The organism is Nocardiopsis lambiniae (genome assembly GCF_031845465.1).
In the GTDB taxonomy this organism is placed as follows: domain Bacteria; phylum Actinomycetota; class Actinomycetes; order Streptosporangiales; family Streptosporangiaceae; genus Nocardiopsis; species Nocardiopsis lambiniae.
The window spans coordinates 1-57,671 of record NZ_JAVREP010000019.1 but is presented as its reverse complement, the minus strand read 5'-3'; the positions used below and the strand labels follow the sequence as shown (position 1 = coordinate 57,671).

At 71.5% G+C, this 57,671-nt stretch carries 43 protein-coding genes; 20 read left to right on the top strand and 23 right to left on the bottom strand.

Features of this window, described 5'->3' with window-relative positions; all coding sequences use genetic code 11:
* Positions 1–250: 250 nt before the first annotated feature.
* A complete protein-coding gene (eccCa, locus tag RM479_RS22400; protein WP_311513728.1) occupies positions 251–4,222 on the bottom strand; it encodes a type VII secretion protein EccCa in 3,972 nt (1,323 codons plus the stop codon).
* Between the two features lie 222 nt (positions 4,223–4,444).
* Here eccCa and eccD point away from each other — a divergent pair, with 222 nt between their 5' ends.
* From eccD to RM479_RS22350, 10 genes are all read left to right on the top strand, one after another.
* Complete coding sequence (eccD, locus tag RM479_RS22395) at positions 4,445–5,845, top strand: type VII secretion integral membrane protein EccD (RefSeq protein WP_311513727.1); 1,401 nt, start codon at positions 4,445–4,447, stop codon at positions 5,843–5,845.
* Between the two features lies 1 nt (position 5,846).
* Positions 5,847–7,286: a type VII secretion protein EccB gene (eccB, locus tag RM479_RS22390; protein WP_311513726.1), complete on the top strand. Its 1,440-nt coding sequence runs from the start codon at positions 5,847–5,849 to the stop codon at positions 7,284–7,286.
* 24 nt (positions 7,287–7,310) lie between these two features.
* Positions 7,311–7,637 (top strand): hypothetical protein, encoded by a 327-nt coding sequence (locus tag RM479_RS22385; protein WP_274809635.1) that lies wholly within the window; start codon positions 7,311–7,313, stop codon positions 7,635–7,637.
* A gap of 116 nt (positions 7,638–7,753) precedes the next feature.
* On the top strand, positions 7,754–8,050 hold the full coding sequence (locus RM479_RS22380) for a WXG100 family type VII secretion target (protein ID WP_274809636.1): 297 nt from the start codon (positions 7,754–7,756) through the stop codon (positions 8,048–8,050).
* A 213-nt stretch (positions 8,051–8,263) separates the two neighbouring features.
* A complete protein-coding gene (locus RM479_RS22375; RefSeq protein ID WP_311513725.1) occupies positions 8,264–10,522 on the top strand; it encodes a hypothetical protein in 2,259 nt (752 codons plus the stop codon).
* Between the two features lie 48 nt (positions 10,523–10,570).
* Positions 10,571–13,756, top strand: a complete 3,186-nt coding sequence (locus RM479_RS22370; RefSeq protein WP_311513724.1) for a YML083C domain-containing protein — start codon at positions 10,571–10,573, stop codon at positions 13,754–13,756.
* On the top strand, positions 13,701–13,982 hold the full coding sequence (locus RM479_RS22365; protein WP_274809639.1) for a YbaB/EbfC family nucleoid-associated protein: 282 nt from the start codon (positions 13,701–13,703) through the stop codon (positions 13,980–13,982). The genes RM479_RS22370 and RM479_RS22365 overlap by 56 nt, the downstream gene beginning before the upstream one ends.
* A 37-nt stretch (positions 13,983–14,019) precedes the next feature.
* The gene (locus tag RM479_RS22360; protein ID WP_311513723.1) at positions 14,020–14,367 is read left to right on the top strand and encodes a hypothetical protein; all 348 of its coding nucleotides are present in this window, start codon (positions 14,020–14,022) and stop codon (positions 14,365–14,367) included.
* Entirely contained in the window at positions 14,364–16,028 is a 1,665-nt protein-coding gene (locus RM479_RS22355; RefSeq protein ID WP_311513722.1) for a hypothetical protein, read from the top strand. Before RM479_RS22360 ends, RM479_RS22355 begins: the two co-directional genes overlap by 4 nt.
* 89 nt (positions 16,029–16,117) lie before the next feature.
* The gene (locus tag RM479_RS22350) at positions 16,118–19,420 is read left to right on the top strand and encodes a right-handed parallel beta-helix repeat-containing protein (protein ID WP_311513721.1); all 3,303 of its coding nucleotides are present in this window, start codon (positions 16,118–16,120) and stop codon (positions 19,418–19,420) included.
* Between the two features lie 174 nt (positions 19,421–19,594).
* On the opposite strand, the gene RM479_RS22345 is transcribed toward RM479_RS22350, so the two are convergent.
* Together RM479_RS22345 and RM479_RS22340 are read right to left on the bottom strand one after the other, a co-directional pair.
* The gene (locus tag RM479_RS22345) at positions 19,595–20,275 is read right to left on the bottom strand and encodes a Crp/Fnr family transcriptional regulator (RefSeq protein WP_311513720.1); all 681 of its coding nucleotides are present in this window, start codon (positions 20,273–20,275) and stop codon (positions 19,595–19,597) included.
* Positions 20,272–22,323 (bottom strand): adenylate/guanylate cyclase domain-containing protein, encoded by a 2,052-nt coding sequence (locus tag RM479_RS22340; protein ID WP_311513719.1) that lies wholly within the window; start codon positions 22,321–22,323, stop codon positions 20,272–20,274. The genes RM479_RS22345 and RM479_RS22340 overlap by 4 nt, the downstream gene beginning before the upstream one ends.
* A gap of 184 nt (positions 22,324–22,507) precedes the next feature.
* Here RM479_RS22340 and RM479_RS22335 point away from each other — a divergent pair, with 184 nt between their 5' ends.
* Positions 22,508–23,080 (top strand): sigma-70 family RNA polymerase sigma factor, encoded by a 573-nt coding sequence (locus tag RM479_RS22335; RefSeq protein WP_311513718.1) that lies wholly within the window; start codon positions 22,508–22,510, stop codon positions 23,078–23,080.
* A 27-nt stretch (positions 23,081–23,107) separates the two neighbouring features.
* Here RM479_RS22335 and RM479_RS22330 read toward each other — a convergent pair whose 3' ends face one another.
* Together RM479_RS22330 and RM479_RS22325 are read right to left on the bottom strand one after the other, a co-directional pair.
* On the bottom strand, positions 23,108–23,389 hold the full coding sequence (locus tag RM479_RS22330; RefSeq protein ID WP_311513717.1) for a zf-HC2 domain-containing protein: 282 nt from the start codon (positions 23,387–23,389) through the stop codon (positions 23,108–23,110).
* Positions 23,390–23,496: 107 nt separating this feature from the next.
* Positions 23,497–23,973, bottom strand: coding sequence for a COG4315 family predicted lipoprotein (locus tag RM479_RS22325; RefSeq protein ID WP_311513716.1), 477 nt, complete (start codon positions 23,971–23,973; stop codon positions 23,497–23,499).
* A gap of 192 nt (positions 23,974–24,165) precedes the next feature.
* On the opposite strand from RM479_RS22325, the gene RM479_RS22320 reads away from it, so the two are divergent.
* A complete protein-coding gene (locus tag RM479_RS22320) occupies positions 24,166–25,104 on the top strand; it encodes a CHRD domain-containing protein (RefSeq protein ID WP_311513715.1) in 939 nt (312 codons plus the stop codon).
* 268 nt (positions 25,105–25,372) lie between these two features.
* Complete coding sequence (locus tag RM479_RS22315) at positions 25,373–26,626, top strand: IS110 family RNA-guided transposase (RefSeq protein ID WP_311513714.1); 1,254 nt, start codon at positions 25,373–25,375, stop codon at positions 26,624–26,626.
* A 17-nt stretch (positions 26,627–26,643) separates the two neighbouring features.
* Here the strand turns inward: RM479_RS22315 and RM479_RS22310 are convergent, their stop codons facing one another.
* The 4 genes from RM479_RS22310 to rpmG form a co-directional block, all read right to left on the bottom strand.
* The gene (locus tag RM479_RS22310) at positions 26,644–29,022 is read right to left on the bottom strand and encodes a lysylphosphatidylglycerol synthase transmembrane domain-containing protein (RefSeq protein WP_311513713.1); all 2,379 of its coding nucleotides are present in this window, start codon (positions 29,020–29,022) and stop codon (positions 26,644–26,646) included.
* A 131-nt stretch (positions 29,023–29,153) separates the two neighbouring features.
* The gene (rpmF, locus tag RM479_RS22305; protein WP_274809652.1) at positions 29,154–29,324 is read right to left on the bottom strand and encodes a 50S ribosomal protein L32; all 171 of its coding nucleotides are present in this window, start codon (positions 29,322–29,324) and stop codon (positions 29,154–29,156) included.
* Positions 29,325–29,378: 54 nt separating this feature from the next.
* The gene (locus RM479_RS22300) at positions 29,379–29,621 is read right to left on the bottom strand and encodes a type B 50S ribosomal protein L31 (protein WP_274809653.1); all 243 of its coding nucleotides are present in this window, start codon (positions 29,619–29,621) and stop codon (positions 29,379–29,381) included.
* 25 nt (positions 29,622–29,646) lie between these two features.
* Positions 29,647–29,811, bottom strand: coding sequence for a 50S ribosomal protein L33 (gene rpmG / locus RM479_RS22295; RefSeq protein WP_274809654.1), 165 nt, complete (start codon positions 29,809–29,811; stop codon positions 29,647–29,649).
* Between the two features lie 166 nt (positions 29,812–29,977).
* On the opposite strand from rpmG, the gene RM479_RS22290 reads away from it, so the two are divergent.
* Complete coding sequence (locus RM479_RS22290; RefSeq protein WP_311513712.1) at positions 29,978–31,735, top strand: PhoX family protein; 1,758 nt, start codon at positions 29,978–29,980, stop codon at positions 31,733–31,735.
* Between the two features lie 173 nt (positions 31,736–31,908).
* Here the strand turns inward: RM479_RS22290 and RM479_RS22285 are convergent, their stop codons facing one another.
* The gene (locus RM479_RS22285; protein ID WP_311513711.1) at positions 31,909–32,637 is read right to left on the bottom strand and encodes a YqeB family protein; all 729 of its coding nucleotides are present in this window, start codon (positions 32,635–32,637) and stop codon (positions 31,909–31,911) included.
* 142 nt (positions 32,638–32,779) lie between these two features.
* A complete protein-coding gene (locus RM479_RS22280; RefSeq protein ID WP_311513710.1) occupies positions 32,780–33,973 on the bottom strand; it encodes an amidohydrolase family protein in 1,194 nt (397 codons plus the stop codon).
* A gap of 58 nt (positions 33,974–34,031) precedes the next feature.
* On the opposite strand from RM479_RS22280, the gene RM479_RS22275 reads away from it, so the two are divergent.
* Positions 34,032–34,676: a TetR/AcrR family transcriptional regulator gene (locus RM479_RS22275; RefSeq protein ID WP_311513709.1), complete on the top strand. Its 645-nt coding sequence runs from the start codon at positions 34,032–34,034 to the stop codon at positions 34,674–34,676.
* Positions 34,677–34,749: 73 nt separating this feature from the next.
* Here the strand turns inward: RM479_RS22275 and RM479_RS22270 are convergent, their stop codons facing one another.
* The 7 genes from RM479_RS22270 to metH all read right to left on the bottom strand — a co-directional run bounded on the left by RM479_RS22270 (position 34,750) and on the right by metH (position 46,318).
* Complete coding sequence (locus RM479_RS22270) at positions 34,750–36,516, bottom strand: ABC transporter ATP-binding protein (protein WP_311513708.1); 1,767 nt, start codon at positions 36,514–36,516, stop codon at positions 34,750–34,752.
* Between the two features lie 44 nt (positions 36,517–36,560).
* Positions 36,561–37,574 (bottom strand): ABC transporter permease, encoded by a 1,014-nt coding sequence (locus RM479_RS22265; RefSeq protein ID WP_311513707.1) that lies wholly within the window; start codon positions 37,572–37,574, stop codon positions 36,561–36,563.
* An 85-nt stretch (positions 37,575–37,659) separates the two neighbouring features.
* Positions 37,660–39,405 carry an ABC transporter substrate-binding protein gene (locus RM479_RS22260; RefSeq protein WP_311513706.1) on the bottom strand — a complete coding sequence of 582 codons (1,746 nt, stop codon included), beginning with the start codon at positions 39,403–39,405 and terminating at the stop codon, positions 37,660–37,662.
* 112 nt (positions 39,406–39,517) lie between these two features.
* Positions 39,518–40,576 (bottom strand): ABC transporter permease, encoded by a 1,059-nt coding sequence (locus RM479_RS22255; RefSeq protein WP_311513705.1) that lies wholly within the window; start codon positions 40,574–40,576, stop codon positions 39,518–39,520.
* 610 nt (positions 40,577–41,186) lie between these two features.
* Positions 41,187–41,690 (bottom strand): cellulose synthase, encoded by a 504-nt coding sequence (locus tag RM479_RS22250; protein WP_311513704.1) that lies wholly within the window; start codon positions 41,688–41,690, stop codon positions 41,187–41,189.
* A gap of 161 nt (positions 41,691–41,851) precedes the next feature.
* Entirely contained in the window at positions 41,852–42,553 is a 702-nt protein-coding gene (locus tag RM479_RS22245; protein ID WP_311513703.1) for an HAD family hydrolase, read from the bottom strand.
* 291 nt (positions 42,554–42,844) lie between these two features.
* The gene (gene metH / locus RM479_RS22240) at positions 42,845–46,318 is read right to left on the bottom strand and encodes a methionine synthase (protein ID WP_311513702.1); all 3,474 of its coding nucleotides are present in this window, start codon (positions 46,316–46,318) and stop codon (positions 42,845–42,847) included.
* 423 nt (positions 46,319–46,741) lie between these two features.
* Between metH and RM479_RS22235 the strand changes: the two genes are divergently transcribed.
* Positions 46,742–47,578: a PAC2 family protein gene (locus RM479_RS22235; protein ID WP_311513701.1), complete on the top strand. Its 837-nt coding sequence runs from the start codon at positions 46,742–46,744 to the stop codon at positions 47,576–47,578.
* 428 nt (positions 47,579–48,006) lie between these two features.
* Here RM479_RS22235 and RM479_RS22230 read toward each other — a convergent pair whose 3' ends face one another.
* From RM479_RS22230 to RM479_RS22220, 3 genes are all read right to left on the bottom strand, one after another.
* Entirely contained in the window at positions 48,007–48,423 is a 417-nt protein-coding gene (locus RM479_RS22230; RefSeq protein WP_311513700.1) for an ABATE domain-containing protein, read from the bottom strand.
* Between the two features lie 163 nt (positions 48,424–48,586).
* A complete protein-coding gene (locus RM479_RS22225; RefSeq protein ID WP_311513699.1) occupies positions 48,587–49,918 on the bottom strand; it encodes a sensor histidine kinase in 1,332 nt (443 codons plus the stop codon).
* A complete protein-coding gene (locus RM479_RS22220; protein ID WP_311513698.1) occupies positions 49,915–50,610 on the bottom strand; it encodes a response regulator transcription factor in 696 nt (231 codons plus the stop codon). The genes RM479_RS22225 and RM479_RS22220 overlap by 4 nt, the downstream gene beginning before the upstream one ends.
* Before the next feature lie 272 nt (positions 50,611–50,882).
* Here RM479_RS22220 and RM479_RS22215 point away from each other — a divergent pair, with 272 nt between their 5' ends.
* Genes RM479_RS22215 through RM479_RS22200 form a run of 4 tightly spaced genes read left to right on the top strand, consistent with a single transcriptional unit; the run spans position 50,883 to position 55,790 of the window.
* Positions 50,883–52,091 carry an ABC transporter ATP-binding protein gene (locus tag RM479_RS22215; RefSeq protein WP_311513697.1) on the top strand — a complete coding sequence of 403 codons (1,209 nt, stop codon included), beginning with the start codon at positions 50,883–50,885 and terminating at the stop codon, positions 52,089–52,091.
* A gap of 5 nt (positions 52,092–52,096) precedes the next feature.
* Entirely contained in the window at positions 52,097–53,458 is a 1,362-nt protein-coding gene (locus tag RM479_RS22210; RefSeq protein WP_311513696.1) for an ABC transporter substrate-binding protein, read from the top strand.
* 56 nt (positions 53,459–53,514) lie between these two features.
* Positions 53,515–54,882: an ABC transporter permease subunit gene (locus RM479_RS22205; RefSeq protein WP_311513695.1), complete on the top strand. Its 1,368-nt coding sequence runs from the start codon at positions 53,515–53,517 to the stop codon at positions 54,880–54,882.
* Positions 54,879–55,790: a carbohydrate ABC transporter permease gene (locus RM479_RS22200; RefSeq protein ID WP_311513694.1), complete on the top strand. Its 912-nt coding sequence runs from the start codon at positions 54,879–54,881 to the stop codon at positions 55,788–55,790. The genes RM479_RS22205 and RM479_RS22200 overlap by 4 nt, the downstream gene beginning before the upstream one ends.
* Positions 55,791–56,559: 769 nt before the next feature.
* On the opposite strand, the gene RM479_RS22195 is transcribed toward RM479_RS22200, so the two are convergent.
* Positions 56,560–57,438 carry an IS982 family transposase gene (locus RM479_RS22195; protein ID WP_311513693.1) on the bottom strand — a complete coding sequence of 293 codons (879 nt, stop codon included), beginning with the start codon at positions 57,436–57,438 and terminating at the stop codon, positions 56,560–56,562.
* A 106-nt stretch (positions 57,439–57,544) separates the two neighbouring features.
* Complete coding sequence (locus RM479_RS27635) at positions 57,545–57,652, bottom strand: hypothetical protein (protein ID WP_449590056.1); 108 nt, start codon at positions 57,650–57,652, stop codon at positions 57,545–57,547.
* Between the last annotated feature and the right edge of the window lie 19 nt (positions 57,653–57,671).

The following is a 57,671-nucleotide window of genomic DNA, read 5'->3' as shown; positions in this document are numbered from 1 at the left end:
CCACCGCGCCCGCGCGGTGGGGCCCTCCCGGTCCCGTTCCCGCACCCCGGCGGCGCCCCTGCGCGTGCCCGCGAACACGACGCGGAACGCAGCGGGGCACGACGCGGCCAGGGCCACGTCACCCGTGCGATCACGGTGGTTCCGGTCACAGGAACCCCGTAAGCGCCAACGTCCGGAACCCGGGCCCGGACGCGCGCGGCGTTCGGGCCCGGGGCGGACGCGGTGTCGGGCGGCCGTGCGCCGCCCGCGGTCAGTCCCGCTCCTCCTCGACATGGGCCAGCTGGACTTCCACCGGCTCGCGCCGCGAGATCCACAGGGCGCGGCCCGGAGGCATCCGGCGCGCCCGGACACTGCCGAAGAGCATGCCCTCCGACGGCGGCGAGGACAGCATGATGCTCGGTGTGTTCAGGTCGATGAGCGACCTGATGAACGGGTCTCCGGTCGCCCGGCCGAACCCGCCGGCGGCGTGCACGAGGATGACGTGCATGCCGATCTCCGCGCCTTGGGCGAGCATCGGGGCCAGGGGGGCCATGGGGCTCGCGCCACTGCCGGAGACCAGCTCGAAGTCGTCCACGATGATGAACAGCTCGGGCCCGTTCCACCAGTCGCGGAGACGGATGCGGTCGGGGGTGATGTCGGGGCCGGGCATGCGGGCCTGCATCGCCTGGGCCGCGGCCTGCATCATCTCCCGGACGTTGTCGCCCGAGACGGCGTACCCGAGCTGCATCTCCTTGGGGACGGCGTTGTAGAGCTGACGCCGCTGGTCGCCCAACACCACCCTGGCCTCGGCGGGGCCGTAGTGGCTGCGGATGGCGTTGGTGATGTGGCGGACGAGGTTGGTCTTGCCCGACTCGGTGTCGCCGACCACCAGCAGGTGGGGGGTGGCCCCGAAGTCGTGCCAGAACGGCTGCATCCGACGGCTCTCCAGCCCCAGTGGCACACGGAGGACGCCGCTGGTCCCGGCCAGGTCCGAGGGCGGCATCTCGGCGGCGGGGAGCATGGCGGGCAGCGTCCGCACGGGCGGCGCGACCGGACCGTCCCAGAGGTCCTTGACGCGGGTGATGATCTCGCCCATACCGGCGGACACGGTCATCGGCCGGGGTTCACCGTCGGCCCGTGGCAGGCCGGTGAGGAAGTGGTGCTTGTCGTCGGTGATACCGCGGCCCGGGACGCGCGGCACGGTCTGGGCGGCGCGCATGTGGACCATGGAGTCGACCGGGTCTCCCAGCCGCAGCTCGAACCGGGTGCCCATGAGGTCGCGGACGCTGGTGTTGAAGTCGGACCAGCGGGGTGAGGCGACCATGACGTGCAGGCCGTAGTTGAGTCCGCGCTGGACGAGCTGCGCGATGGAGGCGACCAGGTCCATGTTGTCCTGGCGGATCGTGGCCCAGCCGTCGATGACCAGGAAGACGTCCCCGTAGGACTCCTCGGCGAACTCCCCCTCCGCGCGGCGGGCCCGGTAGGTGGTCATGGAGTCGATGCCGTGCTCGGCGAAGAAGGTCTCCCGGTGCGTGAGGATCTCGTGCATCTCCAGGACGGTGCGCACGATGCGGCGCTCGTCGGTGCGCGCCGCCACGCTGCCCATGTGGGGCAGGCCCTTGAGGGCCTGGAGGAGGCCGCCGCCGCAGTCGATGCCGTAGAACTGCACCTGGGCCGGGGTGTTGCGCAGCGCCAGTCCGAGGATGATCGTGGCCAGCAGCGTGCTCTTGCCGCTCTGCGGGCCTCCGGCGATGCCGACGTGCCCGCCCGCACCGGACAGGTCCGCCAGGAGCGGTTTGCGCACGTGCTCGAAGGGTCGGTCGACGATGCCGACGGCGATCTTGAGCACACCGCGGTCGTCCCACAGGACCCCGCCCTCGGGGATGTGGACACCGATCATCCGGTACAGCTCGTCGAGCAGAAGGGGGACGTCCAGCGGGGGGAGCCATACCTCGCGCGCCGCGGGGCCGTGGCCCGACAGCCGGTCCAGCGCCACCCCGAGCAGTGCCTCGCTCTCCTCCGGCTGCTGCTCCTCCACGACCGGTTCGTCCTCGACCTTGGGCCGCGGCACGGGGGCGTCGGTGAACAGAACGGTGGACGCGTCGACCGTACCGGTGCTGCGCGCCGCCCGTCGGCGCACACGATAGGGGCCCGAGACGTAGGCGGCCTTGAAGCGGGTGAGGGTGTCGGTGTCCCACTTCAGGTAGCCGTTACCGGGCGACGAGGGAAGTTGGTGGGCGTCGGGGACGCCGAGGACGCCCCGGCTCTCGATCGCGGAGAAGGTCCGCAGGGCGATCCGGTAGGACAGGTGGCTCTCCAACTGGTGCATCCGGCCCTCGTCCAGGCGCTGGGAGGCCAGAAGGAGGTGGACCCCGAGGCTGCGCCCGAGGCGGCCGATCATGACGAAGAGGTCCATGAAGTCCCGGTGGGCTGCCAGCAGCTCGCTGAACTCGTCGACCACGACGAAGAGCGTGGGCAGCGGCTCCATCGTGGGGTCGGTCTCGCGGGCCTTCTCGTACTCGTGGACGGAGCTGTAGCTCCCGGCGGCGCGCAGGTGCTCCTGGCGGCGCACCAGCTCGCCGTGCAGGGCGTCCTGCATGCGCTCGACCAGGATCGCCTCGTCGGCGAGGTTGGTGATGAGCGCGGAGGTGTGCTGGAGCTCGTCGAGGCCGATGAAGGTCGCGCCGCCCTTGAAGTCCACCAGGACGAAGTTGAGGGTGTCGGGGGTGTGGGTCAGGGCCAGCCCCAGCACCAGGGTGCGCAGCAGCTCGCTCTTGCCCGACCCGGTGGCGCCGATGAGCATGCCGTGCGGGCCCATCCCGCCCAGCGCGGACTCCTTGAGGTCGAGTTCGAGGGGGGCGCCGTCGGAGGTCATGCCGATGGGCACGCGCAACCGGTTCTTGGGGTGCAGCTCCCCCCACATGCGCTCGGGGTCGTGGTGGTGCAGGTCGCGGATGCCCAGCAGGGTGGTCAGCTCGAAGTCGGTGGTGAGCGGTTCGGTCACCTCCGCGGCGATACCGCTCGCGCGGTAGGGCGCGATCAGGCGGGCCAGGGCGGTGGCGCGGGCGGGGGTGAGCGCGTCGGGACGCCCGAGCTCCTCCTCGGTGTCGCGGCCGGAGTGGTCGCTGCCCAACATGACCAGCTGGTCGGGCTCCACCCGCAGGGCCAGGGTGTAGGGGTCGTCCTCGGGCGGCATGGGGTCGGCCACGTCGATGACGACGGCGTTGCGGTAGCCGCCGCCCAGGAGTCGGGAGCCGGGCGGGACGTTGCCGCCGTCGACCACGATGACGAGGAAGGGCTCCTCGCGCCCCGGGGTGGCGGAGGGGTCGAACCGGGGCCGGTCGGCGACCTCCTCGCCCAGGAGCTGTTCCAGTTCGATGGCGTCGGTGCAGAGCATGCGGGCCTGACCCGCACCGTCGCGGACGGTGGGGTGCTGGGTGTGCGGAAGCCACTTCAACCACGACCAGTGCCGCATGGAGGCGGCCGAGGCGCACACGGCGATGCGCAGTTCGTCGTGGGAGTGGAAGACGGCGAGCTGGCCGAGGAGCGCCCGGGTCAGCGCCCGGGAGGCGTCGAGGTCGCCGCGCAGGGTCACCCTGGCGTAGCCGCGCAGGTAGACCTGGACGGGCTGGTCCTCGACGGTTCCGTAGGCGCGGATGAAACGGCGCAGGGCGTGCGCGCTGAGGGGTTCGAGGTCCTCCACCGGCTTCGACGAGACGGGCGAGATCTTCATGGACAGGGCCTGCTCGCCGACGGCGACGCGCACCTCCGCGAAGTCCTCGTCGTCGGCCCGGCGCTCCCACAGGCGCGAGGTGCGCACGATGGACCACAGGGCGTCCGGGTGGGGGGCGCGCCAGAGCATGGCGTCCCGCTGCTCGGTCACGACCTCACGCAGGCGGGTGCGCATCTGCCGCAGGTAGCGCAGGTAGTCCCGGCGGTCGTCGTTGAGCTTGCGGCGCCGTTCCAGGACGGTCCGCAGGTACTGCCCGCCGAGCATGGCGACGGCCCCGACGAGCATCATGCCGCCCGCGATGAACGGCATGACGCTGTTGCCCATGCTCCCGGGCCGGATGAACATCATGAGCATGGCCAGTGAAGTGAAGGCCATCGGCATGTACATGAAGACCGAGGACATGCTGGACTGCTGTTCGGCCAGTTCCGGGGGCTCCTGGAGGGAGATCTCCCCGGAGGGGAGGTCGGGTCCGGGACGCCGCGGCGGGCGCCGCACGCGGATGGTGCTCACGGGGATGGGACCTCCTTGGTCGGAACCACGCGGTCCGTGACGCGGGGGGTGAGGGTGTCGGGAACGAGCAAACCACGGCCGGGTGAGGGACAGGCCACGGCAAAAGCTACCGATGTCAAACAAGGTCACAAATTCGGGTACTTGAACCAACGTAATACCAAAAACCGATATCCGAGTGTTAGTGTCTGTGCCGTTGCGTAGCCCCCTGTCGATCGGCCCCGGATGAACGAGTCCTCCGCCGCCGACCTCTGCCGCCTCATGATCCGCGCCCCCGAGCGGGCCTTCGAGATAGCGGCACCGGTCGAGGTCCCCTTGTCCGAAATCATCCCCACCCTCGTGCTGTACGCCGAGGGTGACGATGGCGAGGACCTGGACGAGAGCGGCCTGGAACATGACGGCTGGGTCCTCCAGCAACTCGGCGACGAGCCCTTGGACGAGGACGAGACCCTGTCGTCCCTCGGCCTGTGCCACGGTGAGACCCTCTACCTGCGCCCGCGCCGCGAGCAACTGCCCCCGGTCCACTTCGACGACATCGTCGACGGTGTGGCCACGGGCATGTCGGAACGGTCGGACCGGTGGCAGCCCGCGCACACGCGGATCCTGCTCCAGGTCATGGGCCTGGCCGTGCTGTTCGTCGGGCTGGCCGTCCTGGCCGGCGGAGGACGCGGCCTGTTCACGGCACTGGGCGCGGGCGTGTCCGCCGCCCTCATGCTGCTGTCGGCCTGGGCCGCTTCGCGGGCCATGACCGACCTGACCGCCGCCACCGGCCTGGCCGGCGCCGCCACCCTCGCCATGGGGCTGGCCGGCGCCCTGGTGCCCGCCGGGGACCCCGGAACGCTGTTCTCGGGGGCCGTCCTGCTGACGGCCTCGGTGACCGCCGCGGGCGCCGGCGTGCTCGGGGTGGCCGCCGTGGCGGGCTCGGTCCCGTTCTTCACCGGCCTGTTCGTGGTCCAGGCGATGGGCGTCATCGGCGGACTCTCCCTGATGTTCCTGCCGGGCACGTCCATCCCCGACGCCGCGGCCCTGGTGGCGATGGTGGCCCTGTTCGTCGGCACCTACGCGCCTCAACTCGCCTTCCGGCTCTCGGGCCTGAAGCTGCCCGCCCTGCCGTCCAATCCCCAACAGCTCCAGGAGGAGATCGACCCGCTGCCGGCCAAGCGGGTCCTGGACCGCGCCGGGCTGGCCGACCGCTTCCAGACGGCCCTGTACGCCGCGACCGGCGCGGTGCTCACGGTGTGCGCCATCGTGCTCGCGCTGACCGAGGGCTGGATACCCAGGACGCTCGTGGTGATCCTGGCCCTGGTGATGCTGCTCCAGTCCCGCGGGCTCGGCAGCGCCTGGCAGCGCGTCCTCATGGTCGCGCCGGCCTGGATCGGTCTGGGCACCCTGGCCCTGGCCCTGGGGTGGGGCTCCGAGCCGCTGGGGCGGCTGCTCGCGGTCCTGGGCCTGTTCACCACCACGACGATCCTCGCGGTCGTGTCCTGGAGCCTGCCGGGCCGCCGAGCGCTGCCCCACTGGGGCCGGGCCGCCGAGATCATCCAGTCGCTCCTGTGTGTCGCCCTGATCCCCCTGGTCCTGGCCCAGTTCGGGGTGTTCGGCCTCCTCCGCGGGATCGGGGGCTGACATGCAGTCACGCCGCGACCGGGTCATGGCCCACAACTTCACGGTGGGCCGCCTGGGCACCGCGATGCTGGAGGCCGATCCCGACGCCGTGGACGCCCCGATGCGCCGGACGCGGAACGGCAGCTACATCGGCCTCGCCATCGGCGTCCTGCTGTGCGTGGGGTTCCTGGTCTTCGGCCTGATCTTCCCCGGCGGCGCGAACTCCTGGCGCCAGGAGGGGAGGATCGTCATCGACCGCAACGGCGGCGCCACCTACCTGTACTCGGGCGGCGTGCTGCGGCCGGTGGACAACCTCGCCTCCGCGCGGCTGATCCTGGGCGAGGGCGCCACCTCCAGCCTGGTCTCCCAACGCTCCCTGGAGGGCGAGACCGTCGGCGGGCCGGTGGGCATCGCCGGAGCCCCCGACACCCTGCCCGAGGGCGAGGGCGTGTGGCGGCTGTGCGCCATCGAGCCCGTCGCGGGGCGCGAACCCGTCCGGGGCCGGACGGCGCTGACCGTCGGCGAGGCCCCCGAGCCGCGGGTCCCCGGCGCGCGACACGCGGTCCTGGTCTCCGGGCCGGACGAGACCACCTACGTCCTGTGGCAGGGGACCCGGCTGCGTCTGGAGGAGGACTCCGGTGGCGTCCAGGGGCTCGGCTACGGCACCAGCCCGGTCCTGCCCGTCTCGTCGGCCTTCCTCAACGCGGTCCCCGAGGGACCGGACCTGGTGGCCCCGACGGTCCCGGGCACGGGGGAGGCGGGACCGGCCCTGGCCGGTTCCGAGCGCCGGGTCGGCCAGGTCTTCTCCGTCTCCACCCCGGGCCAGGACGACCAGCACTACCTGCTGACCCGCGACGGTCTGGTCCCCCTCACCCTGACCCGCGCGCTCCTGCTGCTCGCCGACACCGAGATCTCCGGCCCCGCCTACGACGGGGCCTCACCCGAGGCCGTGCCCCTGCCGGCCTCGGAGGTGCACGCCAACCTCGCCGAGGGAGAGGCGTCCCCCGAGTCCGAGGGCCTGCCCGTGGCCCCGCCCGTGCCGGTCGAGGTCGGCCCCGGGGTGCCGTGCCTGCGCTGGGAGACCGACGGGACGATGCTCCTGACCATGGACGCCCCGTCATCGATCCGGGCGTGGCCGGTGCAGGAACGGCCGTTCGTCGAGGCCGGCTGCCCCACCCCGGACCTGGTCGGCATCCCCGCCGGGGAGGGCGGCCTGGTCCGGGCGCGCGCGGCGGCGGGCTCGGAGGCGGCCCCCACCCACTACGTGGTGACGGACACGGCCGCCAAGTACCCGGTCGCCGACGACGCCTCGTTGCAGGCCCTGGGATACGCGGCCGAGGACGCCGTCCCCCTGCCCACGTCCCTGCTGCGCGTGCTGCCCACCGGGCCGCAGCTGAACCAGGAGGCCGCCTCTCTCCCGTTGGCGTCCTCTCCCCGAGCCGGGGGCACCTCCTGCCCCTAGCGACCACCACCAGAGGAGATGCACATGTCGCAGAGAACACGTAGTACCGATGAGGCCAACCGGCTCGCCCAGGAGGCGATGCAGGAGGCCTACACCAACTGCAACAACATCTACACGAACGTGGACGACACGCGTGACGGGCTGCGGGGCTCCTGGCAGGGTGCGGCCTCCAACCGCTACAGCGAGGCGCTCGTCGGCTGGCTGGAGGAGCTCCGGCTCATCACCAACGACATGAACCAGATGATCGGCACCTTCGGCGGCACCGTGCAGGCCATGAACGTCGCCGAGGACCAGGCCATCATGACCGGTTCGCGGTGGATGGACGACCTCAACCCGAACCAGTCGGGCTGACCCCGGGCCCGCCCGGCCCCCCGACCCGACACACCGGACGGCGGCCCGCCCCTCGCCCCGAGCACGGACGCCGCGTCCGCAGACCACGGAACACCCTCCACACGAAGGCGGCACCCATGAACGGTTTCGACGTCAGCTACGGCCATGTCGACGACGCGACGATGCGTCTGGGCCAGCAGACCGAGGCGGTGGCCAAGCAGATCGAGATGCTCGACGCCAAGATGCAGAAGCTCCTCGCCGACCTCGAAGGTGAGACGAAGGAGAACTACGAGGCCAAGGTCAAGGCCTGGCGCCTCAACGTCGCCGACATGCGCACCCTCCTGGGCAAGGCGCAGAACGCCCTGAACGACATCCGCAACAACTACTCCGGCACGGACCGTCGCGAGGCCATGAACTGGGCGGCCCTGCTCTGACCGTGCCGGGGCCGACGCCCCCGACACCCCGCCGGGGCGTCCGGGCGCGGCTCCGCCCCCCGCGTTCCCCGGCACCACCGCGGTCGGGCGGTACGGCGGCCCGGCCGTATCGCCCGACCGTTCCGGGGTCGGACCCGGCCGTACCCGGGTCCGGCCCACCTCCCCCTACGTTCGGATGACGCCCGCCGTACGGGCGGCAAGGAGACAGAGAACGTGTCCGAATCGCTGTACGACTTTCGCGCCGCCCTCTCCGGCCAGCCGGATACCCCCGTCGAGGAGGACGAGGAGCAGGCACGGCTCTTCACCACGGTGAGCGCCCAGGAGTCCTCCTCCGGATCCGGGTCCGGCACGGGCGCGCCGCTCAGTCTGAACCTGGCGACCGGTCTGTTGACGATGAGCAACGGCTCCGGATCCATGGAGGTCGACACCACCGACCAGCGGGTGGTCCTCGACCCCGAGTCGCCCTCCCAGGTGGGGCAGCGCGACGGCGAGATCGTCATGGGCGCCTTCGCGGAGGGCTCCCCCCTGCTGGCGGGCCGGGCCGTGCAGGGCGAAGTCCTCCAGCCGGTGATGGCGTCCAAGGGCGTCCCCACGTCCGAGGGCGTGCCCGCCGGCGCCGAGACGGTCCCCGAGGGGGAGGTGACCGAGCCGCTGGAGACCCCGGTGCACGTGGTGTCCGTCCGCGAGCCCGATGCGTCCGACCTCGGCGAGGACTTCTCGTCCACCGAGGGGACGCCCCTGGTGGAGTCGGTGCCCGCCGAGTTCACCCCGGTGATGGAGGGGATCCCGGCCACGGAGGCCGTGCCGGTGTCCGCGCCGGTCGACGCGGTGCCCATCAGCGCCCCGGAGGAGGAGTCCGCCGACGCCGGCGACGCCACCGGCCCGGTGGTCACCGTCGACCCCGAGACCGGTGAGACCGTCATCCTCGCCGAGGATCTGCGGATCACGGTCGGGCCCGAGAACGGCCAGATCCGGATCGAGGCCTCGGACGAGAACGTCCCCCTCGGCCCGGACGCGCCACCGATCACCGTCGATGCCGGCGGCATGACCATGGTGATCGACCCGACGACGGGCACCCTTGAGGTGAACCCGATCAAGGGCGAGTTCGCCGACGTCACCGTGGAGATCGGTGACCTGCGCATCGTCATGGACGGTGAGACCGGCGAGATCTCCATCGACCCCGGTGACGGCTCCGTCTCGGTCGACCCCGAGACCGGCCTGGTGAGCATCGAGCCGCCGGTCGAAGAGGACGGGGAGGACGAGGACTCCGCCGAGGAGGACGGGGAGGACGAGGAGGGGCGTTCCCCGGGCGAGGGCCGGGACGAGGACGAAGAGGACGGCCACGGGGACGGGCACACCGGCGAGGACCACGACGGCAAACCCGGCAAGCCCGGCAAGGACGAGGACGAGGACGAGAAGGACGGGGCGCCCGACCAGGAGGGCACCGATCGGCCCGGCCACCACTCCGGTGACTCCGGCGGCACGTCGGGCGGCGGGGCTCCCGTGACCCCGGGGCTCGGCGGGCGCGGCGAGGACCGGGACGAGGACGGCTCCGACACGGACGACGGCCTCTACGACCCCTCCCCCGACAGCCCCGCCGACACCGACGACACACCCGTCCTCGTCGACGGCCCCGGCGTGAACGACCGCGACGGCGACCGCGACGGCCAGGGTGACGGCGACCGCGACGGCGATAGCCAAGACGAGGAATTGCAAGCCGGGGTCCGCGTCCCCGGCGACATCATCGACCCCGACAAGGACCAGGGGCAGAACGGCGACGGCCTCTACGGCCCCTCCCCTGACAGCCCCGCCGACACCGACGACACACCCGTCCTCGTCGACGGCCCCGGCGTGAACGACGGCAACGGGAACGGCAACGGTCAGGACGAGGACCAAGAAGACGAGGAAGACGAGGAAGACGAGGAAGACCAGGAAGAGGAGGAAGACGAGGAAGAGGAGGAGGAAGAGGACGAAGAGGAAGAGGACGAGGAGGACGAAGACGAGGAGGACGAAGACGAGGAGGACGGCGACGGGTCCGGGAGCGACGACGACGGGCCCGGCTCCAAGGAGGGCGAGGGCACGAAGATCGACGTGCCCCTCCTGAAGACCTTCCAGGAGACCTACGTCGGCGAACTGAACACCGACCTCGGGAACGAGCTCAGCGATTACTCGGACTACGACACCGGTGGGGACGGGGGTTCCGGAGGGGTCACCCTCCTGGGCAACCCCGCCCTGTTGCCGAGTGCGGGCCGCCTCGCGGGCAACATCGACAAGTCCATGTCGAGCCTCTTCACCATCATCAAGACCATGCGCAAGGAACTCGACGACATCAGCGACCGGCTACAGATCAACATCCACGAGTTCGAGGAACTGGAGGATGGCCAGGTGCTCAACGCGAGCCAGGTGATCTACCTGATCGGTAGCCCGTCGGCCGGCACCGGTGGCGGCACGACGCCGGGCCCCCCCGCCTGACGACGGTGACCGTTCACAACGCCAGCTCGCGAGCCCTCTGGAGACAACGTGCCGGAACCGTCGAATTTCCCCGCTCTGCACAACATGATCAACATCGTGGCCGATGTGGACGACAGCGGAAACTACCCACCCGTTCCGGATGTCAACACCATCATCGGTCCGAATGTGAACTGGGTGGACCACGGCCGTTACCACTTCGCCAAGGACACCAAACCGTTCGTCGGCTTCGAGTTCGACTACGGCGGTCACGAGATGAACCGCTGGTGGCGCATGCGCAAGCCGGGACACCAGTACATGGCCGCCGGGGCCTACACCTACCAGATCCCCAACGACTGGGACTACGCCGGCTACACGATGATGGAAGAACTGTGGAAGGACCCCGGCTCCGCCGACCATACGTTCCGCAACGCCCTCAATCAGGTCGTGCACGTCATCCCCAACTCCATGACCGGGCTGGGATCGACCACCTTCCACGGCAAGCCTCTGTCGGAGCTCATCACCAACCTCGCCGCCCTGGGCACGGTCCTGGAGAACCACCGGGAGGCGATGAACAGCGCCTACAAGGAGCTGGACGTCCCCGAGGGGCCGATGACGGGATCCGCCGCCTCGGCCTACGCGGCACGGCTCTACGACTTCGCCCTGCGCCTGCGGGACCTCAAGCGCCAGGTCGACAACAACCACGACGCCCTGGAGGACATCCTCGCTCCGATCAAGGTGAAGGGTGACAACCTCCGGGAGAAGGTGCAGCAGACGCTCAACAACCCCACGAGTGACATGCGCTCCATCCTGGACGAGTGGTATTTCGGCGTGACCACCGGCAGCGAGCAGTGGAACGAAAGCCGGAGCCAGTTCCAGGTACGGCTCCACGTGGACGAGAGGACCGGGGAGCGCTACGGGATCATCGGCGACGACCCCACCGACGCGTTCGTCAACGACCAGCTCAAACAGCGCTGGAAGAAGAAGTACGAAGGTGTCATCGATGCGGCCGAAGAGCTGTACACGAAGATGGACGAGCTGTACAAACGGGCGCACACCGAACTGAACATCATCGAGACGCCCAAGGGCGGCATTCCGCTCAGCATGGTCCCCGACATCAACGACATCGACAATCCGTACGACGACCTCTTCGGCGACGGCGACGGCAACGACGGCCCCCAGGAGATCAAGATCGACTGGGGTGACGGGGACGGCCCCGGGGGCGACGGCCCCGATATCCCGGACTGGCTCACTGACCCGCCGCCCGGGTACGGGGACGGCCCCGGCCTGAACTACGAGGGCCCCGGCGACGGGCCGGGCGGCTACCAGGGCGGCCCGGACGACGGCTGGAACATCGGTGACGGCGACGGCGGGCCCGACCTCGACTTCGGCGAGGGCGATCCCGGCCCGGGGCCGGGTGACGGGAACAACGTCAACTCCTGGAACGGCGACGGCCTGGGACTCAACGGCCCCGGGGGCGACGGCGTCGCCCCGCCTCCCCCCGTGATGTCCGGCCCACCCCCCGGCCTGGACACCAACTTCCCCGGCACGGGCGACGGCTCCCTCACGCCCCCTCCGGGAATGAACACCGCCTTCCCCGGCACGGGCGACGGCGTCGCCCCGCCTCCCCCCGTGATGTCCGGCCCACCCCCCGGCCTGGACACCAACTTCCCCGGCACGGGCGACGGCTCCACGCCGCCCCCGGGCGGGATCCCCGGCGGTTTCGTGCCGCCTCCGCCCCTGGGCCTCAACGGCCCCGGCGGCACCGGCGGCACCGGCGGTGGCCGCCGTCAGGACGGCGCGCCCCTCCCGCCGCCCACCGGACTGGACATCGACCCGGCCACGGGACAGCCCCTGAACCCGGACACGGGCAGGCCCTTCCCCGTGGATCCCGGGACCGGCCTGCCCTTCGACCCCGACACCGGCCTGCCCATCAACTACGACCCCGACACCGGACGCGTCACACCCATCGACCCGATCACCGGGGAACCGGTCTCGCCCGACGGCGGAACCCGCCTGGAGACGGATCCGGAGACGGGGCTGCCCCTGGACCCCGACACCGGACGCCCCTTCCCCCTGGACCCCGACACCGGCCTGCCCTTCGACCCCGACACCGGCCTGCCCATCAACTACGACCCCGACACCGGACGGGTCCTGCCCATCGACCCGATCACCGGGGAACCGGTCTCGCCCGACCCCGGTCTGCCGATCAACTACGACCCGGAGACCGGACGGGTCCTGCCCATCGACCCGATCACCGGAGAGCCGGTCTCGCCCGACGGCGGAACCCGCCTGGACATGGACCCGGAGACGGGGCTGCCCCTGAACCCGGACACGGGCAGGCCCTTCCCCGTGGATCCCGGGACCGGCCTGCCCTTCGACCCCGACACCGGCCTGCCCATCAACTACGACCCCGACACCGGACGCGTCACACCCATCGACCCCAACACCGGTCTGCCCCTGCCGCCGGACTCCTTCACGCCGCCCGCCTTCGATCCGGGGCTGGACACCAACTTCCCCGGGTGGGGCAACGACGACGTACCGCTCAACCCGGTCACCGGAGAGCCCGCGGAACTCGACCCGAGAACGGGTATCCGCCTTCCGGTCGACCCGGAGACCGGCGAGGTCATCAGGACGGGCTTCGACACCCCCGAGGACTTCACCTACCCGCCGCGCTTCGAGAGCGGTGGCCCCGATGGGCTCAACTACGGCGGTTTCGGCGGGGACACCAGCTCCTCGGACGGCCCGAACGGTGCCCCGGACCCGGCCGACCGCAGCTCGATGTTCGCCGCTCCCACACAGGCGGGCGGCGGTCAGACCCAGGTCGCCGGTGGTGGTCCCGGCACGTCCGGCCTCGGCGGTGCCGGCGGGGTCGGCGGCGCCGGCCAGGCGGGCATGCCGGGCGCGCCCATGATGCCCCCGATGATGCCGCCGGGCGGCATGGGCGGTGGCGGCGCGGGCGAGAACCGCGACCGCAACCGGACCACCTGGCTCTCCGAGGACGAGAAGGTCTGGGGCACCGACAAGAACCAGCAGAAGACCGTGCTCGGTCGACCCGCGCCCGGTCAACCGAAGAAGGGAGCATCTCGTCATGAGTTCGTCGATGCGGGAGCAGATGGAAGCGGAACTGGCACGTCTTCACACGACGATGCGGGAACTCGCGGACGCAAGCGCAAGCCTGGAATCGGCAACCGAAGAGGTCGTGGCCAAGAACAGGCTGGTGGGGGCGACGGTGGACGGGACGGGTCGACTGACTGAGCTGAAGTTCCACACCGAGGGCTACCGCAGCATGGCACCGGCCGAGCTGTCGGCGGCGATCGTGGAGGTCGTCGACCGGGCCCAGCGCCAGATGGCCGAACGCGTCGCGCAGGTCTACGAGAACTTCGTCCCCGAGGGCATCGACACCAAGGCGGCCATGAACGGCGACCTCACCCCCGAGGAGATGATGCGCCGCATGGGCGTCTCCCTCGACGACCTCAAGTAGCACCCACGGATCGATCACGGCCCGAAGGAGGACCGGTATGTCACAGGATGGCCTTTTCGTCAATACGGAGGGCATGGGCAGGGAGGGGGCACAGATCTACGCCGCGGCCGAGTTCGCCGAGCAACTCAACGCGTGGACGAGGGCCGCATGCCCCCCCGAGGACAAGCCGTGGGGTGTGAAGGGCGAGTACGCCGAGCAGATGGAGAAGAACGTCGGCGGCGCGAAGGAGGACCTCTACGAACTGCTGGACCTCATCGGCGTGGCCCTGCGCCAGTTGGCCGACGGCACGCTACAGAGCAACAACGGCTTCCATGCCCTCGAAGACGTCAATGTCGACTCCGTCGGGAACATCGGCGTCGACGACCTGCCCGGAGGCCGTCGATGAACCCGCGGTCGGCGTCGGGGGACGGCGCCCCCGAGCGGCAGCGGGTGGACGCGGCACCGCTCCCGCAGGACGCCCCCGCCCAGGACCGGACCGGGGACGCCTTCCGCTCGGCACTGGGCGGGGAGACGACCACGACCGCCGGTCGGCGGCTCGAACCGCTCGTCGAGGCCGCCTCGACTCCGATCGTCGACGCCGAGCCAGCGCAGGAGCGGCCGACGCGCAGGATCGGGTCGGTGCTCGGCGGGGCCGAGCGGGTCGACGCACCGGAGGCGGAGCCCGCCCTGGATCGCCCGAGTGCGCCGCTGATGGCGGGAGCGGCCATCGCCGGACTCATCCTGGTCGCGGCCCCCTTCGCCGTCGCCACGGGCGTCCCCGCGACCTCGCTGAACGTCACGGCGAACCAGCAGCCGATGGCGGACGGCTCCGCCGCGGGGGGCCAGGTGCAGACGGGCGGCGACCAGAGCACCTCGGTCGGCTCCAACACGGCCTCCGTGTCCGGCGGCGACGGCGGCTCCCCGGTGACCGACGTGGCCGAGGACACCGGCTACGTGCCGGAGGTGCGACAGGACATGACCGCGCCCACGATGCCCGACCCGGGCGACGCCTCCGGCGGCTCCTCGGTGGAGACCTCCTCGCCCTCCGGGGACGGGGCGGTCGAGGACGCTCCGGTGACGGAGGGCTCCGTCGCCGACGGGGAGAACGCTCCCGAGGGCGTGTCCGCGGCCGGCGCCGAGCGGCCCGCCGCCGAGGGCGAGGGCGCGTCCGGCGGGGAGACCTCCGGCGACGGTGAGGGCGCCTCCGGCGCCGAGGGCACCGGTGAGGGCACGGGGTCCCCCGAGGGCGGTGAGGCCGCCGATGACACCGGCGCCGAGGGTGCCGCGAACGGGGAGGGCGCCGCGACCGAGGATTCCCAGGGCGCCGGGACCGGCGACACCGGCACCACCGAGGAGACGACCGGGGGAACGGCCGGAGAGGCGGCGAACGGGGAGACCCCGATGGACGCCCCCGCCGGGGAACCGGAGACCCCCGGCACCGACGCGCAGGCGCTCCAGGACACCCCGCCCGTCGCGGACGGGGAGACCGGCGAGCCCTCCTCCATCCTGGAGGGCGCCACCGAGCGACTGGTACCCGCCGACGAGACCTACCTGGCCATCAGCGGTCCCGGCTGCCCCATGACCGGGCACTCCTCCTACGGCCACGAGGGCCGCTGGGACAGCGCGGAGGGGACCGACAGCTGGGCGACACGGCCGGGCGGCCACGTTCAGGAGGGATGCGCGGGCGACTACGACGCCATCCCCGTGTCCGGCGACCCCGAGCGCGGGAACGGGCAGTACGCGACGTGGACCTTCACCCCCGGGCGTGAGGGCGCCGTCTGCGAACTGTACGTCCACGTGCCCGACGACGAGAGCCCCCTGTGGATCGCGCCCGGCGAAGCCCGGTACGAGATCCGGCCGGGGGCCGGGGTGGAGGAGCCGACCGTGGCCGTGTTCGGTTTCGACCAGTCCCAGATCCGGGGCGGGTGGGTCCAGGTGACCGGTTTCGTCACCCCCTCCGAGTCGTTCACCGTCCAGCTCACCAACGCGGGGGCGGACCCGCTCGACACAGAGGACGGTGCGAGCGCCCACGTGGCCGCTTCCGCGGTGCGGGCCTCCTGCACCTGACCACCCACCGTACGGCGGGGCGGTCGCGAACGACCGCCCCGCCTTCCCCCTACCCGGCCCCATCGGCCGGACGAACAAGGAAGGCAACGATGAGCAGGCAGCTCCTCACCGTCGACCCCGATGCCCAGGGAGCCCACGGCTCCATCACCTCGGCTCTGGAGGCGGCCGCCGGCGGCGCGCTGATCACCATCGCCCCCGGACGCTATGAGGAGAACCTCGTCCTGCGCGAGGTGGTCACCCTGGTCGCGCGCGACGGTCGGGGCAGCGTCGAGGTCACCAGCTCCGCCGGGAGCACCGTGCTCTCGGGCGCGGAGGCGGTGAAACTCTCCGGTCTCGTCCTGCGCGGACGCGACGAGGAGCGCCCCACCGTGGACATCCCCGCGGGCCAGGTCGAGATGGCCGACTGCGAGGTGTCGGGGGTGTCATGGTCGGCCGTCTCGGTGCGCGGCGGCGGCGCGGTGGCCATGCGCGGCACCCGGGTCAGCTGCACCGAGGGGGCGGGAGTGGTCATCGTCTCCCCCGGACCGAGCCTCATCGAGGAGTGCGTGATCGAGGAGGTCGGGACCAGCGCGCTGGTCATCGGCGAGCAGGGCCGGCCGGTGGTGCGGTCCTGCGTGTTCCGCGACGCCAAGGGCAACGGCCTGTTCGCCAGTGGTGAGGCGACCGGCGTCCTGGAGGGCTGCGAGATCACCGCGACCGGCAAACCCGGCGTGGCCCTGGAGGACGGAGCGGCGACCACGCTGCGCGGACTGTACGTGCACCACACGGAGAAGGACGGGATCACCCTGTCCAGCCAGGCGCGGCCCGTGGTCGAGGACTGCACGATCGAGGAGGTCGGAGGCGACGGCCTCGTCGTCCGCGGGAGCTGTGACCCCCAGGTGTCCCGGACCAGGGTGCTGCGCGCCAAGGGCGCGGGGGTGCACGTGACGGAGCGGGCGCGCGGCATGCTGTCGGACTGCGAGATCGAGGGGTCCCAGGGGGACGCGGTCCGCTCCGGCGGCAGGGCGGCGACCGCGTTCCTGGGCCTGCGGGTCAAGGGCGGCGGCGGACTCCTGCTGGCCGAGGACGGCGTGGTGGAGTTCGACCGCGGCGAGATCCGCGCAACGACCGGGCACGGCATCGTCGTCACCGGCGGCGCCCCCTTCCTGCGCGGCATGAGCGTGGAGGACACCGGCGGCCACGGCGCCCTCCTGGAGGGGTCGGCCCGCGGCAGGCTGGAGGGGATGACCTTCGAGCGGACGCGCAGCGCCTCGGTGGCGGTGCGCGAGGGCGGGCGGCTGGAGCTGGAGGGCGCGCGCGTCGTGGACTCCCGGGACGCCGGTGTGGCGGTGGGCCCCGACGGAGAGGCGGACGTCCGCGACTGCGAGATCTCCGCGTCGACGGGCGACGGCGTCTCGGTACGCGGCGGGAGCAAGGCCACGGTGCTGCGCACCCGGGTACGGGAGGGACGCCGCAACGGTGTGCTGCTCACCGCCGGGGCGCGCGCGACCCTGCGCCGCTGCGAGGTGTCCGGCAACCGCGCCGACGGCGTCCTCGTCCACTCCACCGAGGAGGTGGTGGTCGAGGAGTGCACCGTGCGCGACAACGGGCGCTCGGGGCTGCGCCAGACCGTGGCCAGCGACCAGGCCCGCACCGAGGACCTGTTCAGCCAGGACAACGGCTCCCCCGACGCGTTCGGCGAGATGGCCGGCACGGCGGTGCCCCTGGCCCCGCTGGAGGAGGAACCGGGTGACGGCGACGGCGCGGCGGACGCCGGGCCGATGCAGGAGCTGGACGCCCTCATCGGCCTGGGCAACGTCAAGCAGGAGGTGCGAACGCTCATCACCCGCAACCAGATGGCGCAGCGGCGCGCGGAGATGGGCCTGCCCACCCCGTCGATGAGTCGCCACCTGGTCTTCGGCGGCGCGCCCGGCACCGGTAAGACCACCGTGGCCCGCCTGTACGGGCGCATCCTGGCCGAACTCGACGTGCTGCGGTACGGACACGTCGTGGAGGTCGCGCGGGCGGACCTGGTCTCGCAGTACGTGGGCGGGACCGCCATCAAGACGACCGAGGTGTTCGAGCAGGCCAAGGGGGGCGTGCTCTTCATCGACGAGGCCTACACCCTCTCCAGCGGCGCCGACTCGGGCAAGGGCCCCGACTTCGGCCGGGAGGCCATCGACACCCTGGTCAAGCTGATGGAGGACCACCGCGACGAGGTCGCGGTCATCGTCGCCGGGTACACGGAGGACATGGAACGCTTCCTGGACGCCAACCCCGGGTTGGCGTCACGGTTCAGCAAGACCATCGAGTTCGTCAACTACGAGGTGACCGAACTGGTGGAGATCGTGCGGGCCCTGTGCTCGGCGAACAGCTACCGGATGGCCCCCGAGACGGAGACGGCGCTGGCCGAGCACTTCGAGCGCATGCCCAAGGGGCCCGCGTTCGGCAACGGACGCGAGGCCCGCAAGGTCTTCGAGGAGATGATCGACCGCCAGGCGAACCGGCTCGGCGCCTCCTCCTCCGAGGACCACGAGTCACTGACGCTGCTGCTGCCGGAGGACCTGGGGGCGGTGGTCGAAGCGGAGGACACCCCGGACGAGCGGCGGCGGCGGATCACCGAACTGCGCGAGGAGCTGGACGCGCTGGTGGGCCTGGGCCAGGTCAAGGACACCGTGAACGACCTCACCAACCTGCTGCTCATGGCCGAACAGCGCAAGGCGATGGGGCTGCCGGTGTCGCAGATGAGCCACCACCTGGTGTTCACCGGTCCTCCCGGTACCGGTAAGACCACGGTGGCGCGCCTGTACGGGCGGCTGCTGCACACCCTGGGGGTCCTGCCCGGCGACCACGTCGTGGAGGCCGCCAGGTCGGACCTGGTGGGACGCTACGTGGGCCACACCGCACAGCTCACCGCCGAGGTGTTCGAGCGGGCCCGCGGCGGCGTGCTGTTCGTCGACGAGGCGTACACGCTGACCCCCAAGGGCGAGGGCAACGACTTCGGCCAGGAGGCGGTGGACACCCTGCTCAAGCTGATGGAGGACCACCGCGACGAGGTCGCGGTCATCGTCGCCGGCTACCCGGTGGAGATGGACCGGTTCATGGACTCCAACCCGGGTCTGGCCTCCCGGTTCAACCACCGGGTGGAGTTCCCCTCCTACTCCGACGAGGAGCTGGTCACCATCGTCGACCGCATGGCGACGTCCTCCGGGTACGTCTGCGGCCCGGAGACCACGGCGACGCTCGCGGCTCACTTCGCGACCGTGGCGCGGGACGGCTCGTTCGGCAACGCCCGCTACGCCCGCCAGGTGCTGGAGCGCATGATCACCCGCCAGGCCGGCCGACTGGTGGGCCTGGGCGCCGGCGCGACCATGGAGGACTTCACGAACCTGCTGCCCGCCGACGTCCCCTGATCCGCAGGGCGGGGCCACGACGCCCCGCCCCGAAAGCCCTTCCCCGAGACCGCCCCGGCGCACCGTCCACGCCGGGGCGGTCGCCCTTCCCCGCACCGCCCCGCGTCCCGGTCCCGCGCCCCGGCCCCTCGGTCGACCGGCCCCGGGCCCGGGCCCGGAGGCGACGCTCGGCGCTCAGGCGTCCTCCGCGTAGGCGCGCAGGGCGGGGACGTCGTGCAGCGTCACGTTCATCCGCCCGGTGCTGATCCACCCCCTGGACCGCAGCAGCGCCAGGGACTTGTTCACGGCGGCCCGTGACACCCCCGTCCACGAGGCGAGCTCGTCCTGCGAGACCGGCAGGTCCACGCGCACGCCCTCGCCCGAGTCGCGACCGAAGCGGTCGGCCATCTCCACCAGGCGCGAGGCCACCCGCCGCCCCGCGTCCAGGGCGCCGAACTCCACCCGCTTGCGGTCGGCGTCGCGCAACCGGGAGACGACCATGCGCAGCAGGAGCAGCGATACCCGCGGCCACCGTTCGAGGTAGGCCTCGAACCGCTCCGGGGTGAACGTCAGGGCGGTCAGGTCGTCCAGGGCCTGCACGGTCGCCGACCGGGGGCTGCCGTCGATCACCCCCAGCTCCCCGACCAGCGTGCCGGGGCCGCGGACGGCGAGGACCGCCTCGCTGCCGCCCGCGGTGTGGGAGGAGACCTTGATCCGGCCGGTCGTGACCACGATGACCAGATCGGAGGCGGCCCCCTCGTGGAAGAGGATCTCCCGGCGGGACCAACGACGCACGGTGCCCGTCCGGCGCAGGTCCGCGCGCTCCTGCTCCGTCAGGCCCGCCCAGAACTCCGAGGGTCCGTCGTCCGGCGTCACGGGGTCTCCACCGCCGCCCCCGCGGAGAGGACCTCGTGCGCCAGGACCGTCCCGTGCCTGCCCTTGACGACCAGGTCGCCCAGCGACCGGGAGCGCACGCCCTCCCCCAGGGCCCGCAGCGTGGCGTCGCCCACCACCACCCGTCCCGGTTCGGCCATCGCCTGGAGCCGGGCCGCCACGTTGACCGCGTCCCCCATGGCGTTGAAGCCGCGCAGTTCCTCGCTGCCGATGTTGCCCACCAGGGCCGGGCCGGTGTTGACCCCGATGCGGAACCTCGGCCAGTCCGGGTTCTCCTCGGCGATGCGCTCGGAGGCGTCGCGCATGGCCAGGGCCGCCCGCACCGCCCGGTGCGCGTGGTCGCCCTGCCGGGCGGGGGCGTTGAACAGGGCCAGCAGGGCGTCGCCGACGAACTGCACGATCGTCCCCCCGTTGTCGAGCACGCACGGGACGGCGGCGCTGTGATAGCGGTTGAGCATGCGCACGATCTCGGCCGGTTCCACCGCCTCGGAGAAGGTCGTGAACCCGCGCAGGTCCGCGAAGAGGGCGCTCACCTCCAGGACCCGACCGCCCAGCGCGGCCTGGTCGGGGTCGGCCAGCAGGGACGCGGCCACGTCGGGTGACATGTACTGGCGGAACAGGGTGCCCAGCTCCCGATAGAGCCGGACGTTCTCCAACGAGATCGACAGCTGACCGGCCAGGACGGCCAGGGAGGCGGTCGAGTCCTCCTCCTCGCGGAGCGGGCCCTCCAGGACGCCGGCCGTTCCGCCGCGCACGACCAGCGGACGCACCGACCGCCCGTCGCGCACCGTGCCGGCCTCCTCGCCCAGGCCGGCCGGGTAGACGCGGTCCTCGACGCGGATCCGCCCGTCGGAGGCCAGACCGATGTTCACGTCCCCGTAGGCGGGGCGGACGACCTCCAGGACCGAGCGCACGAAGGCGTCCTCGTCCTGGTCGCCGACCCGGGTGCGGCGGGCGACCTCCGCCAGGGCCGCCAGACGCCGGGAGGTGGCGCGCTCGGCGGCCAGGGCGGCCGCGGCCCGTTCGACCACGGCGATCTGCCCCTCGGAGAGTCGGAACCGCTCGGCGAAGGCGGCGAAGTCGGCGCCCCGGGGAGGGGCGGATCCCGTCCTCTCCCCCTCGCCCAGCAGGGCCACGAACTCCTCGATGGCCTCCTCGTACTCGGCGCGGATCCGGCGGGCGGTCTCCTCCAGCACGATCGCGTCGAACACCCCGGCGGTGGCGCCCTCGCGCCGGTACTGGACGTAGGCGCTGTAGGCGATGAACCCGAACGCCGCCACCAGCAGCACGTGCCAGTGCCACCAGGACAGGTGCCACTTGTCGGCCAGGATGACGGTGACCATGGCCTCGGCCAGCAGCACGAACGCCGTGACCAGACTGAGCAGGACGGCGGAGGCGGTGCGGCGGAACATGAGGAAGTAGCGCACCGCGGCGACGACGTACAGCAGCGCCGAGGCCGCCGCGATCGGCACCATGGCGCCCTCGACGTCACGCGCCTGGGCGGGCAGGTGCAGGGGCGGTGTCCCCAGCAGGCCGGCCACGGTCCAGGCGACCATGAGGACGATCAGGAGGGCCCACAGGAGCCGTTCGGCCCTCATGGCGCGGGCACCGCGTTCGGCGTTCAGGTCCAGGGAGGACGCGAAGGCGAAGACGGAGGCGATGATCAGCCCGACCGGGTGGGAGAGGTCGAACCCGATGCCCGCGTCGGCGACGAGCATGCCGGGGGTGAGCAGGGCGTGGACGGCCAGGAACCCGGCCGAGGACAGGAAGGCCAGCGACACCAGGAAGAGGCGCCCGTCCTCGCGGCGTCGGGCGGCCACCCCCATCCACAGGCCCATGGCGACGTTGATCAGGGCCACGCCCAGGACCAGCCAGAAGTGTCCGGGACCGTGGTGCCACTCGACGTCCAGGTGCGGACGCGCCAGGAGGAGCCAGAGTCCCGCCAGGGGCGCGGCGAGGTGCAGACTCCACACGATGAAGCGCACCGGGCGGGCCGAACGGGGGCGTGCCGGGAAGGTGGTCTCAGCCATGGAGGGTTCTCTGTCGGCTCGGGGAGGTGGCCCCGAGGGACGGACGGGCCCCTCGCCGCGTATGCCGTGCGACACATCGGGTGAAAAGGGCGTCGTATGTGGAAGAGTACGCAGACACCTTAGTACGCGATCGGTTTCATGGCTGTCGTCCACCCGACGACGAGAGCCGGAGTCCCCACCCGCCATGACGCCGATCCCCGAACCGCACCGAGCGAACACGACCCTGGAGGTCGACCCCCGGGACGCACCGGAGTCCGGAGCGGAGTTCATCCGAGCCGTGTGCGAACTCCACGGCGCCGTCCTGCTGCGGTACGCCCTGAGCCTGGTGGACCGTGACGTCCACCGGGCCGAGGACCTGGTCCAGGAGGCCGTCCTGCGCGCCTGGCGCAATCGGATGACGCTGAACACCGCCCCCGAGGGGCTGCGACCGTGGCTGTTCACGGTCGTCCGGCGCCTGGTCATCGACGCGCACCGGGCCCGGAGCGTGCGCCCGGCCGAGGTCCCTCCGGACGACGCGCACGAGCGGCCGGTGGCGGACGCGACGGAGCGGATCGTCACCGCGCAGGTGGTCGCGGACGCCCTGCGGGACCTGTCGCCGATACACCGGGAGATCCTCGTCCACGTCCACTACCTGGGGCGCGGCGTCAACGAGACGGCCGAACTCCTGGGGATCCCCCCGGGCACCGTGAAATCGCGCACCCACAAGGCGGTGCGGGTCCTGAAGGAGCGGTTGAGCGCCCGCGGGTACCGGCGCTGAGGCGTGTTCCGGCGTGGGGATCGACGATCACGCGCCCCCGGACCGTCCGCCGTCGTTCGCCGCGCGTTCCACCGCACGGCGGGCGATGCCCTCGATCCGGTCGGGAGTGACGGAGAAGTCCGTGAGGAACTCCTCCAGCGGGAGGTCCGCCAGGGCGCGGGGGACGATCTCCAGGTCGCGGACGCGGGACCGGCAGGAGGGGCAGACGAGCAGGTGGGCGTCGGCCGCGGCCCGTTCGTCGGGTTCCAGGGCACCGAGCACGTAGGTTCCGGCGAACCTCTCGCCGCAGTCCTCGCCCGACTCGAACATCGTCTCTCCCGTCCCGGCCCCGGGGGCCGCCCCTCGCACCCGCCGCTTCACGGTACGCGTCGGGCCGCCGAGCGTCCCGCCCGGGGCGCGTCGGCGACCCGACGCCCCTACGGCACGTCCTTGACGAGGGTGCCGTCGGCGGCGACGAGGAACCACTCCCCGTCCAGGCCCTGGCCGTTGCTCTCCTCGGGCAGGGCGTCGCCGACGTAGTAGTACAGCGGCCATTCGCCGTAGGTGACCTGGGTGACGCCGTCGGTGCGCTCGGTGGTGCCGAGCAGCGACGCGTCCAGGCCCTCGCCCGGTTCGACGTCCCCCGCCGTGGTCAGCGCGGGCCAGGTGGCGATGCAGTCCGCCTCGCAGACGCTCTCGGCGTCCTTGTCCTTGGTGAACCCGTAGAGGACGCGGCCCTCGGCGTCGGCCAGGGCCGTGCCGACCTCGCTCTCCACCAGGGAGATCTCGACCGGGTCGATCTCCGCCGGGGAGGGGGACGGGTCCTGGGCGGCGGAGTCGTCGGAGGCCCCCGTGGAGCAGGCGGTCAGGACGAACAGGGCGGCGATGGCCGTCAGGGTCGCTCGGGTGCGCATGGTGGGACTTCCCGTCGTCTCGTCGTGCGTCGTTCGGATGCGGATACGGGCGGGCCCCGCGCACGGTTCACTCGGGATCCCGGGGCATCGGGTGAACCGCGCGCGCCCGGGCGCCGTATCCGTCACTGATCGCCCTCACTCCCCCGGGAACGGGGGCCTGGGACACGGACGAACGGGGACGGACACCTCATCATGCGCACACGTATCCTCGCGACGGCCACCGCCGCCGTCATGATCGCCACCGCCGGGGCCGCGCACGCGGACGAGCACGGGGGCCACGGGAACCCGGCGGGGGGCGGCCCCGCCGGGACACCCGATCCGAACTCCACCAAGGGCGAGAAGGCCGTCTTCTTCACGGCCGAGCTCAGCGGCGCCGAGGAGGTGCCCACCGCGGACGGTCCCGCCGTGGGCGACCCGGAGGGGTACGGCCGGGCGCTCATCTCGATCAAGGGGGACCGGGTGACGTTCGCCCTGGAATGGGAGGGCACCGAGGCGCCCACCCTGGGCCACGTCCACCGGGGCGCGGCCGGTGAGAACGGCGACGTGGAACTCGTCTTCTTCGACACCGCGCTCCCCGACACCCTGCACGCCGTCGCCGGCCAGACCACCATCACCGACGAGGAACTGGCGCTCGGGCTGCTCACCGACCCGAGCGGTTTCTACGTCAACCTGCACACGGAGGAGTTCCCGGGCGGGGCGGTCCGAGGGCAGTTGACACCCTCGGGCAGCCGGATCAACGTCTTGAGCATCATCGAGGGCTCGGGGCTGGTCGCCGTGGCCGACGGCGCGCAGGAGGTGTTCACCGAGGAGAAGCCGAACGTGGGCGATCCCGACGGGCGCGCCTCCGGTTTCTTCCGCCCCGAGGGCGACACCGTGGCGTTCTCCACCGCCTGGACCCGGCTCGCACCGCCCGCCGTCGGCCACCTCCACCAGGGCGCCGCGGGCGAGAACGGCGCGATCGCGGTCGAGCTGTTCACCGGGACGCTGCCCGCCACGGTCTTCGCCGTCTCCGGCACCGCGCACGTGGACCCGGCGGTCGCCGAGCGGATCAACGCGGACCCGCACGGGTACTACCTGAACCTGCACACGGGCGAGTTCCCCGACGGGGCCGTCCGGGGTCAGCTCTTCTGACCTCCTCGCCCCTCCCCGAACCGCCCCGGGCCCCGTCCGAGCCGGGGCGGTCGGGCGCTCATTAGAGGACCATCCTTTGTGCAGCCCTAACGAGTAGGGTTGTGACCTCTCGGTCCCGGTGGGTGCATGGCCATGGGTGCGAGCCGTTCGACGGCCACTGTGAGTTCCGCCAGCCCCGCCGGGCCGAGGCCGTCTGATCGGCTTCAAGGACACGCCCCGCAGAGGGCCGATTAATGAGCTCCCGGCAGACGACCTCACCACCGGGCAGGTGCTCCACCAGCGGCATTGGAGTACGACTTCCGTGTTCATCGGATGGGACTGGGCAACCGAAACCCATGACGTGACCGTCATGGACGCGTCCGGCACACGCATCGACCGGTGGGAGTTCGCCCACACCGAAGAGGGATTCACCAAGACCCTCGCCCGGCTCCGCGACCACGGCGCCCCGGCCGACCTCCCGGTGGCCATCGAGACCACCCGCGGCCTGGCCGTGGACCGGCTCCTGGCCGCCGGACACCCGGTGGTCCCGGTGCACCCCAACGCCTTCCACGCCATGCGGGCGCGCTGGGGCGCCTCCAAGGCCAAGACCGACGCCGGCGACAGCTTCAAGCTCGCCGACCACCTGCGCACCGACGGCCATATGCTGCCCCGCCTGGAGCCCACCGAGCAGGCCACCCTTGACCTGCAGGCCCTGACGCGTCAGCGAGCCGACCACGTCGAGGCCCGCGTCGGGGCCGTCAACCAGCTCTCCGCGCTGCTGGACGAGCACTGGCCCGGAGGCAAAGCGGTCTTCGCCAGCCTGGACAGCGACATCGCGCTGGCGTTCCTTCAGCGCTACCCCACCCCGGCCTCGGCCGCCAAGCTCACCGCCGGACGACTGGCCACCTGGTGCAAGCGCCGCGGCTACTCCGGTAAGAAGCCCGGCAGCGTCCTCATCGAGCGCCTGCGCGCCGCCCCGGCCCCGGCTTCGCGTCTGAGCGAGACCATCGTCGCCCAGCTGGTGCTCGTCCAGGTCCAACTCGTGCAGGGCATGCGCGTGACCATCCGCGAACTGGACAAGGCCATCGCCGAGGCGGTCGCGGCCCACCCCTACGCGCCGCTTTTCGCCACCATGCCGCGCATCGGCACGGTCAACCTGGGCCAGATCATCGGAGAGGTCGGCCCGCTCCTGGAGCGCGCCCGCACCTGTGAACAGCTCATCGCGGAGACGGGCGTGGTCCCGGTCACCCGCGCTTCGGGCAAGTCCCGCGCGGTGGCCTTCCGCTTCGCGACCAACCGCAGGGCACGCCTGGCCCTGACCCAGTTCGCCGACAACAGCCGGCACGGCAGCGACTGGGCCGCCAAGATCTACAACGACGCCCGAGCCCGCCAGAAACGGCACCCGCACGCCACCCGCATCCTGGCCCGGTCCTGGCTTCGCGTGATGTGGGCCTGCTGGCGCGACGGATGCTGCTACGACCCCGCCACCCACCAAGGCAGCAGCAAGATCAACACCACCTCGAAGGCGCCTTTGGCGGCATAGGGGTTGACTCAAGGAACTCACAGGGCCTCCCGCCGCTGGAGGTAGGCGAAGGCCCCCCACCCCGGCAGTACCGGAAGCCAGAACGTGAGCACCCGGAACAGGAGCACCGCGGACAGCGCCATCGGCGTCGGCACACCCGCCACCGCGGTGAGCCCGCCGATGAGCGCCGCCTCCACCGCGCCCAGACCGCCGGGGGTGGGCGCGGCCGAACCGATCGCGTTCCCCGCCAGGAAGACCACGGCGACCGCGACCAGGCTCACCTGGAGGGAGGTCGGGGTGAACGCCAGCACCGAGAAGTACAGGCACAGCACGAACGCCACGGTGAGCAGCAGGGTCCCGCCCAGACCGAGCGCCAGGGCCCTGGGCCGTTGCAGGGTGTCCAGCAGCCGGGGCAGCACCCCGCGCAGGTAGGGGCGGGCCCGGTCGGCGATGGCCCCGCGCAGCCGGGGCGACAGCAGCACGAAGGCCACGACCAGGGTGACCGCGATGCTGATGATCACCACCGTCGGCGAGGGGGTGAACCCGGTCCAGTACGAGGCACCGGTCAGATAGGCGCACACCAGCAGCAGCGGCACGTGCACCAGGAACCCCACCAACTGGGTGAGCCCCACCGCGGACAGGGCCAGCGACGTGGGCGCCCCGGCCTTGACGACGAACCGGGTGTTGATCGCGATCGACCCCAGCCCGGCGGGGGCCGCGATGCGCACGAACGACGCCGCGTACTGCACCATGACCGTGCGCCACCAGGGCAGTCTCAGGGGCGTGAACCCCATCAGCACCATGGCGGCGGCGACCATGCAGAGGGTGGCCATCGCCAGCGCGGCCAGGGCCCATCCGGGGTCGGCCTGTCCGACGCTGCTCAGGTTCACGCCGGCGAGCTGGTAGAGCAGGACCAGGCCCACGACCGTGGCGACGATGCCGCTGACCACGGCGCGCGGGCGCATCCGCTCCACCCGCGCCGTCTCGACCGGGGCCTCGGGGGCGACCTCGGTGATCGCGTTCCGCACCCGACCCATGAGTTCCTTGTCGGCGCGCAGGGCCCGGCGCAGGGGGTAGGGCAGCCCGGGCGGTTGCAGGAACGGCAGGATGGCGGCGGTCGCGGGCACCCCGAGCGCGCGCACGGCGGAGGCGACGGCGCGCTCGGCGCCCACCCTGGTGGCCAACAGGGCGACCAGGGCGGCGTTGTCCAGGGAGACCGTGAGCGGGGGCGCGGCCACCGCCCCCCGGCCCACCCCGGTGAGCACGGCCTCCCCGGTTCCCCGGCCCACGCCGACCGTGGCCCCGTGCAGGTCGCCGTGGGAGATGCGGTGGCGGTGGATCCGCCGGAGCGCCTCCCAGAAGCGATCGAGCAGGTCGTCGGTGAGGTCCCCGTCGGCCAGATCGTCGACGGGGAGGATCTCGGGGAGCTCACGGACCAGCAGAACGGTACCGGGGCCGAGTTCGCCCACCGCGAGGATCCGCGGGGTCGCCACCCCGGCATCGCGCACCGCGTGCCCCATGAGGGCGGCGTGCTCGGCACGGCGACGCACCCCGTAGAGGATGCGGGGGGCGAAGGGGCCGCGCAGCAGCACCAGGTCGCGCAGTCGCCGCCAGAACCCGGCGGTGTTCTCGGAGGCGAGCACGATGGCCTCGACCCGGCGGCCGTCGGCCAGTTCCACCAGATGACGGGGGTCGCCCTCGGCGTCGTTCCCGTCCGGGGAGACGCCGACGGGATCCAGACCGAACCGGCGCAGTTCGGTGGTCAGCCGCCCGTCCGCGGGGGGCGCGGCGGCCTCACCGACGGCGTACCGGACGAGTACGGCGCACGTCACACCGATCATGACCGTCAGCACGAGGGCGAGCGGGCTGGTGACCCCCGCCAGCAGGGCGCACACGGCGGCGGTGCCGGAGGCCGTCCACAGCAGGGAGCGCACCCGGGGCTGACCGGCGGGCATGGTGAGACCGAAGGCGAGGGCCGCGGCGACGTAGCCGAGGGCGGCGCCGGTGAAGAGGTCGCGCGGGGGGAGGGGGATGCCCGGTACGAGCTCGTCGGAGCCGATGAGCGAGAACAGCAGCTCGTTGATCAGGGAGGTGAGGGCGTACGCGGTGACGGCGGCGACGCTCACCCGGAGCAGGTCGCGCGGGGCGCCGCCGAAGAGGATGCGCAGCGTCGAGTAGCAGACCAGCAGGATGAGGGCGAGGTTGGCGCCCAGCGCGGCGAGGAAGAGCGGACCGGTGGGCAGCAGGGAGCGCAGGCCGGTGGAATCGACGTCACCGTCGGTGGCCGCGCCCACCACGAGCAGGGTGACCGCGATCGCGCCCAGTCCGCAGGCGCCCACGAGGAGGTCGACGGGTCTGCGCGGCGCGCGTACGGCGCTGGGACCCGGGCGGGGGGTCTCCGTGTCGGTTCTCGTCACCCCACCAGCCTGCCCGACCCGGAGAGTGTTCGGGCACCGGGACGATGGCGTTTCGCACAGTCCGTTTCCCGGTCCGGGAAGGGCGAAGGGGCGCCGGAGACCTCTCCCGACGCCCCGTGGTCGACGTGGTTCTAGGCCGGCGGGGGCAGCAGCCCGCGCCGGTAGGCCGGGATCAGGTTGCGCGGCACGCGGTACTCACGGCCCTCCAGGGTGATGGGCACCAGGTCGGGGACCTCGGCCCGCCACTGCGAGCGGCGCTTGCGGGTGTTGGAGCGCGACATCCTGCGCTTGGGTACGGCCATCGTGTTCCTCTCCTCGGGGAGGGGCGCCGGGAACGGTCCCCGGCGCCCCGATCGTCACTTGCCGTAGCGGCGCTTGAAGCGCTCGACGCGGCCGGCGGTGTCCACGACGCGGGCGTTGCCCGTGTAGAACGGGTGGCTCGCGCTGGAGATCTCGACGTCGATCAGCGGGTAGGTGTTCCCGTCCTCCCACTCGATGGTCTTCTCGCTGTTCAGCGTGGACCGGGTGAGGATGGCGAAATCACCGGCCCGATCGCGGAAGACGACGGGTCGGTAGTCGGGGTGGATACCGGTCTTCATGTCCGTGTTCCCTTCCGGGGGTGGGTCAGCGCTCTTCCCTGAAGTCGACGTGGCGGCGGACCACCGGGTCGTACTTGCGCAGGGTGAGGCGGTCGGGGGTGTTGCGCCGGTTCTTGCGCGTCACATAGGTGTAGCCGGTTCCGGCGGTGGACTTGAGCTTGATGATGGGGCGGAGCTCATTGCGTGCCATGGGACCTCTCCTTCACGTTCCGCACCTAGCAAGGAAATGATAACCGTTTTTATTTCCTCAGCGCGACGCGAGGCCGCAATGCACAACAGCGCACACTTATTGTGGTTATCTCATTACCGATAGTGATATTCATCGCACGTGCGACACACTCCGGCCTGGAGGGGACATGACCGACCGACGAGGGCCCGCGTTGACCCGGCGCCACCTGCTCCACGCCGCCGGACTGGGCTCCATGGCCGCGGCACTGGCCGGTCTCCCCCACGGACCGGCCCTGGCCGACCCCGCCGGCGGGACCGCGCCCGGCTTCACCGAGGTGCCCGTGACCCGGGCCGACCGGGTCACCGTCCCCCCCGGGTACACCTCCCGCGTCCTGGCGCCCTGGGGCGCGCCCATCGTCCCCGGCGGGCCCGCCTGGCGACCCGACGCCGGGAACACCGCCGCCCAGGCCCGCCTCCAGGTCGGCACCGGGCACAGCGGACTGCACTACCTGCCGATGGGACCCTCACGCGAGGGCGTCCGCAACGGCCTGCTGGTGATCGGCCACGCCGCCCTGGACCCGACCCTGCTGCACACCGACGGCGGTCGTTCCGACACGGCCGAACGCGTCGCCAAGGAGATCGCCTCCCTCGGGGCCACCGTCATCCGGGTGGAGCTGACCGAAGGCCGCTGGCAACAGGCGCGCGACGAACTCAACCGGCGGATCACCGCCGACACCCCCGTGGTCTTCTCCGGACCGCTCGCCGGGCATCCCGCCCTGGACACCGGCGCCGACCCGTCGGGCACCACCGGCGGCTCGGCGCACGCCCTCACCCCCTGGCACACCTACCTGACCGGGGAGGAGACCTTCCCCGACGTCTTCGGCTCCCGGAACGCCTCCTGGCGTCCGAAGACGACCGAACGGGCCTACGGGCTGACCGCCGGCTCCGCCCGCGGCTGGCACCGCCACCACGACCGCTTCGACCTGGCCCGCACCCCGAAAGAGGCGAACCGGTTCGGCTGGGTGGTGGAGATCGACCCGTTCGACCCGTCGGCCCCGCCCGCCAAGCGCACCGCACTGGGCCGGATCGCGCACGTCGGGATCGCCGTCGCCGCGTCGCGGGGCCGCCCCGTGGTGTACATGAGCGACGTCGCGCACGTGTACAAGTTCGTCGCGGCCCGCCCCTGGGAACAGACCCGCACCGCGACCGGAAGCCCCTTGGACGAGGGGACCCTGTACGCGCTGCGGCTGGACCGGGACGGGACCGGGACGTGGCTGCCGTTGGCGCACGGCCGCGCCGGACTGACCGTCCGGGACGGGTTCGCCGACCAGGCGGACGTGCTGCTGCGGGCGCGTCAGGCCGCCGCCGCGGTGGGGGCCACCGCGTTGCGGGGACCGGGACGGCCGACGGTCCACCCCGACACCGGCCAGGTGTACCTGCCCGAGGCCGGGGCCGGTGGAGACGGCCGCCTGCTGGCGTGGACCGAGGGGGCACTCGACCACGCCGCCACCGTGCTGGCCTGGCGGGAGTTCGCCAAGGCGGGCGGCTCCGGCCAGGGCGGCGTGCTCACCTCTCCGGGCGGGGTCTTCGCCGGGGCCGACGGCCGCGTGTGGATCACCACCGATGTCGCCCGCACGGCCGGCGCGACCGGACGCGGACACCCGGGCAACGGCGCGCTGGTGTGCGCCGACCCCCGGACCGGGCGGATGCGCCGGTTCCTGACCGGCCCGCGCGGGTGCGGGATCGCCGGGGTGAGCGCCACCCCCGACCACCGCACCCTGTTCGTGGCGGTGCGCGGGCCGGGGTCCTCCGACGCCCGCTCGGGCGGACCCACCGCCGAGAACCCGCGCGCGGTGGGCAACTGGCCCGGGTTCGACCCGAAGGGCCGTCCCCGGTGCGCGGTGGTGGTGGTGCGCAAGGAGGACGGCGGGATCATCGGCACCTGACCGCGACCGTGACCGGTGGCGGCGGTGGGAGGGCGGACACATCACCCCTCGTCGGGCCTCCCGGCCGGCCGCCAGGGGCGTGGTCCGGGTTCGGAAGACGGGTGTCCCCGACGGCGAAGGCGCCCACCCGCCGGTGGCCACCGCGCCACGCCCCGTCGACCCGGCACGTCCCCTCAGGCGTCTCCGCCGGACGGGGAGACGGGCGTGCGGCGCCAGTGCTGACGCCCCTCCTCGTCACGGACGACGATGCCGTGGCAGGCGAGTTCGGCCCGCAGCCCGGCGGCGTCCTCGGCGTCCTCGTTCTCCAGGGCGGTCCGACGGGTGCGCAGCAGCGCCTGAACGTGCCCGTCCAGGTCCGGGGTGCCGTCCAGCCAGCGCCGGTAGTCGCCCCCGTGCGGGTCCCCGTCGGCCCAGACGTACCCGTGCGCCTCGAAGGCGGCGCGCAGCCGCTTCGCGCCGTGATCGGTGGCCGCCCGCACGACCTCCGCGGTCGCGACGTCGAGGAGGACCAGCTCCTTTCCGTCGAGGAAGGCGGCGCCGAAGCGGTCGCGCGCCACCTCGGTCACCCGGTCGGGGGTGACCACGCGCACGGCGTCGTCGGCCACCTCGACCGTGATCATCTCTCCGTAGGCCGACAGGGCGACGAGGCCGCCCCCCGCGACGCCCAGACCCACGAGGACGGCGGTGAGGATCGGGCCGCTCAGCCGGGCCAGGATCTCGACCTTGTCCGGCCCGGGCAGGAACGGGAGCGCGAACACCCACTCCGGCATGGTGGTCAGCCACCCCGGGAGCATCGACAGCACCAGGCCCAGAGCCGCGCCGATCAGGGGGAAGGCCGTCCACAGGAACAGGTGGTACCCCGCCCCGTGACGGACGACGGCGGGCGGTCGGTGGGGGGTCATCGCGGTGTGCCTCTCGGGATCGTCGTACGGGAAGGCCACGGGGCGCCCCGGGACGAGGCGCACACCCCGTGCCGTCGGTGGGCGGTCCCGCGCCCTCCTCCCCTTCGGGAGGGAGAGGAGGTCGGGATGGGCCCCTTCGGGGTCATCGGCGCCGGGCCGTGTCGACGACCACGCGGCCGTCGCGCAGGACCAGGGCGACCCGGTGCAGGGGATCGAGGTCGGTGAGCGGGTCGCCGTGGACGACCGTCAGGTCGGCGGCGCGTCCCGGCGCGATCGCGCCGGCCCCGTCGATCCCCAGGGCGCGGGCGGGGGCGGTGGTGGCGGCGATCAGGGCCTCGCGCGGGGTGAGACCGCAGGCGGCGAGGAGTGCGATCTCCCGGATCAGGCCGGCGCCCGAGCGCACGGCGGGCGTGCCGGCGTCACTGCCGGCGAGGAGGACGCCGCCCGCCTCGTGGAACTCCCGGACGCGGTGGCGCAGGGCGCGGGCGGTGTCGGCGTCCAGACGCGGTTCGGTCACCGCGAGGGTCGGGGCGAGGGTGACCCCGCGCGTCACCATGGTCTCCAACAGGTCGGCGGGCCAGCCCCGCAGCGGACCGCGCGGTTCCAGGTGCTGGAGGTGGTCCACCCCCGCCTCCAGGAGTTCGGCCAGGTCGGGGAGGGTCCCCCAGTGGGCGACGACCGGGACGCCGTGCCGGTGGGCCTCCTCCACGATGGCGGCCAGCACCGGAGGGGCGATCGGCTCCAGGACCCGGCGGGCGGGGTCGCCCCGGTCCTGGACGACCTTGATCACGTCGACGGGGTCCTCACCGCCGGCCAGGTCGGCGACCTGCGCGCGGGCCTGATCGGGGCTCCCGGGGACCCGGACCCAGTCGTCGTCCGGGGAGGCGCCGATGGTGGCCACCGGATGGCCGCCGGGGGCGGTGAAGAGCGGGCCGGCGATGCGCACCCGCGGCCCCGACAGGGTCCCGTCGGCGACGCGGCGACGGAAGTCGTGGACCCAGGCGTTCTCGTCACCGAGGCTGCACACGGTGGTGACCCCGTGGGCGAGGAAGGAACGGCGCTTGCCCGGCTGGAAACGGAACCACCCGGCGATCGCCCGTACCCGGGACAGCGGCCCGCGGGCCTCGGGGGCGCCGAGGTGGACGTGGGTGTCGACGAGCCCGGGCAGCACGGTGTGTCCCGGCAGGGGGCGCACCCGCGCCCCGCCGGGAACGGCGGCGTCGGGACCGACGGCGGTGATCCGCCCGTCGGTGATCACGACGGTGCCCTCGACCGGTGTCAGGGTGTCGCCGACGAGTGTCCCGACCCGCGTCAACGCGAGCGTCCCGACAGCCATGTCCGTCTCCTCCCGTTGCGCTGGACCCTCTCCTAGTTGAGCATATAGGATCCTGTACATGCAACCAGGAAATGATCCGAGCCCGGGTGGAGAGACGTTCGTCGAGGCGGCACGGCGCGATCAGATCGTGGCGGCGGCGATCGAGACCATCGCCGAGGAGGGGTACGCGAAGGCGTCGTTCGTCCGCATCGCCGAACGCGCGTCGATCAGCCCCGGCCTGATCACCTACCACTTCAAGACCAAGGAGCGGTTGATCCGGCGGATCCTGGGCGACATCGACACCCGACTCGACAGGGCGATGGAGGGCGGGGAGGAACCCCTCGAAGGGTTCGAGGACGGCCTGCGCCGGATCATCACCGGACACATCGGGTACTGCGCGCGCAACCCTCGGGAGATGACGGCCCGACGGGAGATCACGGCCGCCGCCACCCTGCCCGAGAGGCTGCGCGGAGAGATCGCCGAGGCGGAGAGGGCCGGGCGGGCCGAACTGGTGGGCTTCCTGACCGAGGGACGGCGGCACGGGGAGTTCCGGGCGTTCGACCCCGAGGTCTTCACCGACACGATGTTCGCCGCGATGCACCGGGCGCCGGCCGTCCTGCGCGAACGCCCCTCGGCCTCTCCCGAGGACTACGCCCGCGAGCTGGCCGACCTGTTCTGCGCCGCCGCCACCGGCCGTCCGCCGGAGCACCGCACGGACGGGTGACCCCGGCCGGAACACCGACGGGGGCCGGTCCGCGAGTGCGGACCGACCCCCGTGATCGGGCCGGAGATCCGGGTCAGACGGCGGCACGGGCGCGCAGCGCCTCGCGCTCGGCGCGCTGACGGCGGGCCTCGTCGGGGTCCAGCAGCGGAGCGGCCGTCAGCAACTGGCGGGTGTAGTCGCTCCGCGGGTTCTCGTAGACCGAGTCGCTGTCGCCCATCTCGACGACCTCGCCCTTGCGCATGACCGCGACGCGGTCGCTCACCTGACGCACCACCGCCAGGTCGTGGGCGACGAAGATGTAGGTCAACCCGAAGTCGTCCTGGAGCTCGGAGAGCAGACGCAGCACCTGGTCCTGCGTGGACACGTCCAGGGCCGACACCGGCTCATCGCAGATGATCAACTTGGGCTTGAGGATGAGCGCCCGCGCGATCGCGATGCGCTGACGCTGCCCGCCCGAGAACGCGTGCGGGAACCGGTTGTAGTGGTCGGGTTCCAGGCCCACCCGCTCCAGGAGCTCCTGCACCTGCGCGCGGATCTTCCTGCCGTCGCGCTCGCCCTGCACCCGCAGCGCGGTACCGATCGCGTCGCCCACCGTCACCCGCGGGTTCAGCGACGAGTACGGGTTCTGGAACACCATCTGCACGTCACGGCGCAACGGACGCAGTGTGCGCTCGGGCATGTGCGTGATGTCGCGCCCCTCGAACTCCACCCGGCCCCGGGTGGGCTCCAGCAGGCGCATGATCATCCGGGACAGGGTGCTCTTGCCCGAACCGGACTCACCCACGATGCCCAGCGTCTCGCCCTTGTACAGGTCGAAGGAGACACCGTTGACGGCCCAGAAGTCGGTCGACCTGCCCCAGGTGCCGCCGCGCACCTTGAAACGCTGGGCGACGTCCTCCACCCTCAGCAGCGGCTCGCCCCTGTCACCACCGGAGACGGGGGTGAAGGCCTCGAACCTCGCCGGGTCGGTGACGACGCCCTCGCGCTTGTCCTTCTCCACCCGGTCGGCGCGGTCCTGGGCGCGGCGCTGGGCCCGGGAGACCTCCACCCGCGGCACCGCCGCCAACAACGCCCGCGTGTACGGATGCTCCGGCGCCGACAACACCCTGCGCACCTCACCCCGCTCCACCGCCACACCGTGCCGCATCACCACGACCTCGTCCACCGACCCCGCCACCACCGCCAGATCATGCGAGACCAGGATCAAGGCCATCCCCAGATCCCGACGCAACTCATCGAGCAGATCCAGGATCCGCGCCTGCACCGTCACGTCCAACGCCGTCGTGGGCTCATCGGCCAACAACACCTTGGGATCGCACATCAACCCCATCGCGATCACCACACGCTGACGCATACCACCGGAGAACTCGTGCGGATAGGAATTGACCCGCCTGGCCGGCTCCGGGATCCCCACCCGCTCCAACGACTCCACCGCACGCCGAAGCGCCACGGCCCTGGACGCCCGAGGATGATGGACCCGATAGGCCTCGACCAGCTGGTTACCGATGGTGTACTGCGGATGCAACGACTGCATGGGATCCTGGAACACCATCGCGATGTCGTTGCCCCGCATCGCCCGCAACCGCTTGTCACTGGCGGTCACCACGTTCTCACCCGCCACCTCGATGGCGCCGGTGATCCTCGCGCGACCGCCCCGATGCAGACCCATCAACGCCAACGAGGTCACGCTCTTACCCGAGCCCGACTCGCCCACGATACCCAGGGCACCACCGGCCGGCACCTCGAAGGACAGTCCGTCCACCGCCCGGACGTCACCGTCCATGGTCGGGAACGTCACCCGCAGGTCGTCCACCCGGACGACGGGCTCGGTCGAGGCCATGTCACATTTCCTTCACTAGAACTGATCTGGTCTGCCGTCGCGGGTCAGCCCGCGACGCGCACCCGCGGGTCGACGAGCGGGTACAGCAGGTCGACGATCAGGTTGCAGACGACGATGAAGACGGCGCCCAGAAGCGTCACGCCGAGCACGACCGGCAGGTCCTTGCCGATGATCGCGTCGATGGCGTAGGCGCCCACGCCCTTGAGGGAGAACACCTTCTCGGTGAGGATGGCGCCGCCCAGGACCAGACCGAGGTCCAGGCCGAAGATCGTGAGGATCGGGGTCAGCGCGGGGCGCAGGGCGTGCTTGAAGATCACCTTGCGCTCGCTCAGCCCCTTGGCGCGGGCGGTGCGGATGTAGTCCTCGCCCAGCACCTCCAGCATGCCCGCCCGGGTCTGGCGGGCGTACTGGGCGGCGTGCAGGAACGCCAGCGTGATCCAGGGCAGGATCATCGCGGTGAACCAGGCACCCGCGTCCTCCGTCAACGGCGTGTAACGCGGGAGCGGGAAGAGCTTCCAGCCGTGGACGAGGAACGCCAAGGCCAGCAGACCGGTGAAGTAGATCGGCAGGGACACGCCGACCAGGGCCGTGCCCATCGCCAGACGGTCGAAGAGGCTGCCCTTCTTGACCGCGGAGAGGACACCGACGGCCACGCCGCCGACGAGCCAGATGACGGCCGCGCCCAGCGCCAGCGACACGGTGATGGGCAACCGGCTCAGCAACTGCTCCAGCACGGGGCTGTTGGTGCTGAAGGAGTAACCGAGGCAGGGAGCCGCGCACTCCACCGTCTCCCGGCCGAACTGGAACTGGTCACCGAAGAACAGGGACTTGAGGAAGTCGAAGAACTGCACGATGACGGGCTTGTCCAGGCCCAGCCGCGCCACGGTGGCGTCGAGCGCCTCCGGGGTGGGGGCCTTGCCCACGTACATCGCGGCCATACCGCGCGGGGTCACGCCCGCCCACTTGGGCAGGACGTAGAAGATCCAGAAGGTCACCGCCGTGACGACGGCGAGCAGCAGTAGTCCCGCACCGAGGCGGCGAAGAATATAGTTCAGCATCGCGGTCGGCGGCGGGGGTCCACGGGGCCGTGGACCCCCGCCGCGTTCACCTGCCTTCTCGTACTAGTTCAGGCCGGTCGGGGTACTAGCCCCGGTCCACGCCGAGCGCCATGAAGTCGTACATGGCGTAGGACGACGTGTAGTAGACGTTGGTCAGCTCGTCCGAGCGGTAGAACATCGCGCGGTCGAAGACGACCGGCATGATGGCGGCCTGCTCCATGACCAGGGTGTCGATCTGCGCGTAGATTTCGGCGCGCTCGTCGGGGTCCTCGGTGGCGAGGGCCTGGTCCCAGAGCTCGTTGACCTCGGGGTCGTCCAGCTCAGCCATGTTGTAGTTACCGGTGGCCTGGATGGCGTCGCCGTCGGTGATCTTGGAGGCGAAGCCGTAGCCGGTGGACCAGTCGGGGATCCAGCCGGAGACGCTCAGGCCGATGTCGTTCTCGCGAACGTAGTCCTGGGAACCGGCGTACTGGGCGAAGAAGTCCTCGGCCGGGAAGGTCTTGATCTCCAGCTCGATGCCGACGCGCTTGAGCGACTCCTGGAGGGCCTCGGCGGTGGCCACGTCGTTCTCCCGGCCCTCGCGCACGGCGATGTTGGTCGAGAAGCCCTCGTCCTCGCCGCACTCTTCGAGCTTGGCCTGCGCCGCTTCGAGGTCACCCTTGTTGTCGGTGGACGGGTACAGGTCCGACTCGGGGTTCGAGCCGGAGATGGTCGGCGGAAGCAGGTTGGTGGCGATGTCGCCACCGCTCTCGCCGCCCCAGGCTCGGTGCAGGCTGTCCCGGTCCGCGGCGTACATGATCGCCTGACGGCAGGACGCGTCCTCGATGACCGGGGTGTGGATGTTGACGTAGCGCAGGGCACCGGAGAAGGGGTTGTCCAGGTTGGCCTGGGCGTCCTCGTCCGTGACCAGCTGGCTCTTCATCGCCGGACCCACACCGATGCCGGACAGGTCGACGTCGATCTCGCCGTTGATGAGGCGCTGGTCGATCTCGTTCTGGTCGACACCGAGCTCAACGGTGATCTCGTCCGGAAGCGCCGGCCGGATCGGGTCGGTGGCGGCGTCCCAGTGCTCGTTGCGGACCAGGTCGAGCTTCACGCCGGGCTCGTACTTGCCGTTGAACTTGTACGGGCCGGAGGAGAGGACGTTCTCCTTGTACAGGGCACCGCGGTCGGCGTCGACCGGCACGGGTGTCGTCTGCGGCTGGGTGAGGATGTAGGGGAACTCCGAGAAGCTCTTCTTGAGGTGGAAGACCAGGGTGTGGTCGTCCGGGGTCTCGATGGCGGTGAACGTCTCCAGCGGGTCCTCGACCTCGTAGACGTTGAACGTCTCCTGCTTCAGGTGGGACTCGAAGTAGCGCGGACCGTTGGGCAGTTCGCCGCCGTTGTAGTTGGAGCGGGCGATGCCGTACTTGATGTCCTGGGCGGTGATCTCGGAGCCGTCCTCGTACTTGAGGCCCTCCTGGATCTGGACCGTCCACTCGGTGAAGTCCTCGTTCGGCTCGGGCAGGGCCGCGGCGAGGTCGGTGGTCAGCTCGGTGGACGCCTCGGCCGGGGCCGGGGTGAACGCCAGGAGCGTACGGGCGTAGTAGCGGGAGAAGTTCCAGCTGAAGCCGTAGTACGTGTCGCCCGGGTCGGTGGAGTCGAAGTCCGAGGAGATGGCGTACCGCAGGGTGCCGCCGGTCTTGTCGGACGGGTTGACCACCTCGGTGGCGCCCTGGTTGAAGGCGCCCTGGTCGGCGGATCCGCCCTCGGTGGAGTCGCCGCCACAGGCGGAAAGGAAGATGGACGCCGCCGCACCGAGTGCGACGAAGCCGAGGGTGCGTTTCCTCAAGGAAGTACCTCTCTTGCGAACCTGCTATGGGGATGGGATGGACCGCCGGGACCGGTGCGCCCTTGGCTCGGGTGCGGGCAGAGCGGATGCGCCGCACTCCGGGCGCACGGGCCTAGTCGGAGGTCCTGGGGTCGAAAGCGTCTCGGAGGCCGTCACCGAACAGGTTGAACGCGAGCACGGTGACGAAGATGGCCAGGCCGGGGATGATGATGAAGTAGGGGGCCGAGGAGTAGTAGTCGACCGCTTCGGAGAGCATCTTTCCCCAGCTCGGGGTGGGCGGGTTGATACCGACGCCCAGGAAGCTCAGGGCCGCCTCGAACAGGATGTTCGTGGGGATGAGCAGCGTGGAGTAGACCAGGATCGGCGTGATCAGGTTCGGCAGGATCTCCTTGAACAGGATGTGCCGGTTGCCCGCGCCCAGGCTCCGGGCCGCCTCGACGAACTCCCGCTCGCGGAGCGAGAGCGTCTGGCCGCGCACGATGCGGGCGATGTAGGGCCAGTTGAAGAACCCGATGATGAAGACGATGACACCGATGCGCAGGCCGTTGCCCTCCAGGCCGAGGAAGCCGCTGGGGATGACACCGACGAGGGCGATGGCGAAGAGCATCAGGGGGAAGGCCAGGAAGACGTCCATGGCCCGGCTGATGACGGTGTCGACCCAGCCGCCCTTGTAGCCGGCGATGATGCCGAGCAGGGTGCCCAGGACGACGCACAGCACGGTGGACAGGAACGCCACCAACAGCGAGATCTGCGCGCCGTAGAGGATCCGGCTGAACAGGTCGCGACCGGTCTTGGGCTCCAGACCCAGCAGGTGGTCGCCGCTCATCCCACCCCACTTGTCGACCGGGGGGACGAGCGCGCCATCGACCGCCTCGGTGTTCTCCGGGTCGGCGTAGGGCAGGTGCGTGTTGGGCTCGATCAGGTCCTGGTGGAACTGGGTGGGCGGGTGCCCGAACCACTTGACCAGCAGGGGCGCGAAGACCGCGGCCAGGATGAGGAGCACGACGACCACGCCGGACACCATCGCGACCTTGTCCTTGCGCAGGCGCTGCCAGGCGATCTGGCGCAGGGACCGGTTGTCGGCATCGCCGCGCCCACCCGGGGCCTGGACGGTCGCGGCCGCAGCCTCGGGCTGCTCCGCCGACTCTGGGGCATGCGAGGGCGCGCTCATCAGGCCACCACTCTCCACTCATACGCTTCTGGCCGAGGGGGACGGATCACACACGTGAGGCCCGGTGGGGGGTGACCCTGTCGAGGTCTCACGGGTGGGGCCGGCCGGTTCTCGACACTGGCTGGCGTGGGCGCCGGATCGACGGTGCGGGGTTGCCCCGTCACCGCGGATCCCACCCGCGGACATGCCCTGGATCACATGAGGATTTGGACACATCCGCAGGGCTTTCCGCCCGGGTTGTTACACAGCGACCAACCTACTCGCCCTTGAGGTGCATATCGTCCAATATCAGGTCATGTGGCTAAATCGTGACAAAGGATTTCAAAAGCCACATATAACGACAAATGAACCCATAGTTCGCATTCGTCGGATGACCGCCCCGAGCTGGGAGGACGCGGGTATATCGCCGGGCCCACCCTACGGCCGCGCGGGGGGCAGATCGCCACAAAGGCGGACAAGCTATGGCAAGTGCTATGACAGTCCACGGACCGATACCGACCCGCAACGGGAAGGAACCCCCCCTGCGGGGATCGTCCGGTCCCGGGTGGTGGCGCACACACGACGGGGCCGCCCCGCGTCACGCGGAACGGCCCCGGGAACGTCGGGGGTCCTACTCGATGCCGTGCTTGCGCAACAGGTCCTCGATGTCGCCGAAGTCGGAGGGGTCCCCCTGCTTCGCGCGGCCCTTGGGCGCGCCGCCCACCTGCCCCTGCGAGGCGGCCGCACCGGCCGCGGGAGCGGTACCCGCGCCGCCCGCCGCGGGCGTGCCGCCCTCGGGCGTCGTGGCGCGGCCCCGGGTGCCCACCCCCCGGGCCTTCATGACCCCGGAGACGACGTAGAGCACCACGGCCAGACCGGTCAGCGCCACACCGGCCCACACGATCGGGTTGAAGATCAGGCCCAGCAGGATGCCCAGGATGCTGAGCGCGAACTGCCACACGGCGGCCATCAACCCCAGCAGTCCGGCCGCCAACGGCACCAGTGACCAGGCCACGCCGCGCAGCCCGGACGCCGCCCCCTTGGCCCGCCACACCAGGAGGCTGATGACGAGGCCCACGAGGGTGAGGCCGCCGCCGAGGATCACACCGGTCATCGTCGTCAGAGTGTCAGGCATGACGCCAGTCTCCCATCCATCGCCTCGGCGCGCATCGGGCCGATCCCCTAGGGTGCGCTCCCCCGACCCGGCGTCCCGAACGGAGGGCCTCCTCCTCACCGTACCCACCACGGGGCGACGGTGGAGGGACGCGGCGTAAGTGACGCGAAGGCCGTCGGTACTCAGCGACCGGCGACCAGGGACTCCAGCCACTCCAGGTCGACGCCGACCAGGCTGTCGCGGAAGACCACGCCCTCGCGCGGCGGGATCTCCACGTGGTCGGGCACCGCGACCGTGACGCACCCCGCGTCGGCCGCGGCGGTCACACCCACCACCGAGTCCTCGAAGGCGACGCAGCGCCGGGGATCGACGCCGAGCCGGCGCGCGGCCCGCAGGTAGGGGTCGGGGTGAGGTTTGTTGGCCTCGACCTCGTCCCCCGCCACCGAGTCGTCGAAGCTCTCCAGCCCGATGCCGCCGATCGCGTCCTCGACCAGTTCCCGCTCGGTGGAGGTGACCAGCGACACCGGCACGCCCGCGGCCGACAGCAGCCGCACCAGGTCCTTGGCTCCGGGGCGCAGCTCGGCGCCCTCGGCCAGCTTGGCGCGGAACCGGGCGTAGAGCAGGTCGGCGACCTCGCGCGGGGAGAGGTGGTGGGCGCCGGTCAGCTCGATGATGTAGCGGCCCACCGGTTCGGCGGCGTTACCGATGTTGGCGGCGTGGTCGTGTTCGGTCCACACGCCCCCGAGCGCGGCGACGGTCTCCGCCTCGGCCTCGCCCCACAGGTGTTCGCTCTCGATGAGGGTGCCGTCCATGTCCAGGAGCACCGCCTGGAGGCGGCGGCCGGTCGCGGCGGTCTCAGGGTGCGGCGTGCTGGGTTCGGTCATGAGCTCGGTGGTGGTCCGGGCCGGACGCACCACGCTCTCCCCTCGTGTGCAGTGCTGTCGTGTACGGACGTCGCCCCCGTCACGGCCCGGACGGGACCGGCCGCCGGTCCCATCGTGGCGGTGGTGGGACGATCGCCCGTGAAGTCGGGCCGTCGCCGTCCTTTCCACCGTACGAATTCTCGCCCCGCCGCGCAGGACGAAAAGTGACGAAACGGTCGAGAGGTGGCCCACACTCCGGACACGACCGTGGCCGGGCACCGGGCCCGGCCACGATCACGTCCTCGACGAGGATCAGACGTTGAAGTAGGTCGCCTCCGGGTGGTGGACCACGATCGCGTCGGTGGCCTGCTCGGGCACCAGCTGGAACTCCTCCGACAGGACCACACCGACCCGCTCCGGCTCCAGCAGGCGCATGATCTTGGCCCGGTCCTCCAGGTTCGGGCAGGCACCGTACCCCAGCGAGAAGCGGGCGCCCCGGTAACCGAGCTTGAAGAACGCCTCCAGTTCGGCGGGGTCATCGCCGGCGAAGCCCAGTTCGGCGCGCACCCGCGTGTGCCAGTACTCCGCCAGGGCCTCGGTGAGCTGCACCGACAGGCCGTGCAGTTCGAGGTAGTCGCGGTAGGCGTTCCTCTCGAACAGCTCGGCGGTGGCCCGGCTGATGGCCGACCCCACGGTGACCACCTGGAAGGAGACCACGTCCAGCTCCCCCGTATCCTTGGGCCGGAAGTAGTCGGCCAGGCACAGGTGGCGGTCGCGGCGCTGACGCGGGAACGTGAAACGGGTGCGCTCGGTCACCCCGTCCTCGTCCAGCACCACCAGGTCGTTCCCCTCGCTGTAGCAGGGGAAGTGGCCGTGCACGACCGCGGCCTCCAGCAGGCCGTCGGTCTGGATGCGGTCCAGCCACATCCGCATGCGCGGTCGGCCCTCGGTCTCCACCAGCTCCTCGTAGGAGGGGCCCTCGCCGCCCCGGGCGGCCTTGAGCCCCCACTGGCCCATGAAGGTGGCCCGTTCGTCGAGGAACGCGGCGTAGTCCGCCAGCGGGATGCCCTTGCTGATGCGGTCCCCGAAGAACGGCGGGACCGGCACCCGGTTGTCGGTGGCCACGTCGCTGCGGGTCGGCATCTCCTCGGGTTCGGTGACCTTCAGGGTGGCGCCCCGCTTGACGCGGCGCTCACGCAGCCGCGGCAGGCTCGCGCCCTCCTCGCCGCGCTTGACCGCCATGAACGCGTCCATCAGGCGCAGGCCCTCGAAGGCGTCCTTGGCGTAGCGGACCTCGCCGTCGAACACCTCGGCCAGATCCTGTTCCACGTAGGAGCGGGTGAGCGCGGCGCCGCCCAGCAGGACGGGGAACCGCTCGGAGATCCCCCGGGAGTTCATCTCCTCCAGGTTCTCCTTCATGATCACCGTGGACTTGACGAGCAGCCCGGACATCCCGATGACGTCGGCGCGCTCGCGCTCGGCCGCCTCCAGGATCGCCGAGACCGGCTGCTTGATGCCGATGTTGACGACGTCGTAGCCGTTGTTGGACAGGATGATGTCGACGAGGTTCTTGCCGATGTCGTGGACGTCGCCCTTGACCGTGGCCAGGACGATGCGGCCCTTGCCGTCGGCGTCGGTCTTCTCCATGTGGGGTTCGAGGTAGGCCACCGCGGTCTTCATGACCTCGGCGGACTTCAGGACGAACGGGAGCTGCATCTTGCCGGAACCGAACAGCTCGCCGACCGTCTTCATCCCCGAGAGCAGGGTGTCGTTGACGATCGCCAGGGCGGGCCTGCCCTCCAGTGCCTCGTCGAGGTCGGCCTCGATGCCGGCGAGTTCGCCGTCGATGATGCGGCGCTCCAGACGCTCCCACAGGGGCAGCGCGGCCAGCTCCTCGGCGCGGGAGGCCTTCATGGACTTGGCGTCCACGCCCTCGAACATCTCCATGAACCGGGAGAGCGGGTCGTAGTCGCCCTCGCGGCGGTCGTAGACGAGGTCGAGGGCGACCTTCAGCTGGTCCTCGGGGATCTGGTTGATCGGCACGATCTTGGAGGCGTGCACGATCGCCGAGTCCAGGCCCGCCTGGACCGCCTCGTTGAGGAACGCCGAGTTCAGCACGATGCGGGCGGCGGGGTTGACGCCGAAGGACAGGTTGGACAGGCCCAGGGTGGTCTGGACCTCGGGGTAACGGCGTTTGAGCTCGCGGATGGCCTCCAGCGTCTCGATACCGTCGCGCCGGGTCTCCTCCTGGCCAGTGGTGATGGGGAAGGTGAGGCAGTCGATGATGATGTCGCTCGTGCGCATCCCCCACTCACCGGTGATCTGGTCGATGAGGCGGGACGCCACCCGGACCTTCCACTCGGCGGTGCGGGCCTGGCCCTCCTCGTCGATGCACAGGCCCACGACGGCGGCGCCGTGCTCCTTGACCAGGGCCATGATGCGGGTGAACCGGGAGTCGGGGCCGTCGCCGTCCTCGTAGTTGACCGAGTTGACGACGGCGCGTCCGCCCAGCGACTCCAGACCGGCCTCCAGCACGGGGGGCTCGGTGGAGTCGAGCATGACCGGCAGGGTGGAGGAGGTCGCCATCCGGGAGGCGAGCTCGCGCATGTCGCGCACGCCGTCGCGGCCCACGTAGTCGATGTTGAGGTCGAGCAGGTGGGCGCCGTCGCGGATCTGGTCGCGGGCGATCTCCACACAGCCGTCCCAGTCCTCGGCGAGCATCGCATCGCGGAACTTCCTGGAACCGTTGGCGTTGGTGCGCTCACCGATGGCCAGGTAGCTGGCGTCCTGGCGGAAGGGGACGCTCTGGTAGAGGGAGGAGGCCGCGGCCTCCAGGATCGGCCTGCGGTTCTTGATCCCCCGTCCCTGCACCCGCTCGACGACCCGGCGCAGGTGCTCGGGGGTGGTGCCGCAGCAACCACCGACCAGGCTCAGGCCGAACTCGGACGTGAAGGTGTCGTGGGCCTCGGCCAGCTCCTGCGGCGTGAGGGAGTAGACGGCCCCCTCGGGGCCCAGCTCGGGCAGGCCGGCGTTGGGCATGCAGGAGACGGGCAGGCGCGAGTAGTGCGACAGGTAGCGCAGGTGCTCGCTCATCTCGACCGGACCGGTGGCGCAGTTGAGACCGATCATGTCGATGCCCAGCGGTTCCAGGGAGGTCAGCGCGGCGCCGATCTCCGAACCGAGGAGCATGGTGCCGGTGGTCTCGATGGTGACCTGGGCGATGACGGGGACGTCCCTGCCGAGCGCCTTGCGGGCCCGCTGCGCCGCGACCACGGCCGCCTTGACCTGCAACAGGTCCTGGCAGGTCTCGATCAGGATCGCGTCGGCGCCGCCGTCGATGAGACCTCGGGAACACTGCTCGTAGTAGTCGCGCAGGAGCGCGTAGGGGGCGTGGCCGAGCGTCGGCAACTTGGTGCCCGGCCCCACCGAACCCAGGACGTAGCGGGGCTGGTCGGGGGTGGAGAAGGAGTCGGCGGCCTCACGGGCGACGCGGGCGCCGGCCTCCGCGATCTCGTAGGTGCGGTCTTCGATGCCGTATTCGGCCAGACCGGCGTAGTTCGCGGAGAAGGTGTTGGTCTCGATGCAGTCCGAGCCCACCGCCAGGAAGGCCGCGTGGGTGTCGTGGACGATGTCCGGGCGGGTGACGTTGAGGATGTCGTTGCATCCCTCGTGCCCTTGGAACTGGTCCAGGTCGAGATCGTGCGCCTGGAGCATGGTCCCCATCGCGCCGTCCGCCACGACGACTCGCTGGGAGAGCGCTTCACGGAAGGTCAGGCGAGCTTTCATATTCCGCAACTCTAATCTCGGGGCACCCGGAGGATCCGGTGCGCGACCCCCGTCTTCCCCGTCGATTCGCGGTGAGAAGGGTGCCCGTGCCGGTGCAGTCCGGCTCTCCCCGTCCCGTGGGCGCCCCCGAGCAGTGGCGGGCTCGGTCGGACCCGTGGAACAGTGGCGGCGAGGCCGCCGGGCTGGTCACTCACTGAACCGATCCGTGGTGCGATCGGGTCGATGCGGCCGGGACTACGGTGTCCGAATCAGTCGCTGCCCCGAGGCTACAACATCCGCCGTTTCGCAACGTGGGTCAGGTGCTCGCACCGGTGTCCCCCGGGGTGTCCGGGAGCGTCGGCGTGAGGAGTCCGTATAACCGTTCCCTCCGCGGGGTGCCACCCCATAGGGTGGATTGCGTTCGCGTCCAGGAAGGGGCCGCCGATGACCAAGCTCACCCGGGAACTCGTGGACCCGGTACTGGTGGCTGCGTTCGAGGGTTGGAACGACGCCGGAGAAGCGGCGAGTCTGGCCGTGGAGCACCTGGCCCGGGAGTGGGACGCCCAGGAGCTGTGCGCACTCACCCCCGACGACTACTACGACTTCCAGGTGACCCGGCCGCGTTTGACGGTCGTGGACGGGCTGGTCGGCCCGGTCGAATGGCCCACCACCCGTTTCCGGGTGGCCACCATGCCCGGCGGGCGTGACGTGGTGCTGGTCACCGGCCCCGAGCCCAACATGCGATGGCGCTCCTACGCCGCCGACCTCATGGCGGTCGCCCGGGGACTGGGCGTACGGCGCGCCGTGATGCTGGGGTCGCTGCTGGCCGACGCCCCGCACACCCGGCCGATCCCGGTGACGGGCATGGCGTCCCCGCGCGAGCTGGGCGCCGAGTTGGGGCTGGAGGCCACCACCTACGCGGGGCCCACCGGCATCGTCGGCGTGGTGCACGAGGCGTTCTCCACCGCCGGGGTGGAGGCCGTGTCCCTCTGGGCGGCCATCCCCCACTACGTGGCGCAGCCGCCGTGTCCCAAGGCGACGTTGGCGCTGCTGGCCTGGGTGGAGGACTTCGCGGGCGCCACGGTGCCGCTGGGGTCGCTGCCGGAGGACGCGGCGTCGTGGGAGGCGGGGGTCAACGACCTCACCGCCGAGGACGAGGACATCGCCGCCTACGTGCGGGGCCTGGAGGAGGCCAAGGACACGGCGGAACTGCCGGAGGCCTCGGGCGACGCGATCGCCCGCGAGTTCGAACGCTACCTGCGCCACCGCGACGACGACTGAGACCCGTGTCACGGGTGTCCCCGCCCGGTCCCGGATCCCCGGGGCCGGGCGGCGGCGTTGGGCGCCGGACGTACGACCGCCCGATCACCGAAGGCCCGATCATCGAAGACCCGAGGACGAGAGGGTCCACCGGTGGTCGGTCCACTCCCCCGCCTCCACACCCGCCCGGCCGCGCTCCTCGCACGGGCGGGCCGAGTCACCCCTCCGCGGGAGCCCGCGCCCCCCCACCCCGCGGCGTGGGCGGGGACGGCTTCCGGGATCGAGGGGAGGACGAGCGCGGCGGCGACGGGACCGGGCACGGGTGCCTCCCCGGACGGGCGGTGACGGCCGTGTCCCGGCCCGCGGAGGGCCCGCCCTCGCGCGGAGGGCGTCCCGTCAGGGTCCGCCCGGATCCCCGCCCACCGATGGCACGCGTGGACCGCCCCGGATCAGTGGCGCAGGTGACGCCACTCGCCGGTGGAGAGCACGCTCGCCCAGGCGCCGGCGATACGGGCCAGGCCCCGCCGCACCTCGTCCACGACGGCGGGGGCGAGCTGCTCGCGTCCGGGCTGGAGGCGCACGGTGACGCGGAGGCCGTCGAGCACCTTCTGGCCGCGGGCGAGCACCTCGGGGTCGGGTTCGGGGGCGTTCTCCAGGACGGCGCGGATCCCCTCGCGCAGGGCGATGGCCTCGTCCAGGTCGGCGAGGGTGATCGGGATGGCCCCTTCGGTCGCCAGGCGGTGGGCGCGCAGGAACCGCGCCAGTCCGGCGCGGTCGCCGAAGGCGGGACCGGTGGAGACGAAGGCGGCGATGAGTTCGGCCGCGGGACTGATCCGCACGGGGGTCTGGGTCTTCATGGGGGTCATCCCACCACGCCTCGCTACCGGATTCCGGCGAATAACGGGGTCGGTGGCCACAGGTGGTCACCGTACACGCGCACATAGCAGCGAAAAAGGACGAAGTGCCCCTGATGACCCGAGAAGTCAACGCTTTTGCGCCGACCCGAAACGGGGCCGAAGTGCGGACCGTTCAGCCGGATCGACGCAGACGCCACGCCAGGGGCTGATCGGCCTCGTGCGGGACGCCCACCTCCGCGAAGCGGGCCCGCACCCGAGCCCCGCCCAACCTTCCGCGTTCCAGGTGCACGGTACCCCCGGTGGCCTCCACGGCGTGCCGCACGATGTCCAGTCCCAACCCCGTGGAACCCACGCCGCTGGCCCCGCGCCGCAACGCCGACGCCGGGTCGGCGAAACCCGGACCGGCGTCCTCCACGTTCAACGTCACCCACCCGGCGTGCCGGACCACGGTCACCGACAGCGGACTCCCCGCCGGGGTGTACCGGAACACGTTCCCGACCAGGGCGTCGAGCACCGCAGCGCAGTCCTCCGGGAGCAGCGCCACCCGGGCCGGCCCACCGGGCAGGTCCACCTCCACCTGTCGCCCCTGGTCGCCGCCGAGCATGGACCAGAACCCCATCCGTGAGCGCACCGCCTCGGCCAGATCGCATTCGCGTTCCCCCGCGAGCGACCCGGCGCGCGGACGCACGTTGCGGATGATGTCGTCCACGTCCCGTTCCAGGGCCGCGATCGCGTCCCTGATCCGCTCGCCCTCCGTGTCGGGCAGGAACTCGGCGTCCAAACGCAGCGCGGTCAAGGGGGTGCGCAGCCGGTGGGAGACGTCGGCGGCCATCTCCCCTTCCTTGGAGAGCAGATCCTGGACACGCTCGCCGATCGCGTTGATGGAATCCCCGAGCACCACCAGATCACGCGGGCCGTGCACCCGCACCCGGGCGTTGAGTCTGCCCTCACCGATGCTCACGGCCGTCATCGCCAGCGCGCGCAGGGCCCGGAGGGCGGGCCTGCTGAGCCGATCCGCCACGACGACCGCACCGAGCACCGCGAGCACCGCCGCGAGCACCAGACCGGCCAGCACGGGCAGGACCTCGCCCAGAACGGTGCCCGCGGGCAGGTACACCTCCACCACGGCGACCTCCCCCTCGGAGGTACGGGCCGCCGACAGGTGCACCGTGCCGCCCTCCACCCGGACCGGGCCGACCTCGCCGACACGCGCCGCCTCCACGTCCTCGGCCGCCGAACGGCTGGCACCGACGGCGGGGCGGCCGGGCAGGTGCACGGCGGCGTGCCCGCGCTGCCCGGCCGGGACGACGGCCAGCACCCGGTGCAGGGCGTCGGGGTCGGCGTCCACCGACACCGCCGTGGCGACCAGGTCGGCCTGGAGCATGACCCGGCCCTCGACGCGTTCGCGGGTGTCCCACCACAGCCACGGCGTCGCCACCGCCAGCATCACCACCGCCACGAGGGCGGTGGTCAGGGTCACCAGACGCGCGAGGAGGTCCCTCACCCGGGTTCCACCATCTTCAGACCGACGCCGCGCACCGTGCGCAGGTAGCGGGGATGCCCCGCGCTCTCCCCGAGTTTGCGGCGCAGCCAGGACACGTGCACGTCGATGGTCTGGTCGTGGCCCACCAACGGGTGCTGGTGCCAGACCGTCTCCACGAGTTCGCGACGGGTGACGACCTTGCCGACGTTCTCGGCCAGGTGGGCGAGCAGGTCGAACTCGCGGCGGGACAGGTCCAGGACCCGGCCCTCCAACACCGCCTCGCGCCGTTCCAGGCTGATGACCAGATCGCCCACGACCAGATCGGCCCGCTCGTCGTCGCGGGAGGGGCCGCGCGAGGACCGCCGCAGCAACGCGTTGATGCGCGCGGCCAGCTGCGTGCTGGAGAACGGTTTGACCACGTAGTCGTCGGCGCCGTCGTTGAGCAGCCGCACGATCGTGGGCTCGTCGCCGCGCGCCGTCGCCACGATCACCGGGACATCGCTGTACCCCCGGAGCATGCGCAGGGCCGAGGCGCCGTCGAGATCGGGCAGCCCCAGATCGAGGATGACCAGATCCGGGGTGTGCTCGGTGGCCTCGCGCAACGCCTCCAAGGCCGTGCCCACCGGGTGCACGACATGACCGAGGTGACTCAGGGCCCGCATCAGGGCCCCGCGCACCATGGGATCGTCCTCCACCAACAACACCGTCGCCATGCGCTCACGTTAACCAAGGATGAAGCGACGCACGAGCCCCGAGACACCGAACGAACAGGACGAACGCACCGGGAACCCACCGAACGGGGAGGAGGGGCCGCCGGTTTAAGTCGAATGAGACGGTGAGTTAAGGCTTCCTTAGGGTGCCCCGCATTACTGTCAACTCACGTCGCCGCAGGGTGGCGGGGGTCACATGACAGGTCCACCCGCCCCGGCGACACCGGTTCGACGGCGGCCCCGGTCCGGCCGCCACCATTCTAGACGGAGACGCAGTGGCGGAGATAGTGATCGACGGCCTGGGCAAGGTCTACACCGACGGGACCAGGGCCGTGAACGACCTGCGCCTGGACATCCAGGACGGCGAGTTCCTCGTCCTGGTCGGCCCCTCCGGGTGCGGAAAGACCACCGCCCTGCGCATGATCGCCGGGCTGGAGTCGATCAGTGAGGGGACGATCCGCATCGGGAACAGCGTCGTCAACGACGTCCCCCCGCGGGATCGCGACGTGGCCATGGTCTTCCAGTCCTACGCCCTGTACCCGCACCTGAACATCTTCGAGAACATCGCCTTCGGGCTGCGCCTGCGCAAACTCCCCAAGGCGGAGATCGAGGAACGGGTGCGCGAGGTCGCCCGGATCCTGGAACTGGAGGAGCACCTCCAACGCAAACCCGGCAACCTGTCCGGCGGCCAGCGCCAGCGGGTGGCCATGGGGCGGGCCATCGTCCGCCGGCCCCGGGCGTTCCTCATGGACGAACCCCTGTCCAACCTGGACGCCAAACTCCGCGTGCAGATGCGCGCCCAGATCGCCCGCATCCAGCGCGACCTGGGAGTGACCACGGTCTACGTCACCCACGACCAGACCGAGGCGATGACCCTGGGCGACCGGGTCGCCGTGATGAAACGCGGCGTCCTGCAACAGGTCGGGCCACCCCAGGAGCTGTACGACCACCCCCGCAACCTGTTCGTCGCGGGTTTCGTCGGCTCGCCCGGCATGAACCTGCTCACCGCCTCCCTCACCGACGACGACGGACACTTCCGTCTGCGCCTGGGCGACCAGACCCTCGACCTGCCCGAAGGCCTGCTGCACCGACGGCCCGCCCTGCGCGGCTACGCCGGGGCCAAGGTCGTCCTGGGCATCCGCCCCGAGGACATGGAGGACGCCGCGATCGTCGGCGCGACCGAGGGGGCGACCCTCACCTCGGTGGCCGACCTGGTCGAGGCCATGGGCTCCGACGTCCTGGTCCACTTCCCCCTGGACGCCGACCCCGTCGTCACCGAGGACACCCGCGAACTGGCCCGGGACGTGGGCGCCGACGACACCCTCTCGGCCGGTTCCGAGGGCGTGGTCCTCGTCGGTCGCTTCAGCCCCCGCACCCACGTCTTCGAGGGCCAGGACATCACCATCGCCGTCGACACCGAGAGGCTCCACTTCTTCGACCCGGCCAACGGCAAAGCCATCCACGACCACGAATCCCAGGAGTGATACCCATGACGTCATCCCCCTCTCCCTCGTCCCGTCCCGACCTCGCCACCCGGCGCGATCCGCGCCGTACCGCGCGCCGGGCCCCGGCGGTCACCGCCGCCGCCCTGGCCCTGGCCCTGGCCGCCACGGCCTGCGGTGGCGGTGACGGTTCCGACACCGACCTCGGATCGGTGAGCCTGGAGATCGTCGGCCCCTGGGCCGGCGACGAACAGGAGGCCTTCGAGAAGGTCCTCGACCTGTTCGAGTCCGAGACCGGCGCCACCGTGACCTACAGCGGCGTGGGGGACGAACTGCCCACCGTCCTCCAGACCCGGATCCAGGGCGGTGACGTGCCCGACGTGGCGCTCATCCCCCAGCCCGGTCTCCTCCGCCACTTCGCCTCAGAGGGCGCGCTGGTGCCCCTCACCGACGAGGTGATCACCGACATGGACGCCCACATGGCCGACGCCTGGCGCGAGATCGGATCCGTGGACGGACAGGCGTACGGCGTCTACCTGAAGGTCACCAACAAGTCCCTCGTCTGGTACAACGACGACCTCTTCCAGGAGACCGGCGCCGAGGTCCCCGAGACCTGGGACGAGTTCACGGAGCTGTCCCGGAACCTGGCCGACGTGGGCGTCAGCCCGCTCTCGGTGGCGGGTGCCGACGGCTGGGTCCTCACCGACTGGTTCGAGAACGCCTACCTCCAGATCGCCGGCCCGGAGAAGTACGACGCGCTGAGCGCGCACGAGATCCCCTGGACCGACCCCAGCGTCCAGGAGACGCTGGAGACCCTGGCCGAGGTCTGGGGAGAGCCGGACCTGCTCGCCGGCGGTACCGCCGGCACCCTTCAGACCGACTTCCCCACCTCGGTGACGAACGTGTTCAACGACGACCCCTCCGCCGCCATGGTGGTGGGCGCCGACTTCATCGGCGGTGTGGTCTCCTCCAGCACCGACTCGGCCGTCGGCGAACAGGCCCTGCACTACAGGTTCCCCTACATCGCCGGGGACGGTGAGGCCGTCGTGGTGGCCGGCGACGCCGCCGTGGCCATGACCGATGACGAGGCCACCATGGAACTGCTGCGCTTCCTGAGCTCCCCCGAGGCCGCGGGCGCATGGGCCGCCCAGGGCGGGTTCGTCTCGCCCAACCGGCACGTGACCACCGACACCTACGCCGACCCGCTCACCGGCCAGGTCGCCGAACAGATCATCACCGCCGGCGACAACATCCGCTTCGACCTGTCCGACCTGCAGCCCGCCGCCTTCGGCGCCACCATCGGCGATGGCATGTGGCAGGCCCTCCAGGACTTCCTGGGCGACCCCTCCGACGTCGAGGGGACCATGGAGCGTCTGGAGGCGGAGGCCGCCGAAGCCTACGGAGAATGACGAGCCCGCTCCCGTTCGCTCCCGTTCCCGCTCCCGCATCCACGACCAGGGTTGACATGATCACCGATGACACGCTCCCCGCCGGTGGCGACACCGGCGGGGGCGCCGCCCCGCCCCCCGGGGGACCCGTATCCGACCATCGACCGGGCCGCCTGCGCCGACTGTTCGGCCCGGCCGCACTGTTCCTCCTGCCCGCCCTGCTGTTCCTGGCGGTGTTCCTCGCCTACCCGGCCGTGTACTCCGTGGTGCGCAGTCTCTTCGACGGCTCCGGAGACCGGTTCGTCGGGCTGGACAACTACCAGCGGATGTTCACCGACCAGCGCACCTTCACCGCGATCCGCAACACCGGGATCTGGGTGCTGGTCGCCCCGGCACTGGTCACCGGGCTGGGGCTGATCCTGGCGGTGTTGACCGAACGCATCCGCTGGGCGACCGCCTTCAGGATCCTGCTGTTCATGCCGATGGCGATCTCACTGTTCGCCTCCGGCATCATCTTCCGGCTCGTCTACGACGAGAGCCCCGAACGGGGCCTGGTCAACGCGGCCGTCGTGACCGTGCACGACGTGTTCGCGGCCCCCTCGGAGTACCCGGGCGCCCGCCCCCAGGAGGGGCTGGCCGCGGACCCGACCCTGGGCGGGTACACCACCACGAGCGCCCACTCCCCCGGAGACGTGGTCACCCTGCCCCTGGTGGGCATCCGCCCCGGCATGCTGCCCGAACAGGCCGCCGCGGCGGACCTGCCCGAGGCCGAGCCCGACGTCCTCCAGGGGGTCGTCTGGCTGGACTCCGCCCTGGGCGGGGAACCCGGCGTCATCGACGAGGGCGAGAACGGCATGCCCCGGGTGACGGTGCGCGCGCTGAGCGGGACCGAGGTCGTCGCCACCGTCACCACCGGCGACGACGGACGGTTCGTCCTCCCCGACCTGGCACCAGGCGAGTACACGCTGCACCTGGCGGAGGAGAACTTCACCGAACCCTTCAACGGGCTGACCTGGTTGGGGTCCGGCCTGATCACACCGGTGATCATCTCCGCGTGGGTGTGGATCATGACCGGTTTCGCGATCACGTTCATCGCCGCCGGGCTCGCCGCCATCCCCCGCGACGCCCTGGAGGCCGCCCGGGTCGACGGCGCCACCGAATGGCAGGTGTTCCGCAAGGTCACCATTCCGCTGCTGGGACCACTGCTGCTGGTGGTGTTCGTGACCCTGGTGATCAACGTCCTCAAGATCTTCGACCTGGTGTTCGTCATCGCGCCCGGGTCGGTCCAGGCCGACGCGAGCGTGATCGCCCTCCAGATGTGGCAGGTGTCCTTCGGAGCGGGCGGCAACCAGGGGTTGGGCAGCGCGCTCGTGGTCCTGCTGCTGATCCTGGTGCTGCCGATCATGTACTTCAACATCCGCCGATTCCGCAAGGAGCGCTCGTGAGCACGCCGACCCGGAGTACACCCTCCGTCGTCGAGGTGTCGGTGTCCGGAGCCCCCCGCCGGGGTGCCGTCAGCCGACTCGTCGACCGTCTCGGGAACGGGACGCTCCAGTGCGTTCTCGTGCTGATCGCCCTGTTCTGGATGACCCCCGTGGTGGGGTTGCTGTTGGTGTCGTTGCGGTCGGAGTCGGCCAACACCAACAGCGGGTGGTGGACGATCCTGCTGGAACCCACCGAACTGACCCTGAACAACTACGAGAGGCTGCTGGACAACCAGGTCGTCCTCCAGTCGTTCCTCAACACCGTGTACATCTCGGTGCCCTCGACGGTGCTGGTCGTGTTCATCGGGGCGCTGGCCGCCTACGCGCTGGTGTGGCTCGACTTCCCCGGGCGCGACTGGGTCATGGTGGGCGTGGTGGGATTGCTGGTACTGCCCATCCAGGCCTCGCTGATCCCGATCTCACAGATGTACGGGGCGATGGGGATCTTCGGGTCGATCACCGGGGTGATCCTGTTCCACGTCGCGTTCGGGCTGCCGTTCGCGGTGTTCCTGCTGCGGAACTTCTTCGTGGGGATCCCGCGCGACCTGCTGGAGGCGGCCCGTATGGACGGGGCCGGGGAATGGCGGATCTTCCGCAAGGTGGTCCTGCCGGTGGCCCGACCGGCGCTGGCGTCGCTGGCGGTGTTCCAGTTCCTGTGGGTGTGGAACGACATGCTGGTGGCACTGGTGTTCACCAGCCCGGACGCGGCGCCGCTGACCGTGGCGTTGCGCTCACAACTGCGGCAGTTCGGGAGCAACATCGACCTGCTGGCGTCGGGGGCGTTCCTGTCGATGGTGGTGCCGTTGGTGGTGTTCTTCGCCTTCCAGAGGTACTTCGTCCAGGGGGTGTTCGCGGGCTCCACGAAGTGACGGTGTCCCGCCCCGGGTCCGGCCGCGGAGAGCGGCCGGACCGACCACACACCGTCGGGCGCCCTCCCCGACGGTGAGGGCGCGTCCAGCCCGATGCGGCACGTGCCACACCAGCGGCCCCGCGGCCCACACTCCCGGTCATCTCCGGGCCGCGGGGCCGCCTTTCGCGTGCCGCGGTCGGACGGAGGCGCGCCGGTCGGGAGCACACCGCGCCCGGGGGTGCGCTCATGGGAGGGCCATCCCTGGTACAGCCCTCTCGGGTGAGTCCGTGACCTCTCGGTCCCGGTGACTGCGTGGCCGGTTCCGCGAGCCGTTCGACGACCACGATGAGTTCCGCCCTCCCCGCCGGGCCGAGGCCGTCCGACCGGCTCAGGGGACACGCCCCGTGGCGAGCCGATCGACCAGCCCTGTCGAGGCCACGGTCGCCGACGCCGACCGGCTCGCGGGAAACGGCACCCGCACGCCACGCGGATCCTCGCCCGCGCCCGGCCGCGCGTGATGTGGGCCTGCTGACGTGACGGATACCGCGATGACCCCGTCGCACACCACGGCGGAGACGAGATCGTCACCACCTCGAAGGCGCCTTTCCCGGCGCAGGGGTCGACGGTGGTCCTCGTCGGGTCCGTTCGGGGACGACGACGGGGATCGGCGCCGGCCTCTCCCCGACCCGCGCCATCCCCGCCCATGGCGAAGGGGCCGTCCCACGGACGTTCCCGTGCAACGGCCCCTCACCACCGCACGCGCTCGCGTGCGGTCCTCCTCAAGCGCCTTATGTGGGTTTGTTGGTCGGTTTGAGCACGACCAGCCAGAGCGTGTGCGCGCACAGTACCGCCGCGGTGCGGGTCAACAACCCCCAGAAGGTGTGCGCGCCGTGCCGGGCCAGCCCCATGATCTCGGTGATCTCGCCGTTGGTGGTCTCGATTCGGTTGCGCAGCACCGCCACCGGACGCCAGTGGGAGGCCGGGGCGGTGCGGCGCTCGGCCCGGGTCGGGGCGAGCACGACCCGGGTCCCCCGCTCGGCCTGGGCCCGGGCGAAGCCCCGCCCGGCGAACCCGCGGTCCAGCAGCAGCCCGACGGGCGGGGCGGCCTGCTCCAGCAGGTCCTGGGCCACGCCCCGGTCGTTGACCGCGGCCCGGGTGATCTCCCAGGAGCGCACGATGCGGCTGTCCAGGTCGCAGCGCAGGCCCAGGCGGAAGCCGTAGAACCACTCGCCGTGGGCGACGTCGCGGCCGAACCCCGCAACCAGGTCGTTCGGTCCCGCCCAGGAGTCGGGGCCGCGCACCCGGGAGGGGTGCTTGACCGGCAGGGCGGTGGTGTCGATCTGCTGCCAGGGGTCCTGGCCGACCTGGGCGGCCAGGTGGGTGCGCAGCAGCTCGAAGGCGCCCCAGAGCCAGCGGGTGCGGCGGTTGACCTCGCTTTGGTGGGGCAGGCGGGGGAAGTAGTGGCTCCAGTCGGCGCGGACCTGGCGCAGCCAGGCGTGCTCGCTGGTGGAGCCGTGCAGGTGGCGGGCCAGGGCGATGGTGAGGATCTCGGCATCGGTGCAGGCCGGGGGCGGGCCCGGACGTGCGGGGATCGGCATCGTCCGGTCCTTGATCGCGTCATCTATGAGGACGTAGAGGTGGACGAACAGCCAGTTGAGGGGCAGCATCGGAACAGGACCTCCGGGCGCGGGAAAAGCTTCTCACTCTTCTCATCGCTCCGGAGGTCCGCTATATGTCAACCCACATAAGGCGCCTCAGCCCTGGTTCAACCCGTCAGCCCTGGTCCAGCAGGCGGGCGCAGCGGATCAACCCCAAATGCGAGTACGCCTGCGGATGATTGCCCAACGCCCGCTCGCTCACCGGATCGAACTCCTCGGGCAACAACCCCGTCGGACCCGCG

Bases quoted from the DNA above. Each gene is read 5' to 3' on its own strand.
- eccD (WP_311513727.1), top strand. From the start codon at position 4,445: ATGAACGAGTCCTCCGCCGCCGACCTCTGCCGCCTCATGATCCGCGCC.
- eccB (WP_311513726.1), top strand. From the start codon at position 5,847: ATGCAGTCACGCCGCGACCGGGTCATGGCCCACAACTTCACGGTGGGC.
- RM479_RS22385 (WP_274809635.1), top strand. From the start codon at position 7,311: ATGTCGCAGAGAACACGTAGTACCGATGAGGCCAACCGGCTCGCCCAG.
- RM479_RS22380 (WP_274809636.1), top strand. From the start codon at position 7,754: ATGAACGGTTTCGACGTCAGCTACGGCCATGTCGACGACGCGACGATG.
- RM479_RS22360 (WP_311513723.1), top strand. From the start codon at position 14,020: ATGTCACAGGATGGCCTTTTCGTCAATACGGAGGGCATGGGCAGGGAG.
- RM479_RS22355 (WP_311513722.1), top strand. From the start codon at position 14,364: ATGAACCCGCGGTCGGCGTCGGGGGACGGCGCCCCCGAGCGGCAGCGG.
- RM479_RS22350 (WP_311513721.1), top strand. From the start codon at position 16,118: ATGAGCAGGCAGCTCCTCACCGTCGACCCCGATGCCCAGGGAGCCCAC.
- RM479_RS22340 (WP_311513719.1), bottom strand. From the start codon at position 22,323: ATGGCTGAGACCACCTTCCCGGCACGCCCCCGTTCGGCCCGCCCGGTG.
- RM479_RS22335 (WP_311513718.1), top strand. From the start codon at position 22,508: ATGACGCCGATCCCCGAACCGCACCGAGCGAACACGACCCTGGAGGTC.
- RM479_RS22330 (WP_311513717.1), bottom strand. From the start codon at position 23,389: ATGTTCGAGTCGGGCGAGGACTGCGGCGAGAGGTTCGCCGGAACCTAC.
- RM479_RS22325 (WP_311513716.1), bottom strand. From the start codon at position 23,973: ATGCGCACCCGAGCGACCCTGACGGCCATCGCCGCCCTGTTCGTCCTG.
- RM479_RS22320 (WP_311513715.1), top strand. From the start codon at position 24,166: ATGCGCACACGTATCCTCGCGACGGCCACCGCCGCCGTCATGATCGCC.
- rpmF (WP_274809652.1), bottom strand. From the start codon at position 29,324: ATGGCCGTACCCAAGCGCAGGATGTCGCGCTCCAACACCCGCAAGCGC.
- RM479_RS22300 (WP_274809653.1), bottom strand. From the start codon at position 29,621: ATGAAGACCGGTATCCACCCCGACTACCGACCCGTCGTCTTCCGCGAT.
- rpmG (WP_274809654.1), bottom strand. From the start codon at position 29,811: ATGGCACGCAATGAGCTCCGCCCCATCATCAAGCTCAAGTCCACCGCC.
- RM479_RS22290 (WP_311513712.1), top strand. From the start codon at position 29,978: ATGACCGACCGACGAGGGCCCGCGTTGACCCGGCGCCACCTGCTCCAC.
- RM479_RS22285 (WP_311513711.1), bottom strand. From the start codon at position 32,637: ATGACCCCCCACCGACCGCCCGCCGTCGTCCGTCACGGGGCGGGGTAC.
- RM479_RS22280 (WP_311513710.1), bottom strand. From the start codon at position 33,973: ATGGCTGTCGGGACGCTCGCGTTGACGCGGGTCGGGACACTCGTCGGC.
- RM479_RS22275 (WP_311513709.1), top strand. From the start codon at position 34,032: ATGCAACCAGGAAATGATCCGAGCCCGGGTGGAGAGACGTTCGTCGAG.
- RM479_RS22270 (WP_311513708.1), bottom strand. From the start codon at position 36,516: ATGGCCTCGACCGAGCCCGTCGTCCGGGTGGACGACCTGCGGGTGACG.
- RM479_RS22265 (WP_311513707.1), bottom strand. From the start codon at position 37,574: ATGCTGAACTATATTCTTCGCCGCCTCGGTGCGGGACTACTGCTGCTC.
- RM479_RS22255 (WP_311513705.1), bottom strand. From the start codon at position 40,576: ATGAGCGCGCCCTCGCATGCCCCAGAGTCGGCGGAGCAGCCCGAGGCT.
- RM479_RS22250 (WP_311513704.1), bottom strand. From the start codon at position 41,690: ATGCCTGACACTCTGACGACGATGACCGGTGTGATCCTCGGCGGCGGC.
- RM479_RS22245 (WP_311513703.1), bottom strand. From the start codon at position 42,553: ATGACCGAACCCAGCACGCCGCACCCTGAGACCGCCGCGACCGGCCGC.
- metH (WP_311513702.1), bottom strand. From the start codon at position 46,318: ATGAAAGCTCGCCTGACCTTCCGTGAAGCGCTCTCCCAGCGAGTCGTC.
- RM479_RS22235 (WP_311513701.1), top strand. From the start codon at position 46,742: ATGACCAAGCTCACCCGGGAACTCGTGGACCCGGTACTGGTGGCTGCG.
- RM479_RS22230 (WP_311513700.1), bottom strand. From the start codon at position 48,423: ATGACCCCCATGAAGACCCAGACCCCCGTGCGGATCAGTCCCGCGGCC.
- RM479_RS22220 (WP_311513698.1), bottom strand. From the start codon at position 50,610: ATGGCGACGGTGTTGTTGGTGGAGGACGATCCCATGGTGCGCGGGGCC.
- RM479_RS22210 (WP_311513696.1), top strand. From the start codon at position 52,097: ATGACGTCATCCCCCTCTCCCTCGTCCCGTCCCGACCTCGCCACCCGG.
- RM479_RS22205 (WP_311513695.1), top strand. From the start codon at position 53,515: ATGATCACCGATGACACGCTCCCCGCCGGTGGCGACACCGGCGGGGGC.
- RM479_RS22195 (WP_311513693.1), bottom strand. From the start codon at position 57,438: ATGCTGCCCCTCAACTGGCTGTTCGTCCACCTCTACGTCCTCATAGAT.